A 57,671-nucleotide genomic window follows, 5' to 3' on the forward strand; every position below is an offset into this window, starting at 1 on the left:
TTCGAGACAATCGTCAACCTCAAGCCGAAGCAAGAGTGGCGCCCCGGCATGACCGTCGACGGTCTGATCGCCGAGATGGACAAGGCGCTGCAGTTTCCCGGCGTCTCGAACGCCTGGACCATGCCGATCAAGGCACGCATCGACATGCTGTCGACCGGCATCAGGACTCCGATCGGCGTCAAGGTCATCGGCACCGACCTGGTCGAGATCGACAAGCTCGCAAAGCAGATCGAGCAAGTCCTCAAGGCGGTGCCAGGCACCTCATCGGCATACGCCGAGCGCGGCATCGGCGGCTACTATCTGGAGGTCACGCCGGACCGGACCGCGATGGCTCGTTACGGCATCATGATTCAGGACGTGCAGGATACGATCGCCACCGCACTCGGCGGACAGACGGTGACGACGACGGTCGAAGGCCGGCAGCGCTTCACGGTCAACATGCGCTATCCGCGCGATCTGCGCGACAACCCACAGGCCATCGCCAACGACGTGCTGGTGCCGATGCCCGCCGGCGGTGCTGTGCCGCTCGGCGAGGTCGCGAAGGTCGCGCCGGCGCGCGGGCCGACCTCGATCCGGACCGAGAACGGCCAGCTCGCGACCTACATCTACGTCGACATCCGCGACCGCGACCTCGGCGGCTACGTCGCCGACGCGAAAACCGCCGTGCAAGCCAGCATCCACTTCCCAGCCGGATACTACGTCATGTGGAGCGGCCAATACGAATACCTGGAGCGGGCCACCGCGCGGCTGAAGATCGTTGTTCCGGTCACGCTGCTCATCATCTTCCTGCTGCTGTACCTGAACTTCCGATCTATGACCGAGACGATGATCGTCATGCTCTCGCTCCCGTTCGCGCTGGTCGGCGGGCTGTGGCTGATGTGGTGGCTGGGATTCAACTTGTCAGTGGCGGTTGCCGTAGGCTTCATCGCGCTCGCCGGCGTCGCCGCCGAGACCGGCGTGGTCATGCTGATCTATCTCAATCAGGCGCTGGCGGAGATCAGGTTCAAGCGCGGCATGGAAGGCCGTGCGCTCACCCGCGGCGACCTCTACGATGCCGTCATGGAAGGCGCGGTGGAGCGCGTACGTCCCAAGATGATGACGGTGGTCGCGATCATGGCGGGGCTGCTGCCGATCATGTGGAGCACCGGGACAGGCTCGGAGATCATGCAGCGCATTGCGGTGCCGATGATCGGCGGCATGATCTCCTCCACGCTGCTGACATTGATCGTGATTCCGGCGATCTTCGGCCTGGTGAAGGGCTTCGGACTGCCGCGCGACGACGGCCGGGCTCCACCGCCGGTCCGCAACCCGATCAAACGTCTCAAACCTGTTCCGGAGCCAGCTGAATGAGGTGAACCATGATGCAAGACATGATGCCGGGGATGATGTGGGCAATGGGACTTCTGTGGCTGCTTGCGATCGTCGTCCTGGTCCTCGCAGCCGCTGCGCTGATCAAGTATCTCCGTTCCTGAACATGCCGGTGTGAGGCCTCAGGAACGCAACGGCACGCGGGTTAGCTTTCGGACGCGCGCGTCGCCGGTGCGGGCTGGTCCGATCTCGACGCTCGGATATGCCGGCGTTTTGGTCTCAGCCCGATCTCGGCGCTCGCCCATTGCGGTGACAGTGCACTAATTGCATGGATGAATAGAATGCACTGTCACCGAAATCGTTCGCTCGTGGGAATTCCTTCTATGGATTCACGACTTGGTTCTACAACGTCGGCGATCTCTCCGCCCAGGCCTTGGTGGCTTGGCAGATTTCCATCGCTCGTGCGTAGGCGGGCCGTGTCGTCGTGCGGGCGAGATAGGCCCGCTCGACCGGCCCCGGGGTATAGTTGCCGGTTCGCAGACCAAGCAGGAGAGCGTAGCTCACTGAAATGTCGGCAGCAGTGAACCGGTCTCCGGCGAGAAATGGACGATTGGAGAGACGCTGGATGACCAACCCCAGCCGGCTCTGAAAGGTCTCAAGTGCCCAGCCTGTAACCCGGGCGTTTCGCTCTGCTTCCGGCGCGAGTGCGCGACCGACGAAGACGGCGTTCATTGGCCCGGCGAGCCCAGCCTCTCCCAAATGGAGGAATTGCAGATAGGCGGCGAAAGCCGGATCATCCGGGTGGTTACGGTGACAGTGCACTAAATTCTGCGGTTGATTGAATGCACCGGCACCGTAATACCGTAATACCCGAAGGCCCCCTCGTGAGCCTCTACACGCCCGTCACCGAAGCCGCCAAAAAGCGATTTGGCGCGCGATGACATGCGATCCGATGATGAAGGCCGAACCGGATCGACCCGGCCGGAGTATTTCGCGAGCAAGTGTTGAAGTCGCGCCTTTGATCCAGGTCCCGGCATAAGGTATCTCTCGGGCAGAGAAACTCGGGGGGTGAGATGTTGAAGCTGGCGTTTCCAATGATCCTGGCCGCTGCGGCCGGGATCAGCCTGGTCGTGCAACAGGCCCTCAACGCCAACTTGCGCGCAGCACTGGGCTCGGCGGCGTGGTCGGGCTTCATGAGCTACTTCATCGGCGTCATCTGCATGGCCGCGCTCGCGCTGCTGCTCAGTGATCCCGTTCCATCGGCAGCCATTGCCGCCCGCATACCTTGGTTCGCCTGGAGCGGCGGCCTGTTCGGCGCCATCTTCATTGGTCTCGCGATATTCCTGGTCCCGCAGCTCGGCGCCGCCACCTTCTTCGCACTCCTGATCGCCGGCCAGATGCTCGGCTCGATCGCATTCGACCATTTCGGCTTGCTGGGCGTTCCCGTTCACCCGATCAGCGTGGTCCGGGTCATCGGCGCTGTCCTGCTTGTGGGCGGCGTCATCCTGATCCGGATGTAGAACGCGGGACGAAGTCTTGACGGATGCACCAATCCCGGCACCTACAGTCGCACCGATGCCGGAGACCTGTCGTTGCCGTTCGCTCGTGGGAATTCCTTCTATGGATTCACGACTTGGCTCTACAACGTCGGCGATCTCTCCGCCCAGGCCTTGGTGGCTTGGCAGATTTCCATCGCTCGTGCGTAGGCGGGCCGTGTCGTCGTGCGGGCGAGATAGGCACGCTCGACCGGCCCCGGGGTATAGTTGCCGGTTCGCAGACCAAGCAGGAGAGCGTAGCTCACTGAAATGTCGGCCGCAGTGAACCGGTCTCCGGCGAGAAATGGACGATTTGAGAGACGCTGGATGACCAACCCCAGCCGGCTCTGAAAGGTCTCTAGTGCCCAGCTTGTCACCCGGGCGTTTCGCTCTGCTTCCGGCGCGAGTGCGCGACCGACGAAGACGGCGTTCATTGGCCCGGCGAGCCCAGCCTCTCCCAAATGGAGGAATTGCAGATAGGCGGCGAAAGCCGGATCATCCGGGGCGACGGCGAGCGGGCTCGGGCCGTGGCGGGCGAGCAGGTATTCGAGGATCGCGATCGATTCGACCATGATCGTCTCGCCGTCCTGTAGCGCCGGGATAAAGCCGGCGGGGTTGATCGCAAGAAAATCGGGATCGTTCTCGACAGCGAGCAGATCGACCGGGCGCAGCCGATAAGCCACTCCCAATTCCTCGAGCAGCCAAACGACACGGAACCCACGACCTTCACCATAGACAGTGAGCATAATTGAGTGTCCTCACGTTGGCTCAAACGCTTTCATTCGCACGAGCGAGATTACTACATGCTGCTATCGCTCGGACAGTGCGTAGGGCGGATTAGCGTCAGCGTAATCCGCCATTTCACTCTGAGACGATCAACCGACGCGACCGCGGGACGCGGCCCGCGGTGCCCCATCAACTGACATGTAGCTGCACCGCGTCTACGGAAGCGATGCGCCAAAATCAAAAGAGCTTCTATGGATTTGCGAGGTCGCAGAAGTTATGCTGTGCAACTCACAAGTTCCCTGCCTGGCGGTGAAGACGAAGGATGACCGACGACGACATTGAGATACGTCGCCTCGCCCGGGAGGATGCTGTCCTCTATCGAGACATTCGACTGGAGGCTCTCCAAGCCAACCCGGAAGCGTTCGGTAGCACCTTCGAGGTTGAAGATGCCCAGCCGCTGAGCTTGTTCTCGGACCGGCTCGGCAGCTCTATAGTGCTCGGCGCGTTCCGCGATGCAGAGCTCCTCGGCATTGTCGGCTTTGCTGTCCAACAGGGCCAGAAGGAAGCTCACAAAGGCACGCTTTGGGGAATGTACGTTCGACCATCCGCAAGGAATGCCAAAGTCGGTCGACGTTTGGTCGAAGCGATATGCAATCTTGCCCGTCAGCAGGTTGAGCTGATCCAGCTCAGCGTTGTGGTGGACAATCAACATGCGCGGAGTCTTTACGCGAGATTGGGCTTCCTCGAGTACGGCGTGGAGGAGAACGCGTTGAAGCAAGCTGGCCGCTACTACGACTCAGTTCTTATGGCAAAGGATCTCTCGCGGCCCTGAGTTATTTTGCGACGCAGACATCGACTGTTCACCAGCAGGCACGATTTCCGCAATGTGTGCTGGCGTTGCTGGATCGGCGCCCCTGGGCAACGCAGGGCAATCGCATATGGTGTGCACTATGCGGCGGCATCGGCAGTGGGCTCCCTCTCCCGCTTGCGGGGGAGGGCGGGGTGGGGTGTCTCCGCGTCGGGATTGCCAGGGATTGCGGTGAACGTCCCAGCGTGGTGAGAACCCTCACCCGCCGCGCTCGAGACGATGCTTCGCATCGTCCGGGGCGCGTCGGCCTCTCCCGCAAGCAAGCGGGAGAGGCGGAGCAAGCTCGCGGACTATTCCGTGAAATCCATATGCGATAGCCCTGCTGGGCAACGGTAGGCATCCTCTCATCATGGCAGTCTCCGTTCCCGCATGAAAAAACCCGCGGTGGATTTCTCCGCGCGGGTTTCTACGAATTTCTGATGATGCCATTCTGCCAGTGTTTTGCCCGACGTGTCAAAGCGAAGTTTTGCGCCGGGCGAGTGCGGCCCATCCGCTGATGAGCGCTCAAGCATGATCCGGACAAGTGCGAAGCGGTTTTCCGGAAGGATCATGCTCCAAACAACAAGGGCCCAATGGATTTCAATAACCCGGCTACTGTGCATGGGGTTGTTTTCAGCTTTTGTCTTGAGGGCGTCTCAACGCCCGCGCGTCAGCGCCGGCCGCGCGGCGCCTCGGCCTTGGCGGGCGCTTCGGTCTGCGGTGCGCAGGTGGCGGCGTTAAGCGTCGCCTGCGCCTGCGGCATCAGGCCGGGCTCGGCGGCCAGCGCCTTCATCACGATCAGGCCGGTGGTCGCAGGGGAATCGATGATCAGGCGGTCGGCCGCGGTGATCTCCTCGTCCTCGGGCAGGGCGTCGTGCTGCGCTTCCGTCATCAGGTCGAGCTCGATCACCTTCTTGCCGGCCGAGCGGTCGTTGATGGCGTAATAGGCGATCTCGTTGCGGGTGTAGAACGACACCGACGTATAGGACTGGCTCACCGGCACGGTGAGCTTGAGCGGCCCGCCCGAGAGATCATAGCGGCAGATCGCCAGCGCAAAGGCCGGGTCCATGAACGGCATCGGCGAGGTGTTGGGATCCGCGAGCGGAAGCTGCGTGACGCTGTTGAGCCTGGTCATCGGCGTCAGCCGCGAATAGGCGTCCTGGGTCGCGATGCGCGGCAAGGCCAGCACGCTGACGAGATGGACCACGAGGCCCAGCACCACACCTGCAACAATGGTGAACAGCAGCCGGATCATGAGCAGCCCACCGTCGAGATCGTCGGCATCGGCGCATCGCGCTGGGTGCGCGTCGCAACCCCGACAGGGGTGTCGTAGAGGCGGAACATCAGCGCGTAGCGCTCGATGCCGCCGGTCGGCAGCCAGTTGCCGGCGCGCGAACGCGAGGCGATGTGGATCTCGAACGAGCCGTCGGACTGGCGCACGATCTCCTGGCTGGTGAAGCCGTAGCGCTGCAGCGAGTTGGCGACGAGATGACCCTTGCGGTCGTACAGCGTCAGCGTCCAGAACCGCGCCGGCGGCGTTACGCCGGAGACGACGACGTCGCAGCGGCCGTCGAGCGCCTTCTTCTTGTCGTCGGCGGTCGCGGTAAAGGCGACGCCGTCGCCGGTGCCGATCGGCAGCTCGCCGTTGCGCACGATGGTGGCGCGCGAATACGGATCGACGTCGGCGGTGCCGGTGCGGGGGCGGGCGGTCCAGGGGCCGATGGTCAGCGCGCCGATCTCGGTGCCGCGTGTCGTCGTCATCCAGGTCGCGCCCAGGCCGACCACGGTCGCGAGCAGGAGGGCCGTCAATGTGCTCAGGATCAGCCGCACGGGATCAGATCAGTTCTTGCGCGGGGTGGTGGATGCGTTCGCGTTCTCCTCCGCCGCATAGTTCTGCGGGAAGGCGAGCGCGCTGTTCGACGATGCCGGCTTGGCCTGCTGGCTGTCGTTGGCCGTCGATTTGGTCGCGGTCCTGGCGGCGTCGTCGAGCAGCTTCTCGACCCGCACCAGGACGTCGGCGCCGCGCTTGGTCAGCACCGGCGGCGGACCGGGCTTGGTCTCCAGCACCTTTGGCGCCGCATTGGCCTGCGCATTGGCAACTCGTTCCGGCGGCAGCTTCTGGCCCATGCCGATGCCGGGAATTTCCCGGACCTCGACGCCCTGATGCGCTGCGACCATGATGTCGTGCCAGGTTTGCGCCGGCAGCGAGCCGCCGGTCATGCGGTTGGTCGGTGAATAGTCGTCATTGCCGTACCAGACCGCGCAGGTGAAATTACCGGTATAGCCGACGAACCAGGCGTCGCGATAAGCGTTGGTCGTGCCGGTCTTGCCAGCGGTCGGAATGCCGTCGAGGGCTGCGCGGCGCGCGGTGCCTTCGCTGACGACGTGGCTCATCATGCCGGCCATGTCGGCGGCGATGTTCGGCGGAATGGCCTGCTTCGGCTTCGGGCCGTCGCGGTCCCAGCGCCAGACCAGATCGCCGGCGCCGGTGCGCACTTCGAGCACCGAATGCGGCGTCACCGACTTGCCGCGGTTCGGGAAGGTCGCATAGGCCACGGCATGCTCGAGCACGGTGACCTCGTCCGAGCCGATCGGCAGCGACGGCGTATCGGGCAGGGGGGCCTTGAGGCCGAACCGGCGCGCGACCTCGACGATCTTGGCGCGGCCGATCTTGGCCGGGTTCGGCGCCTTCGGCTGCTCCTTCTGGCCGATCGCGATCGACAGTTTTACGGGCACGACGTTAATCGAGCGCGTGATCGCCTGCGTCAGCGTCACCGCGCCGGAATAGGAATGGCCATAGTTCTGCGGACACCAATTGCCGATGCAGACCGGGCCGTCGACTACGATCGAGTTCGGCGTGAAGCCGTTCAGGAGCGCCGTGGTGTAGACGTAAGGCTTGAACGAGGAGCCGGGCTGGCGATAGGCATCGACGGCGCGGTTGAACTGGCTCGCGCCGTAATCGCGGCCGCCGACCATGGCGCGGATGCCGCCGTCGAGATCGGAGACGACGGTCGCGGCTTGCGTCGCGTGATAGTCGCGGCCGAACTGGCGCAGCTGGTTCTCGATCGCGTCCTCGGCGGCCTTCTGCACGTTGGCGTCGATCGCCAGGCGAACGACGAACACGCGCTCGGTGTAGGACTTCGGGAAGGTGTCGACCAGCTTGCGCATCTCGTCGAAGGCGTAGTCGAGATAGTAGTTCGGCGACGCCTCGTCGCGGCGGTCGACCGCGAAGGCCGGGTTGCGGCGGGCGCCGAACACCTGGCCCTCGGTCATGAAGCCGGCATCGACGAGATTGTCGAGCACGACGTTGGCGCGGGCACGCGCAGCGGGCAGGTTGATGTGCGGCGCGTATTTCGTCGGCGCCTTGAACAGGCCGGCGAGCATCGCAGCTTCCGCCAGCGTCACGTCGCGCGCCGACTTGTTGAAGTAGAAATGCGCCGCACCGTCGACGCCGAAGGTGCCGCCGCCCATATAGGCGCGGTCGAGATAGAGCTTGAGGATCTCGTTCTTGCTCAGGCGCCATTCCAGCCAGACCGCGAGGAAGGCCTCGTTGATCTTGCGCTCGATGGTGCGCTCGTTGCTCAGGAACAGGTTCTTGGCGAGCTGCTGCGTGATCGAGGAGCCGCCCTGGCGGACGCCGCCGGCCTGGGCGTTGGTGACCAGCGCGCGCGCGGTGCCGGCGATGTCGATGCCGAAATGCTCGTAGAAGCGGCGGTCTTCGGTCGCCAGCGTCGCCTTGATCAGGACGTCAGGAAAATCTTCCAGCGGAATCGAGTCGTTGTGCTTGATGCCGCGGCTGCCGATCGGATTGCCGTAGCGGTCGAGGAACGTCACCGCCAGATCGGACTTCTTCAGCCAGTCCTCATCCGCGGTCTCGCGGAAGGCGGGGATGGCGAGGATCAGCATCAGCACCATGCCGCCGAGGCCGAGCGTCGCGGCCTCCGACAGCGGCTCGACGAACACCCAGCGCTTCCACCGCCCGACATAGAAGCGGTCCATGAAGGTCGAGTAGCGCTCGTAGAGCTCGCGGATGCCCTTGGCCGAGGAGAACAGCGAGGAGTCGATGCGCGCATCGAGGTCCAGGAAGAAGTTCCTGATACGGCTCTTCCAGTTGGATGGTGTGTTCTGGACCACCTAGAACCCTTGAGGCTCGCTTCGAAAGCGTTCAAGCACCCGGCCGGGGCGGCATCGAGACGTCTTGCGGGATTGTTGCGGCAAACCCAAGGCGCCCGTTTCGCGTCCGAGGGGACTTGCTGTTCTTCTAGCCGAGCGGGGCTTATAAACCAATGGTCAGGCTCGCAATTTTGAACAACAGGCCTAATTGGACCCCGGTTCATTACGGGCCTTGCGGGGGCGTTGCTTGCGGCTTTAGGGCCGCACGCCCTAGATGACGCTGGCCGCAGCTTTTTGGAATCGTATCAGACGCATGACCGCAGCTCGCAAACGACCTTCAGACCAGGATGGATTCTTCTGGAAAACCAAGAAGATGGAGGACATGTCGCCGGCCGAATGGGAGAGCCTGTGCGACGGCTGCGGCCGCTGCTGCCTGAGCAAGCTCGAAGATGAGGATACCGGCGAGATCTATTTCACCGACGTCAGCTGCAAGATGCTCGATTCTTGCACCAGCGGCTGCAAGGACTACGCGAATCGCTTCGACTTCGTCCCGGACTGCGTTGTCATGACCCCCGAGAAGGTCCGCACGCTGCCTTGGCTGCCGCCGACCTGCGGCTACAGGCTCGTCGCCCAGGGTCGCGATCTCTATTGGTGGCACCCGCTGATATCAGGGGATCCCAATACGGTGCACGAGGCCGGCGTCTCCGTGCGCGGCCGGGTCTCGGGCACCGAGGAAGGGGTCCCGGACGACAAGCTCGAAAACTATATCGTGCAGTGGCCGGGGCAGATCCCGAAACGAGCACGCCTGAAGCGACGCCCCAAGGCCTGATCACGGACCGGTCCGGTCTGCCATCTCAGTCAATTGTTCGGGATGACCGTGGTGCGGGATGCACCCATGCGCCGCGGTGCCTGCCTGAGAAGAACTTTGCTGTCTAGATTGGGTTCATAGAACGAATCCTTCGCGGCTTTGCACCGCAACACGCTCGATCTGATACGCCCGAATGAACAAGTTCGCACGGCAGAGCAGCCAATCTGCCGACATCCAGACATTGCCCGACGAGATCGCCGAGGAACTGACCCGCCTTCCGGGCGAGGTCATCAGCGTGAGTGACGCTCCTTCCCTCGCGCCGCCGGTCCCGCTGTCGCAGGACGAGGTCCGGACCATCGTACTCAGCCTGATGCTGACGATGTTCCTGGCTGCCCTCGACCAGACCATCGTCGCCACTGCGCTGCCGACCATCGGCCGTCAGTTCCAGGATGTCTCGAATCTCTCCTGGGTCATCACCGCCTATCTGCTCGCCTCGACCGCGGTCGCGCCGGTGTTCGGGACGCTGAGCGACATCTACGGCCGCAAGGCCATGATCATCGTGTCGCTGAGCCTGTTCATCGCGGGATCGGTGTTGTGCGCGATCGCGCCGAACATGCCGATGCTGATTTTGGCGCGCGGCCTGCAGGGGCTGGGCGGCGGCGGCATCATGCCTGTCGTGCAGACCGTGATCTCCGACGTGGTGTCCCCGCGCGAGCGCGGCCAGTACCAGGCTTATTTCTCCAGCGTCTGGATGGTCGGCGGCATTCTCGGCCCCGTCATCGGCGGCGTGTTCGCCGAGCATCTGCACTGGTCGATGATCTTCTGGATCAACCTGCCGCTCGCAGCCGCAGCGCTCGCGCTGCTGCTGCCGAAGATGAAGAAGATCCCGGTGTTCCACCGCAAGCGCAAGGTCGACTGGCTCGGCGGCGTGCTGCTGATGGCCTCTGCCGTCGTCTTCATGCTGGTGCTGACCTGGGGCGGCACGCGCTATCCCTGGCTCTCGCCGACCGTGCTGTCGATGGTGGGCGGCGCCGTCGCGCTTGCGGTCACCTTCGTATGGCACGCGCGCCGCGCCGACGAGCCGTTCCTGCCGTTGCCGCTGCTCTCGGGATCGGTCGCGCCGTTCGCGCTGACCGCCGGCGGCTGCGGGTTAGGGGCCATCACCGGCCTCACCGTGCAGCTGCCGCTCTATTACGAGTTGGTCTATCACCTCAGCGCCAGCGAGGCGGGGCTTGCGCTGATTCCGCTCGCGGCGGTCTCGACCTGTGGTGCGGCGATCGCGGGCCGCACCATGGCGCGCGCCAAGCACTACAAGCGCGTCGCCATCATCGGCACGTCCTGGGCTGCGATCTGCGCGCTCGGCCTCACGGTTACCACGCTGCCGCTGTGGGGCCTGCTGACGCTGATGGCCGCGTTCGCGCTCGGCCTCGGCACGACCTTCCCGGTCTGCGTGGTCTCGCTGCAGAATTCGGTCGCCCGCCCGCAGGTCGGCACCATCACCGGCGCGATGAACTTCTTCCGCTCGCTGATGTCCTCGTTCACGGTCGCTGCGTTCGCCGCCATCCTGCTGATCGCACTCGGCGCCGATATTCCGCTGGCCGGCGAGCATCACGCCGCAGGCTCCATCCCGGCGATCCCCACCGAGGACATGCGGCACGCCTTTCGCTACGTCTTTGCGGCCGCGACCGCGCTGATGACCACCGCCTCGCTCTGCCTGATCATGATGGAGGAGCGGCCGCTGGCTGGTCCCACCACCACGCAGCCCGTCGAGATGGCGGAGTAGCGATCTCTATCCGCCGCGATCAGGATCGTCGTCGAGATTGCCGACGCTCGTCTTCCGCGCTTTTGCCGCAAGCTGCTCCTTAAGCTTCGCCAGCGCATCAGCCGACCAATCATTGACATCGGTGACCGCGACCCAGGCATCGACATAATGCTCGGGCGCGTAGACATGGCCAAAGCCCATCGGCGTGTTGGTCGCGACCGCCATGTCGAGGGCGAGTTGAAGCATGGTGACGATCGGATACCACCTAAGCTCCGGTGACACGTCGGGGCCGCGCGGCGCATTCATCCAGGCCGGGGGGTGGTAGGCGTCGCGGTAGGCGAAGAACGTGATCGCGTCGCTGGCATATTGCAGATAGACGACGCGCATCGGGCCCCATGGCGCATCTGCGGGCACCGTCGGCCCGTTCTGGTTAATGAAGCGCACGAAGCGGCCGTCGCGGAATTCAGGCAGCCACGCCGGCGAGCCCGGATTGCGGTTGTCGGTGATCGAGCGCCAGATGCGGCTCTCGAACGGCGGTCCGCTCCACAGCGCGCCGGCAATGGGATCGCCGATCGTCTCGAACAGCTCGGCCGACTTTTCCGAGTTGAGGGCACCGAGGCTGAGCCCGTGCAAATACAGCTTCGGCCGCTTCTCCTTCGGCAGCGTCGTCCAGTAGCCGTAGATTTCCGCGAACAGGGCACGCGCGGCATCCGCGCCGTATTCGGGCTGAAACAGCAGCGACAGCGGGCTGTTGAGATAGGAATACTGCATCGCGACGCTGGCGACGTCGCCGTGGTGGAGATATTCGACCGTATCCATCGCGGACGGATCGATCCAGCCTGTGCCGGTCGGCGTGATGACGATCAGGATCTTGCGTTCAAAACCGTGCTGGCGCTTGAGCTCGTCGAGCGCAAGCCTGGCGCGCCCTTGCGCCGTATCGCGGGCAGCGAGGCCGACATAGACGCGCACGGGCTCCTCCGCGGGCCGTTCCGTGACGGCACTGATCTCGGCCGCGGTCGGGCCCGAGGCAATGAAGCGGCGCCCCATGCGCCCGAGCTCCTTCCACTTCACCAGAGATGCCGGGCTTCCGGTCCGATTCGAGGCGGTCGGCTGCGGGCGTTCGGGCTCGAGCAGGACATCGAGCTCGCGGAACGAGGAATCGAGCGCGTTGAACGCCGTGCGGATCAGGACATTGCTGGCGATCGCCCAGAACAGCAGTGCTGCCACCAGCACGCCAATGACGTTTGCAACTTTTCGCGGAATGACACGCCCCGTGCGCGTGGCGAGGACGCGGGCGACAAGTGCGAACAGCCGCCCCAGCACCAGCAGCACCACGAACGTGATCAAGGCGATGATGCAGACCTTGAGCGGATGCGCGGTCTCGACCGGCGCCATCTTCATGACACTGCGGATCGCATTCTGCCATGCGGTCGTGCGCCAGAGGGCGGCGATGACGACGAGCAGACAGCCGATTGCGACCAGCGCATTCGCAACAGATCTCGCGCGCGCTGACGGCTCGGGCAGCTCGAGATAGTGCCATAGCCGGCGCCACAGGACACCACTGAGGTAGCCGATCGCAAAGCAGCCGCCGGCCAGCGCCCCTTGCGTGAGATAGCTGCGCGGGATCAGCGTCGGCGTCAGCGCGGCTGCGAAGAACAGCGCGCCCAGCATCAGGCCGACGCCGGACAGCGAGAGCAATTGCCGCCGAAAGAACCGCGCGAGACCAGTCAAGCCATCCCCCTGGTGACGCTATCCCTTGTTGTCCGCAAAACCGCCCTTCCGCGGCAGCACAATCGTGAACTCCGTGAACCGACCGGGCTCCGTCGCGACGTCGATCGTGCCGCCGTGCTGCTTGACCACGATGTCGTGGCTCATCGACAATCCGAGGCCGGTGCCTTCGCCGGCCGGCTTGGTCGTGAAGAACGGATTGAACATTTTCGCCTTCACGTCGTCGGGAATGCCGGTGCCGTTGTCGCGGATGCGGATCTCGATGCTGTCGCCGCGGTCGCGGGTGGTGGCGGTCACGACCGGCTCGAAAGTGCCGCCGCCGCTCTCCGCCTGACGCTTTGTCACCGCATAAAACCCGTTCGAGATCAGGTTCAGCAGCACCCGCGAGATCTCCTGCGGAAACAAATTTGCGGAGCCTGCGGCCGGATCGAGCTCGCGCTTCAGCGTCACGTCGAACTGCGGCTTCTCGGCACGCGCGCCATGATAGGCAAGGTTGAGGCTCTCCTCGACCAGCGCATTGATGTCGCTCAAGCCGTACTCGCCGCCGCCTTCGCGCGAATGCAGCAGCATGTTCTTGACGATGGAATCGGCGCGCTTGCCGTGCTGCACGACCTTTTGCAGATTGTCCTTCAGCATCCCGGTCAGCTCGTCGACGTCGTTGCGGACATCGTCGCCGAGCGGCGCGGGCGCGAGCACCTCGTTCAGCTCGTCCGTCAGTTCGGCCGAGAGCGCGGCGAAATTGTTGACGAAGTTGAGCGGGTTCTTGATCTCGTGCGCGATGCCGGCGGTGAGCTGGCCGAGCGAGGCGAGCTTCTCGGTCTGGATCAGCCGGTCCTGCGCGGCGCGCAAATCGTCGAGCGATTTCGCAAGGTCGCGCGTGCGGTCCTGCACCTCGTTGAACAGCCGCGTGTTCTCGATTGCAATCACGGCCTGGTCGGCGAAGGTCTTGAGCAGGCTGATAGCCTTGTCGGGGAAGGGGCCGGCTTCGGGGCGCGTCACGCCGATGGTGCCGATCGCAACGCCGTCGCGCAGCATCGGGATCACGAGGATGCTGCGATAGCCGCGCGTCCGCGCCAGCTCCCGCATCGCCTCCGTCAGGTCTGCCTCGTTCTGCATGTCGCTGCGGAATGCGTACGCACCGCTGGTCGCCACCCGGCTGTGAATGCCTGATGACGACAGCGGCGCCGGGAACGTGCTGAGCAGCTCGGCGTTGCCGGCCTCGTTGTCGGTGGTGAAGGCCGCCAGATGCAGCACGCCGTCGATGACGCGGGTGACGGTGGAGGAATGCCCGCCGACCAGCGCCTTGGCGCTGTCGGAGATCGCCTGGAACACCGGCGTGACGTCGGCGGGCGAGGCCGCGATCACCTTGAGGATATCGGCTGTTGCAGTCTGCCGTTCCAGCGCTTCCCTGGTGGCGTTGAACAGGCTGACATTCTTGACCGCGATCACGGCCTGGTCGGCGAAGGTCTGCAACAGCCGCACATGATGCTCGGCGAACGCGCCGGTCGTCCGCCGCGTCGCGATGATGACGCCTTTGGCCTCACCCTCGCTCATCAAAGGCGTGAACAGCATGCTGCGAAAGCCGCGGGCGCGGGCGATGTCGCGTGCGGCCGGCTCGAGCTCGGTGTCGGGCAGCTGAGTCGATTCGCCACTGGCCGTGAGCTGGTGGGCCGGAAACTGCGCCAACGGCACCGGGAACGATTCCTGCAGCACGCGATCGCCGGCCGGATCGCCCGGCGTGAAGGCGGCAAGGTGCGCGGCGCCGTCGATGTAGCGCAGCACGGCGGTGGAGAAGCCGCCGATCAGCCGGTTGGCGTTGGTGGCGATGGCGTCGAACACCGGCTGCACGTCGGAGGGCGAAGCCGCCATCACCCTCAAGATGTCGGCCGTGGCGGTCTGGCGTTCCAGCGTCTCGCGCGTGGCGTTGAACAGCCGCGCATTCTCGATCGCGATCACCGCCTGGTCGGCGAAGGTCTGGAGCAGCTCCACGAGATCGGGCGCGAATGCACCGGTCTCGGTCCGCGTGACGCTGATCATGCCGACGGCTTCGCCGCGGTTCATCAGCGGCATGAACAGCACGCTGCGGAAGCCACGCAGCCGCGCGAGATCGCGGTTGAGCTCCGGGACCTCGTCGGCTTCGCTGTCGGGAAACTGGATCGTCTCTCCGCCGCGAACCAGCGCAAAGGTCGGAAAATCCTCGATCCGCCGCGGGAACGACGCCTTCAGCCCTTCGTCGCCTTCCGGGCTGGTCGGCGTAAACGCCACGAGGTGCAGCTCATCGCCGATGAACTGGAGCACGGTGGCGGAGAAGCCGCCGAGCAGGCGCTTTGAGCTGGACGCGATCGCCGCAAAGACGGGGCGGGCATCGGAGGGAGAGGCGGCGATGGTGCGCAAGATCTCGGCGCTGGCGTTTTGCCGATCGCGCAGCCGCGCGGTCTCGGCCGCGGCGGACTGCAATTGCCGCTTGAGCTCGTCGATCCCGGCAGCATCGTTGGAAAGGCTGGTCATTCGCATTCCGGCTGAAGGCCGCGACATGCGCGGCACCAGGCCGGATTATCACATCTTCTGCGGCCGGAGCCAGCGCCCGCGGAGCTGCGGTTGCCTCACGTGCCCGGCCGCGACACCTCGGTCTCCTTGCTGGTGATGAACTCCAGCAGCACCGGCACGCCTTCCTGCGTCTTCTGGATGCCGCGCTTGATCGCGGGGATGATATCCTCCGGCCTCGTCACCCGCTCGCCGTAGCCGCCAAAGGCGCGCGCCATCGCGGCATAGTCGCCGGAAATGTCGGTCGAGCGATATTTCTCGGTCGAGATCGGCATCACCTTCAGTTCGATCGCCATCGAGAAGTTGTTGAGCAGGATCGACATGATCGGGATCCGCTCGCGCACCGCGGTCTCGAAATCCATGCCCGTGAAGCCAATGGCCGCATCGCCCCAGACATTGATGCAGAGCTTGTCGGGTTTTGCGAGCTTGGCGCCCATCGCGAGACCAAGGCCGTAGCCAAGCTGCGTCGTCTTGCCCCAGCCGAGATAGGACAGGGGCGTGACCGCCTTCCAGAACGGCGAGAGCTGGTCGCGCGGGCTGCCGGCGTCATGGGTGATGATGGTGTTGTCGATGTCGACGGTGTGTTGCAGGTCCCACAGCACGCGATAGGGGTTGAGCGGCGCATCGTTGCTGGTGAGTTTCGGCATCCATTTTGCGAGCCACTCCTTGTGCGAAGCCGCGATCTCTGCGGCGACTGCCGAGGCATCGCGATTCGACGTGACGGACTTGCCGATCTCCTCCAGCAGCGCATCGAGCACGAGACCCGCGTCGCCGACGAGGCCGATCTTCGCCTCCACATCCTTGTTGAGATGGTTCGGATCGAGCGTCGAATGGATGATGGTCTTGCCCTTCGGCATCGCGATGCCAAAACTGGTCTCGGTGAAGGAGCAGCCGATGCCGAAGACGACGTCGGCTTCAGCGAGGAATTTTGGCACCGCGCGCGGCACCGCGAGGCCGCCCGAGCCGAGCGACAGCGGATGCGTCTCGGGGAAAGAGGATTTGCCGCCGAGACTGGTGGTGACGGGAATGGCGAGCCGCTCGGCAAGGCGTTTCAGTTGCGGCCAGGCCTGCGCGTAATGCACGCCCTGGCCGGCATAGATCACCGGCCGCCTGGCGTTGACGAGCAGGCCGGCCGCTTCCCTGACATGCACGGGGTCGGCGCCATAGCGGGTGCGCAGCACCGGCGTGTAGTTCAGGGGCTCCGGCACATCCTCGTTCCACATGTCGGCGGGGATCTCGACGATGACAGGCCCGCCGCGCCCGTTCTTGAGCCTGGTGAAGGCGCGCCGGAAAATATTGGCGACCTCGGCGGCGAGGATGATCGGCTCGGATGATTTCGAGAACGGTTTCATCGCTTCGCTGGAATTGAAGTTCGGCTCGATATGCGCAAGCCTGCGCTGATAGCCCATCGGCAGCACCAGCACCGGAACGGATTCGCCAAAGCACTGCGCGACGCCACCCATCGCATTCTCGGCGCCGGGCCCGTGCTGCATGCAGAACGCGCCGATCGTGCGTCCCGACGTGACGCGGGAGATCGCATCCGCCATGTGCAAACCGACGCGCTCCTGGCGCACCATCACGGGGCGGATCTCGGCCTTCGCCGCGTGCTCGATCAGATGGTTGACGGGATAGCCGCAGAGGATCTCGATCCCCTCGCGCCGCATGATTTCCGCAATGGCGGTGCCGAGCTTCATGGCGTCTCTCTCCCTGTGGCGGGCCGGTTGGTCCGGCCGATTAGGGAGAGAGGATCAGGAAATGCCGGGAGGGTAAAGCGGCGCTTCGCACGCAGAAGGCTGCTATGCAGCGCGAGCGGGCCGCCGGACGTGGCGGGCGAGCGGCCTATCCTACCAAGGCCAGTGCGAGCAGACCTGATCCCAGTAACGCGACCCCGGCCGCGGTTACGGCCAGAAAAGCGAGCGATGTGAATTCTTCGCGCATGGACTTTTAACCTGCCTTCACTACGCTCCGACCATCACCAGAGTGGCGATGCTCAACAGCGAGCAACAGAGGATGATTGCCGGAGCGACGAAAGCCTGATGTGACTGCATTGTTGTCTCTCCCAATCAGAACAGTCGAGACAGTAGCTCGGCGACGTATTGCCGTGACTTCGTGATCGCTCGAAAGCGACTTCAATCCGGAGGCGGATTATTTCGTTCCGCGCGGCTGACGAAGTCTCTTCACGGTTTCGCGAGCGGAAATTCAATATCAACGCGATGGGTTTCGGAAGAGTTCGGCCCATCCTACGAGCTTGCCAGCCGCAGGTCGGCATGACCAACGGGAACCGCCTATTGGCAGCTTTGGCAGATCATCAGCTGCCGTAGTTCGGATGGAGCGTTCGCTCCATCCGAACTACGGGCGAGCGGGGAAGCTCAAGCGAGGAGCACAATTTACAATTGTGATCATGCGAAATATGATCTCAAGCGCGAAGGGCTCGATCTGAAAATGCGTTACCTCTGGCTAATGATCTCGCTGTGCTTGGTCGGTACAGCCTCGTCTGCTGAATACGGTGGGTACACCGCGTGGCAAGTGGACGAATTTCACCGCAGCATTCAGAAATGTTTTTCGCAGCAAGCGGGCAAACTGCAAGGCAAAGTGAAGTTGCGGGCAACCATCGCCGCGAACGGAATGATTGACGGAGAGCCCGAGGTCGTAGATCCCGTGGATAGCGACGATTTCCGCGCGGACGTCGAGGTTGCCCTCAAACAGCTGCGTAGCTGTCAACCATATATCGTCGACCCCTTTGGTCGCGCCCGGCATTCCGTCAAACAGGAATTCCAGTTTTCACACGAGAAAGACCAGACGTCCTACGCAGCGATCAGCGCATCGATCAACGCCGCACTCAAAGCCAGCTTCCAGAAGTGCTGGACGCCGTTGCGAAGGGGCCCGGCCATAGTTGTCAGGCTTGACTACCGGCAGGACGGCACCTACGGGCGTCCGCCGATGCTGGAGAATCCCGAACGCACCCAGAGATATGCCCGCGCCGCGACGGAGCTCCTTGGACAGATCAATAAATGTCCTCCGCTCAAATTGCCTGAGCTTGCTGCGAAGCAGCTCGCGGCGCACAGCTTCAACTGGACTTTTCCGAGCTACGAAAGCGCTAGGGCCACTAAACCGGGACTGTGAATGCCGATGAGCGCTTGCGAACTGCACGCAGCGCTCGATCCGGACTACGAGCTTGCCGTCGGCTACGGCCGCGAGGCGTTTTCACCGGCGGTCGATGAAACGTTCTATTTGCAGTTTTTGCAAATCGTCAGCTTTCGCTTCAACGCCTCGTCTTCCTGATCAATCGATGACTGCGCGTCGAGGCCATTTGTATCCCGACTGGAGCCCTTCGCTGCGCGTGATCTCACAGGCGGCGCCAGCTGGCTAGGTGCGTCATTGTCGTCGGTGCCGGCGCTGAAGCCGTCATAGTCGATAGCTGGATTTGGCGACAATGAAGGTCCGTTCATCGCCGGTGTCGAGGACCGATTGTCAGACGCTGCCGGCGAAATCCCAGCGCCCGCCCGCGGCGGCGATGCTTTGGGCGGAGCAAGCGAAACCGGCGGCGCGACTGACGTCTGCCCTGTCGCGCTGTCCTGCGACCAGACGCCAACAAACACGAAGCCAAGAACCAGCAGCGTCGCGCTTTTCATCCGTATCCTTCAAGTGGCTTTGGTTCAGCGATTGATAGCATGACTCGGAGCCGCGCCGTGTTGAAAATATGCCCGTAGGACGGGTAGAGCGGAAGCGAAAGCCGTCCCTGCGCCCTTAAAAGTCGACGCGAGGATGCGGAGGTGTGTCTACAATTGGAAATGTCAGTTGTCAGAGCTGTGCCGCCTCTCCGCACGCCGTCATTGCGAGCGGAGCGAAGCAATCCAGAATCTTTCCGCGGAAAGATTCTGGATTGCTTCGTCGCATCAGCGCAAAATTGCTGCGCAATTTCGTCGCGAGCTCATCGCAATGACGGTGGAGAGAGCTGTCGCTCCACGCAGGTGGCTGTCAACGGCGTTTACGCCGTCCCCACTCCACGCTGCGCTCGCGATCACGAAACTACTTCGTGGCTGCGCTGATCGAGTTGAACTTGTTGCTGAGGAGGACGCTGCCCGTGTTGGTCACGATGGTCACGATCGCAAGCGCGACGCCGGCGGCGATCAGGCCATACTCGATCGCGGTGGCGCCATTTTCATCGGCAAGAAAAGACCTAAGCAAAACCATCGCCAACTCCTCTTGATCCGATCCAATGTAGGCGCGCGGCGTTATCAAACCGGTAAAGTGGTCGGCGCGCATTTGCGCGCGTCAAATAGGCCGGGCTCGAAATAGGCAAGACTCGGCCGGACCTTGCCTGCTGTGTCTTAACGTAACAGCCGTTAAACGAAGGTTTCATTATCCAATTCAAATGAGGGGAAGCCGGCCCGCCTCAACTCCTGGTGGTGCGTTCCAGCGCACCCTTGCGGGCGCGTCCCAGCGCAGCCGCGAGACGACCGACCAGATAGCCCACCACATGCGGCTGCACGCGCGCGGCAGTGTCGGCGATGCGCTCTTCCTCGGTCGTGTCACTCACGATGCCGATGTAGTTCTTTCTGGCGTCCTGCTGCGGCACGAAGGTGCGAACCCTGGCTCAATCGAACGCCGGACCATGGGGCGAGCAAGGGGAATCGGAGGTTAATTTTGGTTCCCGTAGGAATACTCGGTGCGACACGATGACATGATCGTGCGAAAGGGAAGCGCGCCGCTTAACGGATTGTTGAGGCTGTTCGTCAACCGATCGTCAAGCATGCCGGTCGCGGCTTATCCACGGCGGCCGTCCGTGTTCAACGCCCGCAGCATCCCAACGCGCGCGAACATCAGCCAGCCGCCGCCGGTTTCCGCCGCGTTGATCAGCATCTCGATCGCAGTCTGCCAGCGCGGCTCCTGCTGCTCGGCTGCGGGCAGCTGCATGATGAAGTCGGCGGCCTCTTGCAGCGTGCGGAGCCGGCGTCCGCCGCGCAAGTTGATCGGATCGTCGAACGGCGTCGACCAGGGCATGTCAGGCAGCCCGGTCGGTGAGGGGAGACGTCACGGCGCGATCGGTGATGCGAGGTCGTCAGCCGGCCTTCTTCGTCCGTGTGGTCGCGCGCACCGGCTTGTCGGCCTTCTTCGATATAGCTTCCTTGGCCGCGGCCTCCTTGCCGCCCTTGCCGGAGATCGGCAGCAGCATCTCGCGCTGGCCTTCGACGCGTTTCTTCGGCTTCCTGGCCTTGCCGGTATCCTTGGCGGTTTCCTTGACCGTCTCCCTGGCGACCTTCGCTGCGGGCGCCGCATCCTTCTCGCTGGCGAGACTCTTCTTCAGCGCGTCCATCAGGTTGATGACGTTGCCGCCGCTCTTCGGTGTGGACTTGGCTGCGATCGGCGCGCCCGCGCGCTTCTTGTTGATGAGATCGATCAGCGCGCTCTCGTAATGGTCCTCGAACAGCTCGGGTTCGAACGCGCCGGACTTCTTCTCGACGATGTGCTTGGCGAGGTCGAGCATGTCTTTCGTCAGCTTCACGTCCTGGATGTCGTCGAAATATTCGCCTTCGCTGCGCACCTCGTAGGGATAGCGCAGCAGCGTTCCCATCAGCCCGGCCTCGAGCGGCTCGAGCGCGATGATGTGCTCGCGATTGGTCAGCACCACGCGGCCGATCGCGACCTTGTCCATGCTGCGAATGGTCTCGCGGATCACCGCATAGGCATCGTGGCCGACCTTGCCGTCCGGCACGAGATAATAGGGGCGGATCAGATAGCGGTTGTCGATATCGGTCTTCGGCACGAACTCGTCGATGTCGATCGTGTGTGTCGAGTCCAGTGCGATGTCGTCGAGCTCGTCCTTGGTGACCTCGATGTAGGTGTCGGTGTCGACCTTGTAGCCCTTGACGATGTCCTCGGAGGTCACCTCGTCACCGGTCTCGGCGTCGACCTTGAGATATTTGATCCGGTGGCCGGTCTTGCGGTTGATCTGGTTGAACGAGACCTTCTCGGTATCCGACGTGGCCGGATACAGCGCGACCGGGCAGGTCACGAGCGAGAGGCGCAAAAAACCCTTCCAGTTGGCACGGGGGGCCATGGGTTACTCCAAACGCAACAGGGACAGGCTTATGACGATACCATCGGGGAACACCGAATCCTACATGGGTCAGTGCGGAATCTTGCAACTGCGTTAACCAGCCGCTGACGGTGCGGTTCGGTCCGATCGACTGGCAAAAGACCGGAACATCGTATCGGATCGGGCGTTGGCCCCGGACACAGGGCCGTGATGAGTTCGCGGTCAGCGGAGGCGACGTTCAGAGATTGAGGCCACCATGGCACGCACGCGCGAGGACCGTCAGATCGTTGAAACTGCAACCGAGGCGCGCCAGGGCGAGCCGGGGCCGTCGGTGGCGGCGCTGCTCGCCATCTCAACCGGGCTTGCGATCCTGATCCTCGCCGTCATCTGGTTCGTGTTCTTCCGGACCTGACGGACAATTCAGCGGGAAGGGCGGACCTTCCGACTCAGCCGCTAACGCGGCACACTGCGCCCGCCATGCCACAGGCCTCGCCCGGTGGCCTGGCGGGCGCAGTCGCGTCTGGTGCGAACACATCGTATATGACCAAGTATATGACCAAAAAATAACGCGACCGGTTCCCCGCGTTCATATTCAGTTCACGCCGGGATTGATCATCTGTGACGTAGTTGATGCAGTCATTTCGGAGAGAAGCGTGCGCCTGCTCGTTGTTGAGGACGACCCCGATCTCAATCGTCAGCTCACCAAGGCGCTGACGGACGCCGGCTATGTCGTCGACCGCGCCTTTGACGGAGAGGAGGGGCATTATCTCGGCGACAACGAGCCGTATGACGCCGTGGTGCTCGATATCGGCCTGCCGAAGAAGGACGGCATCTCGGTGCTGGAAGCCTGGCGCCGCAACGGCCGCACCATGCCGGTCCTGATCCTCACCGCGCGCGACCGCTGGAGCGACAAGGTCCAGGGTTTTGATGCCGGCGCCGACGACTATGTCGCCAAGCCGTTCCACCTGGAGGAGGTGCTGGCGCGGATCCGCGCGCTGCTGCGCCGTTCTACCGGCCATGCCCAGAGTGAGCTCAGCTGCGGCCCGGTCACGCTCGACACCCGCACCGGCCGGGTCAGCGTCTCCGGCAATCCCGTCAAGATGACCTCGCACGAATATCGGCTTCTGGCCTACCTGATGCACCATTCGGGGCGGGTGGTGTCGCGCACCGAGCTGGTCGAGCATCTCTACGACCAGGATTTTGACCGCGACTCCAACACGATTGAAGTCTTCGTCGGCCGCATCCGCAAGAAGCTCGACGTCGACATCATCCAGACGGTCCGCGGCCTCGGCTATCTCCTGACCCCGCCGCCGGCGCCGGGCGCTTAAGGGGCTTTCGAAGGATCTTGGCTTGACGGCCGCGCCTACACGGGCCTTGGTCCGGTCATGACCGCCGACGCCATGCCGCCACCCCGCGCCTCCGGGATCATTCCGATGCCCGCCAGCTCGCTTGCGAACCGCCTGTTCCTGTCGGCGACCGCCTGGCTCGTGGTGATCCTGGCCATCACGGGTGTTGTGCTGTCGTCGGTCTACAAGAACGCGACCGAGCGCGCCTTCGACCGCCGGCTCAACCTCTATCTCCGTACCCTGATCGCCGAGGTCGCCACGCCGGACGAGCCGCCGGATCGCCAGTTCCAATCGCTTGGCGAGCCCCTGTTCGAGCTGCCGCTGTCCGGCTGGTACTGGCAGATCACGCGCACCGACACGGAGAAGCCGGAGGTGCGGTCCTCGCGCTCGCTCTGGGACAAGAAGCTGCCGAAGCTGGAAGAGCAGGGCACCGAGCTCACCGCGGCCGGCATTCGCCTCGCTTATGTCGACGGGCCGGAAGGGCAGAATCTGCGCATGGTCGAGCGTCCCGTCGATCTCGGCGCCGACGGCAAATACCTGGTCAGCGTCGCCGGCGATGATACCGAGATCTTCGACGAGACGCGCAGCTTCGACTACTATCTCGGCGGCACCTTCACGGCGCTCGGCATCGTGCTGCTGCTGACCACCGTGTTCCAGGTTCGCTTCGGCCTTGCCCCGCTCAAGCGCATCTCGGAATCCATTGCCGACATCCGCTCCGGACGGGCGGAGCGGCTCGAGGGCGAATTCCCGGTCGAGATCGCGCCGCTCGCGCGCGAGACCAACGCGCTGATCGACGCCAATCGCGAGATCGTGGAGCGGGCGCGAACCCATGTCGGTAATCTCGCCCATGCGATCAAGACGCCGCTGTCGGTGATCGTCAACGAGGCCGGAACGCATGCGGCCGATCCGTTCGCGGCCAAGGTGATGGAGCAGGCGGATGTGATGCGCAACCAGCTCGCCCATCATCTGGAGCGCGCCCGCATCGCGGCCCGCGTCTCGATCGTCGGCACCGTGACCGAGGTTGCCCCCGCTATCGAGGCGTTGCGGCGGACCATGGAGAAGATCCACCGCGGCCGCGGCATTGCCATCGAGGCCGAGGCCGATCCATCGGCGAAATTCCGCGGCGAGCGGCAGGATCTGGAGGAGATGGTCGGCAATCTCGTCGACAATGCCTGCAAATGGGCGGCCTCGCGCGTCTTCATCGAGGTGCTGGTGGAGGCCTCGCAGCAGGCCGGCGCAGGCCCCAGGCTCCGGCTCATTGTCGATGACGACGGGCGCGGCCTCTCGGAGGCCGAGCGTGCCCAGGTCTCCCGGCGCGGCCAGCGGCTCGACGAGTCCAAGCCGGGCTCCGGGCTGGGGCTGTCGATCGTGACCGATCTTGCCGCGCTCTATGGCGGCAGCCTGTCGCTCGGCAGCGCCCCGATCGGGGGTCTACGGGCCGAGCTGGTGCTGCCGGGAGTATAATCCTCTGATCTCAAACGATTATTTGGGCTTCCGAACGAAACCGGAGGTATTCGGAGCGACTTCCTCAACGGCTTCTTAAGGCGCACCCGGCTATGATCGGAGAGGACGCATCCTCGTCCGCCACTTACCGTGCATTACCCGGGCGCATGAGCCAGACATCGATCGAGCGGCTGAGGGAATATCTCGCGCAGCTCCCGCCGCAAGCGCAGGCGCTGCTGATGCGGGAGTTCGAGCGCGCGCTTGAGCGCGGCCAGGACACCGCGGTCGCAACCCTCGTGCTCGAGCAGCTGCGCAAGATCGTGCGCAAGACCGAGGCCGACGAAGTTGCGCCGCCGCGCGCCGACGATCTGTCGCGGCTGCTGTTCCAGATTCTGGAACCGTTCCTGGTCGAGGCTGGCGCCCCGACCCGGGTCGGACAGATCCGCCGCTCCGCACTCCATCCGATCTGGCAATGGCTCGGCCGCGACGGCGCCCCGGACAAGATCAACGAATTTGAGGCGGCGCTGGCGCGCATGCCGGCGTCGGACAGTGCGGGGCAGGTCGAGGCGCTGGCGCTCAAGCTCCAGGCCGTGGCTGCGCACGCCATCTTCGAGCTGACGGGGCCCGGCGGCGGCGACAAGTCGCGCGCGCTCGCCCGTGTCGGTCCGCCCAGCGTGATCGAGGACCTCTATTCGATCGGCGCGGTGCTCGCCGTTCGCGAGGCCATTGGCACGCTCAATGAAAAGCTGCCGCGCTTCCTGCGGACATTCGGCGATCCACAGATCGCCTCGGTGACCGCTGCGCTCAACGTTCCCGTGCTCCAGACCCCGCAGATGCTGCCATTTGCGCTGTCGGTGGTGGTCCAGCGCATGACCGCGCCGTGGCAGATCATTCGCCTCGCCATCAAGATCGCCGCGTCCGACGACGAGATCCGCGTCGCGGCGACGCCGTACGGCGTGGCCGTCACGATAGCCCTGCACGATCTGGCCCGGGTCGCCGCCAATTTGCGCATGGACATCAAGCGCGGCCATTTCGAGACGGTGGCCGACAATCTGAAAGCGCTGCACGACGGCGTCCGCGGCCTGCGCACCGAGCTCGACCTGCGCAACGATTCCGCCTGGGGCAAGCAGCTGACCTCGATTCGGGCCGACATCTCCAACGCGCTGCAGTCGGAGATCGACAACGTTCCCGGCCGCGTCCGCCGCATCCTGCGCCAGCGCCCCGAGAAGGACATTCCGCCGGGCGCGCGGATCGACAGCACCGAGGTCGAGGAAACCGTGGCGCTGATCGATTTCGTCGCAACCTGCCGCAATTATGCCAGTGAGCTCGCGATCAACGAGGTGACGCTGCGCACCTATTCCGACCTGCAGCAATATGTGGAACGGTCGACCGAGCAGCTGGTGCAGTCGCTGCGCGCTGCCGATCACAAGGTCCGTACCTACCGGCAGCAGCAGGTGCAGGCCGCGATCCGCTTCTGCCAGGTGCTGTTTGGCAACGATTACGCCTCGCTGATGAGCCGCGCGGCAGAGAACGCGGCGACGGGCGAGCGCAAATCGACCCGCGCAAGCTGATCCAAGCGCATTTTTACGTAATCACAATTTGTAGTTGACGCTGCCGGTCGCGGGCCCTACGGTCCCCGTGCAAGCTTCTGGAATTTCTATCTGTGGGCGCATGAAACCCGTTATCAGCTCCATCGAAATCGAAAACCGCGTCATTGTTGCCAAATATCAAAGGCTGATGGTCGGCGCGAAGGTGGTGCTGGTCGAGAAGACAAGCGGTCGGCAACTGTCAGAAACCGTCACCAGGGTTGCATCGCCCGTTCCGGTCGGGGCGTTGCGCATCAGATTGCCTGAGGCAATCGAGCCGGGAACATATTTCCTGAGGGCCTTCAACGGGCATGGCGAGGACGCCGCTCGAAGCGTGGACTTCGAGATCAGCTAAGCCGTTGGATTTTCACCATTTCGGGACTATGTGCGCTCGCACCAAATTGACAATTGTCAATTGCCGCATCGTCCGGCCGTGGTGTAAAGCCACCTACAGGCGCGGCTCGCGCGCTGCCGGAAGCTTGCCAGATGACGCTATGGTTCGTGTTCGCGCTGATGACGGTCGCGGCGATATTCGCTGTGCTCTGGCCGCTCGGCCGCGGCGCGCGTCCTGACAATCAAGGCAGCGAGGTCGCGGTCTACAAGGATCAGCTGGCCGAGATCGAGCGTGATCTCGCGGCAGGACTGATCGCGCTACCTGAAGCCGAGGCGGCGCGCGTCGAGATCAGCCGCAGGCTGCTCGCCGCCGCCGGCAGCGAGTCTGGGCTCGTGCTGACATCCAGTCTGAAATGGCGCCGCGCGGCCGCCGTGCTGGCCCTGGTCGGCCTGCCTCTGGTGGCGGCCGCAATTTACGTTCCGCTCGGATCGCCCGCGCTTCGCGACTTCCCGCTAGCGCAGCGGGAGCGTGGGGCGGGGTCCGGCATGGCGCAGTCGCTCGAGAACCTCGTCGTGCAGGTCCAGCAACATCTGGAAAAAAATCCGACCGATGGCCGCGGCTGGAACGTGCTCGCGCCGGTGCTGGAGCGGCTTGGCCGCTTTGACGACGCCGTGCGCGCCTATCGCAGCTCGATCACCTATAACGGCGAGAGCGCGGAGCGCCGCTCCGATCTCGGCGAGGCGATTACGGCCGCTGCCAGCGGCGTGGTGACGGCGGAAGCCAAGACCGAGTTCGAGCGTGCGCATGCGCTCAACGCCGACGATCCCAAGGCGAATTATTTCCTCGGGCTCGCAGCCGAGCAGGACGGCCGCAAGGATGACGCGGCCAATATCTGGCGCGCGCTGCTGGCGAAAGCGCCCGCGGATGCGCCGTGGCGGCCGCTGGTGCAGACCTCGCTCGCGCGGGTCGGCGGTGGCGGCGTGACGATGCCGGCGCTGTCCGACGAGACGATCGCAGCGTCCAAGGAGATGAACGACGGCGATCGCAACGCGATGGTCCGCGGCATGGTCGACCGTCTCGCCACGCGCCTCAAGCAGAACGGCGACGATGTCGAGGGCTGGCTACGTCTGGTGCGCGCCTATCTGGTGATGGGCGATCGCGACAAGGCGCAGGCCGCCTCGACCGATGCCCGCCAGGCCGTCGCCAAGGATTCCGAGCGGTTGCGCCGGCTCAACGAAGGCCTCAAGACTCTCGGGCTCGACGGATGACAGGCGCGGCACGAGACGAGCGGAGAACGGATAAGCCATGACGCGCAAGCAGCGACGTATGACCATCATCGGCGGCTCCCTCGCCGTGCTCGCGCTCGCAGCCGCGCTGGTGCTCAACGCACTTCGCGACTCCATCGTGTTCTTCTCGACCCCGACTATGGTGGCCGAAAACCACGTCCAGCCCGGCAAGCGTTTTCGCCTCGGCGGCCTGGTGCAGCCGGGCTCGCTGCAGCGTGGCGACAATCTCGCGGTGACGTTTGAAGTGGCCGACGGCGGTGCCAAGCTGCCCGTCGCCTACAAGGGCATCCTGCCCGATCTGTTCCGCGAAGGGCAGGGCGTCGTTGCCGAAGGCGCGCTTGATGCCAACGGCGTGTTCAAGGCCGACACCGTGCTGGCCAAGCACGACGAGACCTACATGCCCAAGGACGTGGCCGATGCCCTGAAGAAGCAAGGGCACTGGAAGGACGATTACGGCGCCCAGGCTGCTGGTGGTGCCAAGCCTTCTGGTGACGCGAAGCCTTCGACGACGGCGCTGGGCAATTCGCAGGGAGCGGTGCGGTGATCGCGGAAGCCGGGCATTACGCGCTGGTGCTGGCGCTCGCGCTGGCGCTGATCCAGTCCTTCGTGCCGATGATCGGCGCCCGCTTGCGCGATTCCGCGCTGATGAACGTGGCGCGTTCCACCGCGCTGGCGCAGCTCGTGTTCGTCGGCGCCTCGTTCATCGCGCTCGTGACGTTGCACGTGAACTCGGATTTCTCCGTCGCCAATGTCTACGAGAATTCCCACTCCATGAAGCCGCTGATCTACAAGATCACCGGCGTGTGGGGAAACCATGAAGGCTCGATGCTGTTGTGGGTGTCGATCCTGGCGCTGTTCGGCGGGCTGGTCGCGGCGTTCGGCAACAATCTGCCGCTGTCGCTGCGTGCGCATGTGCTGGCGGTCCAGGCCTGGATCGCGAGCGCCTTCTATCTCTTTATCCTGATCACCTCGAATCCGTTCCTGCGCATCGTCAATCCGCCGATCGAGGGGCGCGACCTCAATCCGGTGCTTCAGGACATCGGTCTCGCCGTGCATCCGCCGATGCTCTATCTCGGCTATGTCGGCTTCTCGATCTCGTTCTCGTTTGCGATCGCGGCGCTGATCGAGGGGCGGATCGATGCGGCCTGGGCGCGCTGGGTGCGGCCGTGGACGCTGGTCGCCTGGATCTTCCTGACGCTCGGTATCGCGATGGGCTCCTACTGGGCCTATTACGAGCTCGGCTGGGGGGGCTGGTGGTTCTGGGACCCGGTCGAGAACGCCTCGCTGATGCCGTGGCTCGCCGGCACGGCGCTGCTGCACTCGGCGCTGGTGATGGAGAAGCGCAACGCGCTGAAGGTCTGGACCATCCTGCTTTCGATCCTGACCTTCTCGCTGTCGCTGCTCGGCACCTTCCTGGTGCGCTCGGGCGTCATCACCTCCGTCCACGCCTTCGCCAATGATCCGACCCGCGGCGTCTTCATCCTGCTGATCCTCTGCCTGTTCATCGGCGGCAGCCTGTCGCTGTTCGCGGGACGCGCGACCTCGTTGAAGCAGGGCGGCTTGTTCGCGCCGATCTCGCGCGAGGGCGCGCTGGTGCTGAACAATCTACTGCTGACGGTGGCCTGCGCGGTCGTGCTGTTCGGCACGCTCTATCCCTTGGCGATGGAAGTGCTCGCCGACTTCAAGATGTCCGTGGGCGCACCGTTCTACAATCTCAGCTTCGTGCCGCTGTTCGTTCTGTTGCTGCTGGCCGTACCGTTCGGGCCCATGCTGGCGTGGAAGCGCGGCGATCTGCTCGGCGTCACCCAGCGGCTGCTTGCGGCCGGCGTGGCGGGTCTTGTGGTGATCGCGATCGTCTGGGCCTGGATGCGTGGCGGCAGCGCACTGGCGCCATTGGCCATCGGGCTCGGGGTCTTCGTCATTGCCGGGGCCGCGACGGATCTGGCTGAACGAACCGGCCTGTTTCGTCTGCCGTTAGCAACGTCGCTGCTTCGCGCTCGCGGCCTGCCGCGCTCGGCCTGGGGAACTGTGTTCGCGCATGCCGGTCTCGGCGTCGCGCTGATCGGGATCGTCTGCGAGACCACCTGGAACACGGAATATATCGCGACCATGAAGCCGAACGACGTCGCGCAGGTCGCCGGATATGACCTGAAGCTCGACGGCGTGCTCGAGCGCCAGGGGCCGAACTACCGCGAGATGATTGCCCAGTTCAACGTCAGTCGGGACGGCGAAGCGCTCAGCGTCATGACGCCGTCGAAGCGCAGCTTCACCACGCGCGGCTCCTCCACCACGGAAGCTGCGCTTTTGACTCGCGGCGCGAGCCAGCTCTACATCTCGCTTGGCGACGTCACCGCCGAGGGCGCAATCGCCGTGCGCATCTATCACAAGCCGCTGGTGCTCATGATCTGGTGGGGGCCGGTGCTGATGGCGTTCGGCGGCGTGCTGTCGCTATCCGACCGACGCCTGCGGGTCGGTGCGCCGAAGCCGGCGCGGGCCAAGCAGCGCCTGCAGCCTGCGGAGTGACGCGATGCGCCGGATGATGTCCGCGATCGTCGCGCTCATGCTGCTGGCTATGCCGGCGGTGCATGCGGTGCAGCCCGACGAGATCATGTCTGATCCCGTCAAGGAGGCCCGGGCGCGCGACTTGTCGCGCGAGCTGCGCTGCATGGTCTGCCAGAACCAGTCGATCGACGATTCCGATGCGCCGCTCGCGCGCGATCTGCGTCTTCTCGTGCGCGAGCGCATCGCGGCCGGCGACAGTAACCCTCAGGTGCTGGATTTCCTGGTCGCCCGTTATGGCGAGTTCGTGCTGCTCAAGCCGCGCTTCGAACGGCAGACCCTGCTCCTGTGGCTGCTCGCGCCGCTGCTGCTGGCCGGCGGTGGTTTTGCATTGTGGCGGCAAATTAGGCGTCGCTCGCGGAACGGCACAGACGTCATGGCGCCGCTGACGCCCGAGGAAGAGGCGCGGCTTGCCGCCCTGATGTCGGACGATGCGACATCGCGCTAGGGTCGCGCGGCGCCGTCGCCGGAACCCGTTAAGTTCCTGCAAGATCGCGACTTTTGGTATGCGCTAAACTGCCGCACGCCAGCGCGGTCTTCATTACAAAAGTTTAACCCCGCAGCCAGCGCGCGGTAAGGCGCAAATCCCCATCTTCATGTCCGTAAGGTGCCGCTACCGGGCACCAGATGGATTTCAAGGCCCTGGAGACCTGCATGACCGATCGTCCCGACCTCACCAACCTTCCGTCCTACCGGCAGCCTCGCCGTTCCGTGTTTTCCGCCCGCAGAATCGCCCTGATGGCCTCGGTCGTCGCCGGTCTCGGTGTCGCCGTCCACGGCTTCAGCCCGACGACGTCGCCCGCCGACCTGTTCTCCAGCCCGGCGCACGCGCAGGTCAACAACGAGGTCAAGAAGGTCGAGCGTCCGATCGGCTTCGCCGACATCGTCGAGCGCGTGAAGCCCTCGGTGATCTCGGTGAAGGTCAACATCAAGGAGAAGACCGCGAGCAACGACGACGGCGATGATTCCGCCTCGCCGTTCCAGCCTGGCTCGCCGATGGAGCGCTTCTTCCGCCGCTTCGGCGGTCCCGATGGTTTCCCGGGCCAGAAGGGGGGCCGTGGCCGCGTCGTGCAGGGCCAGGGCTCCGGCTTCTTCATCTCGGCTGACGGCTACGCCGTGACCAACAACCACGTGGTCGACGGCGCCGACAAGGTCGAGGTCACCACTGACGACGGCAAGACCTTCAGCGCCAAGGTGATCGGCACCGACCAGCGCACCGACATCGCCCTGATCAAGGTCGAGGGTAGCTCTAGCTTCCCCTTCGCCAAGCTTGCCGACGGCAAGCCGCGGATCGGCGACTGGGTGCTGGCGGTCGGCAACCCCTTCGGTCTCGGCGGCACCGTGACCGCGGGCATCGTCTCGGCCAGCGGCCGCGACATCGGCAACGGCCCGTATGACGATTTCATCCAGATCGATGCGCCCGTCAACAAGGGCAATTCCGGCGGTCCGGCCTTCAACACTGAGGGTGAAGTGATGGGCGTCAATACCGCGATCTATTCGCCCTCCGGCGGCAGCGTCGGTATCGCGTTCTCGATCCCCGCCAACACCGTGAAGAGCGTGGTCGCCCAGCTCAAGGATAAGGGCTCGGTCAGCCGCGGCTGGATCGGCGTGCAGATCCAGCCTGTCACCTCGGACATCGCCGACAGCCTCGGCATGAAGAAGGCCGAAGGCGCGCTGGTGGCGGAGCCGCAGAAGGATGGCCCGGCGGCCAAGGCCGGCATCGAGTCCGGCGACGTGATCACGACGGTCAACGGCGAATCCGTCAAGGACGCCCGCGAGCTCGCCCGCACCATCGGCGGCATGGCGCCCGGCGCGTCCGTGAAGCTCAATGTGCTGCACAAGGGCCAGGACAAGGTCGTGAACCTCACCCTCGGCCAGCTGCCGAACACGGTCGAGGCCAAGGCCGACAACGACAACGACAGCGGCAAGGGCGCGAGCAAGGGCACCGACGTGCCGAAGCTCGGCATGACGGTTGCGCCCGCCAACTCCGTGGCCGGCGCCGGCAAGGACGGCGTCGTGGTCACCGAAGTCGATCCGAAGAGTGCGGCCGCCGAGCGCGGCTTCAAGGAAGGCGACGTGATTCTCGAAGTCGGCGGCAAGAGCGTGAGCACCGCCGGCGAGGTCCGCGACGCCATCAACACGGCGCGGACCGACAACAAGAACAGCGTCCTGATGCGCGTGAAGAGCGGCGGCCAGTCGCGCTTCGTCGCGGTGCCCATTGCCAAGGGCTGACAAGGGCTGAGCCTCAGGAGGCTTGCGAGATGAAGGGTGTCGCCGGCATCAGTCGCCCCCGCCGCCGGCACTCTTCCGGGGAGCAGCGCAACGCCTGCTCCCCATGCCTACCTTCCGGTGGAATTACGCCCCCCTCCGTCGGAAGGCATAGGGCGGTGAGGTCCCCCCAGCTTCACCGCCCGCCTTTTTGCCTACCCAAGTCCTGTTTGCCTAAGAAGTCCCGTTCGCTTGGCTTGCATGCGATTGCCGCTCGCGCCATGTTCAGAGAAGGTTGATCTCCTTGACCGCCGCCGAACGCACAATGCGCCTCCTCATCATCGAAGACGACCGCGAATCCGCCGACTATCTCGTGAAGGCGTTCCGCGAGGTCGGACACATTGCCGACCACGCCGGTGACGGCGAGGAGGGCCTCGTCATGGCCGAGAACGGCGATTACGACGTGCTGGTGATCGACCGCATGCTGCCCAAGCGCGACGGGCTGTCGCTGATCGGCTCGCTTCGTGACAAGGGCGATACGACGCCGGTGCTGATTCTCTCTGCGCTCGGGCAGGTCGACGATCGCATCAAGGGCCTGCGCGCCGGCGGCGACGACTATCTGCCAAAGCCGTATTCCTTTGCCGAGCTGCTGGCCCGCGTCGAGGTGCTGTCGCGCCGCCGCGGCGGTCCCGCCGAGGACACGCTCTACCGTGTCGGCGACCTCGAGCTCGACCGGCTCTCTCACCGCGTCGCCCGCGGCAAGGACGAGCTGACGCTGCAGCCGCGCGAATTCCGCCTGCTCGAGTATTTGATGAAACATGCCGGCCAGGTGGTGACGCGCACCATGCTGCTGGAGAACGTCTGGGATTATCATTTCGATCCGCAGACCAACGTGATCGACGTGCACATTTCGCGGCTGCGCTCCAAGATCGATAAGGGCTTCGACCGGCCGCTGCTGCACACGATCCGCGGCGCCGGGTACATGATCCGCGACGGGATACGCTGAAGTCTCCGTAAGGAATTCATGTGTGCCGGCTCCAGACAGAGCAGGACCGGACTCCAGCTAGGCCTGGATTGCTCTTCTGACCCGTTCTCGCCTTAGCGGCAGATCCCGCAGGCGCTTGCCGGTGGCATTTGCAATCGCATTCGCGATCGAAGCCGCTGCTGGTCCCTGGCCGACCTCGCCGCTGCCCAGAAACGGCTGGCCGAGCCGGCCGGTTTCATCCACCACGTCTCGCATCACCGGATGTTGAAGTTTCCGGTGCTGATTTCGAGGCTGGTGTGGTCAGTAGGAACCGAGGCTATCGAGGCGTGTTGTCGCCGGAATTCGAACAGGGAGCCGCTCCGTGCAGTTGTTCGCGGTTGCGCGCCGTCTTGTGCTGGCAGCGGCGGCGGTCGGCATTGCTATCGACCCTGCTTGCGCGGCCGGCGACCCGGTGAAAGGCGCCGTGATCTTCAGTCGCGAATGCGCGCTGTGTCACACCATCGGCAAAGGCGAGCCAAATCGTTTTGGGCCGAATCTGTTTGGGATCGCGGGGCGCAAGGCCGGGACCGCACCAGGATACAAATATTCGCCGGAATTTCTCGCTGCGGCGAGCTGGACCTGGGGGGCCGATGAGATTGCCTCCTTCGTCATTGCGCCGAACCTCATGATTCCCGGCAACAGGATGTCGGTGTTTCAGGGGATCGCGGACTCGCAGCTGGACGATCTCATTGCCTACGTGGCGAGTCAGAAATAGAGGCGTCCATGGCACCACGGATTGGCCCGATCGCGGCATTGGCGCTGGTATTTACGTTTGCGCGCCTGCCAATTGCATCTGCACAGCAGACGTTGTCGGTCGATATCGGTGCTCACGACATCGGCGGCACTGTCCGAAGCGCGGACGGACCGGAAGGCGGGGTCTGGGTGATCGCCGAGACCCAGGATCTCGGCACGCGTTTCGCGAAGGTCGTTGTGACAGATGATGCGGGACGCTTCGTCATTCCCGATCTTCCGGCCGCGCACTACCAGGTCTGGAGCCGCGGCTATGGTCTTGTCGACTCGCCGAAGGTCGGCGGCGAGCGAGGCCAACGGTTGAAGCTGGATGCGGTGATTGCGCCGGATCGTGCAGCGGCGGCACAATACTATCCCGCGATCTATTGGTTCTCGCTGCTCAAGCCGCCCGGCCCGGACAAATTTCCCGGCACCGGCGCCAATGGCAACGGCATTCCCAGTGAATTCAAGACTCGCGATCAATGGCTCGACGTCATCAAGACCAACGGTTGCGGCAATTGTCATCAGATCGGGAATTATGCCACACGCACCGTCCCGCCCGAGTTCGATCATCTTCCGAGTGTCGCGGCGTGGGCGCGACGACTGCAATCGGGGCCCGGCGGGACAACCATGGTGCGCACGATGGGCCGCCTGTTGACGCCGGATGGCGGTCACCTCGCCGCGCTTGCGGACTGGACCGATCGCATCAAGGCCGGCGAGCTTCCAAGGACTGCACCGTCGCGGCCGATGGGCATCGAGCGCAATCTCGTCGTCACGATACGCGACTGGCTCGATCCGAAGCACTACCTGCATGACCTCGCGGCAACCGACAAGCGGCAGCCGACCGTGAATGCGAACGGCCCGCTTTATGGTGCGACCGAGCTCAGCAGCAATACGATGCCGGTGCTCGATCCCGTGCACGACGTCAAGAGCGTCGTCGACGTGCCGGTCCGCGAGCCCGAGAGCACTCCGAGCTCGGCATTGGCCAACCCGGTATTTGCATCTTCGCCCTACTTCGGGCGCGAGCAAGTATGGGACAGCCAGGTCAATGCCCATTCGCCAGCGATGGACCGGGATGGCCGGATCTATTTCACGGCCCAAACGCGATCGCCGGCGGAAGTGCCCGTCTATTGCGGCAAAGACTCGCCGCTTCGTTCAGCCCAGCTCTATCCGCTCACGGCGAGGCCGGAGGGATTCAGCCAGAACTCGCGGCAAGTGACGGTCTACGATCCTCGCACCGGGAAGTTCACATTCATCGATACCTGTTTCGGCACCCAGCATCTCAATTTTGCCGAGGATGAAGCGAATACGCTTTGGTTCAGCAACAACACGCAAGGAAGGAACGCAGTCGTCGGATGGGTGAATACCAGGAGGTTTTGGTCGGATGGCGACGCGGCGGCCGCGCAGGGCTGGACGGCGCTCGTTGTCGACACCAACGGCAATGGCAGGCGCGACGAAGGCTACAACGAGCCCGGCCAGCCGATCGATGCAAGCAAGGATACGCGCATTCCGCTCGGTCTGTACGGCATCTCGGCAAGCCCGCTGGACGGTTCGATCTGGGGCTCGAGCCTCCCGCATCCTGGCTACATCATTCGCGTCGATCCTGGGTCAAATCCGCCCGACACCGCATTATCCGAGGTCTACAGAGTGCCACTACCCGGCTATGGCATCCGCGGCATGGATGTTGATCGTGACGGCGTCGTGTGGGTCCCGCTCGACAGCGGCCATATCGGCAGCTTCGATCGCCGCAAATGCAAAGGCCCGCTGAACGGTCCCGGAGCGGAGCAGGGTGACAGATGCCCCGAAGGCTGGAGCTTCTATCCGTTGCCGGGACCGCCGCTACAGGGCGATACGGCTGCGGCAGAGAACCCGTATTATCTTTGGGTCGATCAGCATGACATCCTCGGGCTAGGTGCCAATACCCCGATCGCAACCGGCAACCAGTCCGATTCACTGCATGCGCTGGTGAATGGCCGCTTCGTCGAGCTGCGCGTTCCCTATCCGATGGGGTTCTTCGCCAAGCAGATCGACGGGCGGATCGATGATCCTACCGCGGGCTGGAAAGGCCGCGGGTTGTGGGTGACGTCCGGCAACCGCACCCCAGTTCATATTGAGGGGACTGACGCACCCCATCCCGGCGCGCCAGGCGCGACGGAGGCCACGCGATCCAGTCCGTTGGTCGTCCAGTTTCAGCTGCGTCCGGATCCCGTAGCTCACTAGGATCGGCCCCGGCGAAACCCACCTTGATAGCGGTAGCTGTGGTGCGTAGGCGCTCGACCGCGAGGTTGTGGCGCGGCCGCCGCTGGACGGGTGCCGCCGTGCCCGACAACCGGCAGCAAGAAGCCACGGTCCATCGTTGTGGTCGCCACATGGCCAAGATTTAAGTTTTGCGGGATTTAACAAAGCCTTAGGCTTTCATGTCAGCGTACCCATCTGCCAGCCCGGGCGATTGTCCAGAATGTCAGCTCGCGCCGCGACGATAGGCGGTGATAAAGGACGATGCAGAATGGAGAGAAGGCATTGGGTGTACTCGATGGTCTCGATAGCGGACGATAGGCCGTGACATCCCACACCCACCTCGAAATCGGTACATGATCCGTGACGGCATTCGGTAAACTTATCCGCACCACGGCATTCCGGCTGACGCTGGTCTACCTGTTCCTGTTTGCGATCTTTGCGGCCTCGCTGCTCGGCTATTTTGCCTGGAACACGCGGCGTTTGATCACTGAAGAAATCACGCAGACGGTGAATGCCGAGACCTCGGAGATCAACGAGATCTACGGGCGCCGCGGCCTGTTCGGCCTCGTGCGCGCGATCGAATATCGCGCGCTGCGGCCTGGCGCCAATCTCTACCTCGTGACCACGCCGACCGGGCAGGCGGTTGCCGGCAATGTCGGCTCGCTGGCACCGGGCGTGATGGCCACGCGCGGCTGGTCGGAGACGGCCTACCGGCGGATCGAGGACGCCAACGACCGCGACCATCGCGCGCTGGTGCGTGTTACTGAGTTGGAGAACGGTTTCCGCCTCCTGATCGGCCGCGACCTCGCCGAGCGGCGGCGCTTGTTCAGCATCGTTGCCAAGGCGGCGCAATGGTCGGTGCTGATCGTCGTGGTGCTTGGCCTCGGCGGCGGCGTATTCGTCGCGCGCAGGGTGCTGACGCGCATCGACGCGATGTCCGGCACGGCCCATCGCATCATGATCGGCGATCTCAGCGAGCGCCTGCCCGTCGGGCGCAGTGGCGATGAGCTCGACCGCCTTGCCGAGAACCTCAACGCCATGCTGGAGCGGATCGAGGCGCTGATGGCGGGACTGAAGGAAGTCTCCGACAACATCGCCCATGACCTCAAGACGCCACTGACGCGCCTGCGCAACCGCGCCGAGGAGGCGCTGGCGAAATCGGGGAGCGAGGCCGACTATCGTGCCGCGCTCGAACGGACCATCGAGGAATCCGACGGCCTGATCCGCACCTTCAACGCGCTGCTGATGATCGCGCGCGCCGAGTCCGGTCAGGCACGCGGCAATATGGATGATTTCGACGCCGCAGATGTGGCTAACGGTATCCACGAGCTGTACGAGCCGCTGGCCGAGGACGACGGCATGACCTTGAAGGTCAAGGCGCAGGCCGCGACCATTCACGGCAATCGCGAATTGATCAGCCAGGCGCTCGCCAATCTCGTCGAGAACGCGATCAAATACGGCAAGCCGGCGGCGCAGGCGGCCGGACCCGTGGTCAGCATGGACGCCCGTCAGATCACGATCGAGGCGAAGCGCGAGGGCGACCAGGTGCTGCTCAGCGTCACCGACCGCGGCCCGGGAATTCCCGAGGCCGACCGCAAGCACGTCGTCGAGCGATTCGTGCGGCTGGAGGCGAGCCGCACCATGCCGGGCTCCGGCCTCGGCCTCAGCCTCGCGTCCGCCGTTGCCACATTGCATGGCGGCGAATTGCGGCTGGGCGATGCCCAGCCCGGCCTCATTGCCACGCTGGTGCTTCCGGCGCGTGCGGGCGCCAGCGACAGGGTTGCCCCTCCAATACCGGATGTGCCACAGAAGGTGGCATGAACCACTCCGCGCCGGGAAACGCGGACAAGCATGGTGAGAGCCTGGCCGCGCGGTTCGCGGAGGCTCCCCATATTGCCGCTTCCACAACCGACGAACGTCGTTTTGAAGATTGGCTGGCCGCGCTCGAGCCGGCGCAATCGACCCGTGTTGAAGCGCTGCTGGTCCATCCCTTTGCCCGGACTATTCTCGCCGGTGTCGCGGAATTCTCGCCTTATCTGTTCGATCTGGTCCGCGCCGATCCGCTCCGCCTGATCCGGCTGCTCGAATGCGAACCGGATGCGCATTTCGCTGCGCTGATCGCCGAGGCGAGAGGCGCGGTGCTCGCCGCCCCGGACGAAGCCGAGGTGATGCGGCTGCTTCGTCGCATGAAGGCGGAGGCAGCGCTCCTGATCGCGTTGTGCGACATCGGCGGAGTCTGGCCGGTGATGCGGGTGACGGCCGCGCTGACCGATCTAGCGGTGTCCTCGGTGCAGGCGGCGCTGCAGTATTTGCTGCGACAGGAAGCCGCACGCGGCAAGCTCGTGCCGTCCGATCCCGAGGCGCCGGAGGTCGGCTGCGGCCTGATCGTGCTCGCGATGGGCAAGATGGGCGCGGGCGAGCTGAACTATTCCAGCGACATCGATCTCATCGTGTTCTTCGATCCGGATGCGACGACACTTGCGCCGGATATCGAGCCACAGCCGTTCTTTGTCCGGGTGACGCAGGGCATGGCGCGCATTCTCCAGCAGCGCACCTATGACGGCTACGTCTTCCGTGTCGATCTGCGGCTGCGGCCCGATCCCTCCTCGACGCAAGTCGCGATCTCACGCGACGCCGCGTTGCATTACTATGAGCGGGAAGGGCGCACCTGGGAGCGCGCCGCAATGATCAAGGCTCATGCCTGCGCCGGCGACGCGAGGGCGGGCGAAGCGCTGCTCGCCGAGATCTCCCCCTTTGTGTGGCGCAAGCATCTCGATTTCGCAGCACTTGCCGACGTGCACGACATGAAGCGGCAGATGCAGACCTATCGCGGCCAGAGCGAGATCGCGGTCGAGGGGCACAACGTCAAGGTGGGCCGTGGCGGCATCCGCGAGATCGAATTCTTCGCGCAGACCCAGCAGCTGATCGCAGGCGGCCGCCATCCGGAATTGCGGGTGCGGCCGACGCTCGCCGCGCTCAATGTGCTCGCTGATAGAAATTGGATCACCTTCGATGCACGCGACGAGCTGACCACGGCCTACGAATTCCTGCGCCGGGTCGAGCATCGTCTCCAGATGATCGCGGACGAGCAGACCCATGCACTGCCCGAGGACAAGGAGGCGGTGCAACGCTTCGCCTGGTTCTTCGGCTATGACAGCCGCGAGACCTTCGCGCGCGACCTGCTGCGCCAGCTCGAGATCGTCCAGGGACATTACGAAAAACTGTTCGAGGGCGACGACCCGACCGGCACGGCAAGCCTGCCCGCGATCGATTATCGCGCCGGTCCCGACGATCCGCGCCTGCTTCAGCACCTGACGGCGCTCGGATTCAAGAAGCCCGCTGCCGTAGCGCAGACCGTCCGCGACTGGCTCACCGGCGACTACCGCGTCTTCCGTAACGAGCAGACGCGAAACGCCTTCGTCGAGTTCGTGCCCGCTCTGATCGACGGCCTCGCGCATGCCGAGGGGCCGGATCGCGCCGTCGTCGCGTTCGATCAGTTCCTCCAGGCGCTCCAGCGCGGCGGCCGTCTGATCACGCTGCTCGGCCAGAACCGCGATCTCGTTGCGCTCGTGGCGCTCGTGCTTGGCGCGGCGCCCCGGCTTGGCGAGATGCTGGCCCGGCAGCCGCAGCTGATGGACGGCCTGATCGATCCGCGTTTCTTCGGCGCGATGCCGGACAAGCAGGAATTATCGGCGCGGCTTGCGACCACGGTGCAGGACGCGGGCTCCTACGAGGAGTTTCTGGACCGCCTGCGCCTGTTCGGGCAGGAGAGCCTGTTCCTGACCGGCACGCGCATCCTCTCCGGGACCGTCTCGGCACAGCAGGCGAGCACTGCCTTCGCCGACGTTGCCGAGGGCATCGTCGACACCGTGCATGGCCTTGTCGCCGAGCGCTTCGCCGACCAGCATGGGCGGATCGAAGGGCAGGAGACCGCGATCATCGCAATGGGCCGGCTCGGCAGCCGCGAGATGACGGCGTCCTCGGATCTCGACCTGATCCTGCTCTACGATTTCGACAGCGACAATCCGGACTCCGACGGCCGGAAGTCGCTGCAGGGCGCGCATTACTTCGCCCGCTTCACCCAGCGCCTGATCAGCGCCTTCACCACCCGCACCAATTACGGCGTGCTCTACGAGATCGACATGCGGCTGCGGCCCTCGGGACGCGCCGGCCCGGTCGCATCAAGTCTCGTCTCCTTCGCGGACTATCAGGCCAACGAGGCCTGGACCTGGGAGCACATGGCGTTGACGCGTGCGCGCGTGGTCTCGGCATCGCCCGAATTCACCGTGCGGATCGAGAGCATCATTCGCGACGTCCTGACCCGCCGCCGCGATTCCGCAATCATCGCCAACGACGTCGCCGACATGCGCCGCGCGATCGCGCAAGAAAAGGGCGAGACCGATTATTGGGACCTGAAATATGCCGCCGGCGGCATGGTCGATATCGACTTCATCGCGCAATATCTCCAGCTCGTTCATGCCCACGACAAGCCGGACATTCTCGACGTCAGCACGGTACAGGTGCTAGAGAACGCCGCCAGGCTCGGCGTGCTGCCGCAATCGGAAGCTGAGATCCTGCGCACCGCGGCGCGGCTCTATCACGATCTGACGCAGATCCTGCGGCTCTGCGTCAGCGATCGCTTCAAGCCGGAAACGGCGGGCACCGACCTGCAGCGCGTGATGGCGCGCGCCGGCGATGCGCCGGATTTCTCGTCGCTGGAGGCGCGCGTCAAGGAGACGCAGGGCGAGGTGCGGCGGGTGTTCAGCGCGCTGTTGGAAGCAACCAAGCCGTAGGATCGTAGGGGCATGGTCACGCTCCTCGCCTACCGGATCTTGACGACGACCTTGCCTCTGGAGCGTCCCGTCTCGACGTAAGCCAAGGCCTCGCTGGTAGCTTCGAACGGGAAGATCCGGTCAACGACCGGGCGAATGATCCCGGCTTCGATCAGCGAAGCGATGTGGCCCAGCTGATCGCCGTTCGCGCGCATGAACAGGAACGAATAGCTGACGCCACGGCGTTTGGCCTTGCTTCGGATGCCGAAGCTCAGAAGGCGCGTGACCTGTTGCAGGAACCAGTTCAGTCCTTGTTCCCTGGCGAAATCGGGGTCGGGGGGGCCGGAGATGGAAATCAATCTGCCGCCCGGCCCCAACACGCTCAGCGACTTTTGCAGCGTGTCGCCGCCCAGGCTGTTCAGTGCCACGTCGTAGCCGGACAGGACCTTCTCGAACTCCTGCTTCGTGTAATCGATGGCGACGTCGGCGCCGAGGCTCCTGACCAGTTCGAGGTTCGCCGTGCTCGTCGTCGTCGCGACGGTTGCGCCGAGATGCTTCGCCAGCTGGATGGCGAGGGTGCCCACGCCGCCCGAGCCGGCATGGATCAGAACCTTGTGCCCCTTCTTCAGTGCGGCCCGCTCGACCAGCGCCTGCCAGGCGGTCAGACCTACAAGGGGGATGGAAGCCGCTTCCTCCATGCTGAGGTTTTTCGGTTTCAGAGCCGCATCGATTTCATTGACGGCGATGTACTCCGCGAACGTCCCGATCCGGCCATCACGCGGCCGGGCGTAGACCTCGTCGCCTGGCTTGAAGCGCCGAACTTTCGATCCGGCCCGAACCACGGTTCCGGCCACGTCGTGTCCCAGGGCGAAGGGCGGGCGATAGGGCAGGATGAGCTTGAACTCCCCATCCCGGATCTTGGAGTCCAGAACGTTGAGCCCGGCCGCGTGGATCTCGATCAGAACGTCGTCGTCCCGCACCGTCGGCTCCGGCATGTCGCCGAAGCGCAGGGCACCGCGCTTCTTGTATTTATCGAGGATGAAGGCCTTCATGATGGTCCGTTCTCCGAGCTCTCACGACCGCCATGCGTTGGCGGGAGAACCATTGTCGCACATAACAGGATCGGGCCGCTGCCGCGCGCGGCCCCTCAGGGGTCAGGGGCGGCTTGCGGCTGCGATGGTGGGATAGTCGGTATAGCCGGCCGAGCCACCGCCATAGAGCGTCGCCGGATTGAACTCCGCCAGCGTCGCGCTGGTCTTCAGTCTGTCCACGAGGTCGGGATTGGCTATGAAGGGTCGGCCGAAGGCGAACAGGTCCGCCTTACTCTCGGAGAGGCGCGAAGCTGCGAGTTCGAGGTTGTAACCGTTGTTTGCAACATATGTATTCTTGAACCGCCGACGCAGCGATCCGAAGTCGAACGGTGCGACATCGCGCGATCCGCCTGTGGCGCCCTCGACGACATGGATGTAGACGATGCCCAAGGCGTTGAGTTGATCGACGATGTAGTCGAACTGGGCCTGAGGATCACTGCTCGAAACGCCATTGGCGGGCGATACGGGCGAGATCCGGATTCCGGTGCGTCCGGCGCCGATCTCCTCGACGACCGCAGCCGTAACCTCCAGCATCAGCCGGGCGCGGTTCTCGACCGATCCGCCATAGGCATCGGTGCGGACATTGGCACCGTCCTTGGCGAACTGGTCGAGCAAATAGCCATTGGCGCCGTGAATTTCCACGCCGTCGAAGCCGGCCGCAATAGCGTTCGCTGCCGCTTGCCGGAAATCGCTCACGATCCCCGGAAGCTCCTCGAGCGTCAGCGCACGAGGCTCTGAGACGTCAACGAAGGCGTTGTGGACGAACGTCTTGGTGCGCGCGCGGATCGGCGAGGGGGCCACGGGCGCGGCACCGTTGTCTTGCAGGTCGACGTGCGATACGCGGCCGACATGCCAGAGCTGAAGGAAAATCCGCCCTCCCTTGGCGTGAACGGCGGTCGTGACCTTGCGCCAGCCGTCGATCTGAGCCTGGGAGTAGATGCCGGGCGTGTCCTGGTAACCCTGTCCCTGTTGCGAGACCTGCGTGGCCTCGGAAATCAGCAGGCCCGCCGACGCGCGCTGGCCGTAATACTCGGCGGCGAGAGTGCCCGGAACGAAGCCCGGCCCAGCACGATTGCGCGTCAGCGGCGCCATGACGATCCGATTGGAAAGGGTCAGCGAGCCAAGAAGATAAGGCTCAAATAGCGTTTTGCTCGTCATCGATCACTTTCGTTTGTCGCCGCCGCGGCGGGGTTGTTATCGAAATGTTTCGCTGTGCTCAGGCGAGCGCGCGGTACCGCTCGGCGGGACGTTCGTTCCGATAGTTCGGGAGCATTGCCTGGCGCGCGGCCTGAAGCGCGTCCCACTGCCCGGCATCCGGAAGCGGCGGGATCGTCACCGGTTCGCGGCGGTCGAACCCGACCAGCGCCGCATCAACCAGATCGTTCACCTCCATTACGTTGGGAAGCGTGTTGACGTCGGCGCCGACGTGGCCCCAGATCTCGGTCCGCGTCGTGGCGGGAAGCACGGCTTGGACGTACACACCCTTCGGCGCGAGCTCGAGGCTCAACCCCTGCGAGAGAAACAGCACGAAGGCTTTGGTTGCGCCGTAGACCGTCATGCCGAACTCCGGTGCCAGGCCGACCACAGAGCCGATGTTGACGATCGCTCCTTCGCCGGCCTTCGCAAGACGCGGGGCCATGGCGCTGGCAAGCCGCAGAAGTGCGGTCGTGTTGAGCGCAACGAGCCGCGCCACGTCATCCGTGCTCTGCTCGATAAAGCTTCCGCCGATCGCCGTTCCGGCATTGTTGATGAGGATCCCGATGCGGGCGTCATTGCGCAGCCTCGCCTCGACCGTGGCGAGCTCGGCAGGCTGTGTAAGATCGGCCTGGATGATGTCGATCGCCACGCCATTTTCCTGACGCAGACGGGCCGCCAGAGCCTCCATTCGTGCCCTGTCACGGGCAACCAGCACGAGGTCGTGCCCGCGGCGCGCGAAGCGTTCGGCATAGGCAGCTCCGATGCCGGTGGAGGCGCCGGTGACGAGAACGGACGGAACGACGGTCATGGCATTGCTCTTTTCTCGAATGGAATATATTCATGACGATCGTCATGATTACAGCTAAATATGATAATCATCATGTAAATGTCAACGGGGCGTCGGAGAATTTTGAAATGAAGGTCAGTCGAGAACAGATGTCGGAGAATCGTCGCCGGATTCTGGAGGTTGCCAGCCGACTATTTCGCGATAAGGGCTTCGACGCGGTCAGCGTGGCGGAGGTGATGAAGGCCGCCGGGCTCACCCACGGCGGCTTCTACGGCCATTTCGCCTCAAAGGACGACCTGATCGCGCAGACTCTTGCCCATGTCCTCGCTCTCGACGCGGACGGAGGGGGCGATTTTCGCGCTTATGTGGACGATTATCTTGCGCCCCGTCATCGCGACAACGCCGCCGGTGGTTGCCCGACCGCGGGCCTTGCTGCCGCCATTCGCCATCAGAGTCCGGCTACACGCGCGGCCATGACGCAAGGCCTTCGATCGCAGATCGACCGTATCGGCGAGGCGCTCCCGAAGGTTGATGCGGCAGACAAACGCCGCGTGGCGATCGGAAGCTGGGCGGCGATGGTGGGCGCGGTGATCCTCGCCCGGGCGATCGACGATCCCGCGCTTTCGGATGAGGTGCTGGAGCAGACACGTGCCTGGGTTGATGCCGGGATCAACCAGGCGTCCGCTACATGATTGCTATGGCGCCGAGCGACCCGTCCCTTCCGATCGCAAACCGGGCCGGCCGCTGTTCACCCGATCTCGGTCGGCCTGGCCTGCTTGAGTGAGGTGAGGGCCTCGAGCACGTTCGGCTCGAGGCCTGCGCCGCCGGCGTCGAGATGCGCGAAGATCGCGCGCTTCATCCGGGGATCCCAGAACTTCTTGATGTGGTCGGCGATCCCCGGCACGGCCTTGTCGTGGCCCTGGCTGCGGAAGAACGTGCCGATCTGGTTGGCCATGTAGACGAGACGATCAGGCGACGACATCGATAATCTCCGGAGCACGATGAGCCGTGACGCGGCCCTGGTGCGTAAACACTTCAAACCCGTCGTTGCGGGCAATTGCAATCAGCGTGATGCCGGCGGCCGCGGCGGTGCGCACCGCAAGCGCAGTCGGTGCGGAGACCGCGACCATCACCGGCGCGCCGATGGCGGCTGTCTTCTGCACCATCTCGACCGATACGCGGCTCGTCAGCAGCACCATGCCGGCGCTTGCGCCCGTGCGGCTGCGCGCCAGCGAACCGGCGAGCTTGTCGAGGGCGTTGTGCCGGCCGACGTCTTCGCGCAGCGCCACGATGCCATTCGATGGTGACCAGAAGGCCGCGGCGTGGACCGCCCGGGTCTGCATGTTGATCGATTGCAGGGGGGCGATCGCCTGCATCGCCGTCATGATCTGCTGCGGTGTGAAAGTCTGGCCCGGCGGCACCACAGCGGCCGGCCGCACGGCCTCGGCGATCGAATCGATGCCGCAGATGCCGCAGCCGGTCGGACCTGCGATGTGTCGCCGGCGCTCGCTGATGCGCGCGGCGTTGTCCTGCTCGAGCCACATGCGCAGCTCGATACCGTCGTCGAGGCGGACTACATCGAGCGACTTGATGTCGTCGACCGATTTGACGATGCCTTCGTCCAGGCTGAAGCCGACGGCAAAATCCTCGAGGTTCTGCGGCGTCCCCATCATGACGGCATAGGTGCCGCCATTATAGCTCAGCGCCAGCGGCGTCTCCTCGGGGATCAGCCGCGCCCCTTCGGACGCGGTGCCATCGCGCCAGATATCGCGGTCAATGGCCTGGACCGGCACGTGCATGCGGTTACTCCGCGGCCTCGGCCGGCGCGATGCGGCGGGAATGCCGCGCCTGCTCGTCGTAGGACTTCTGCCAGTCGGACGGGCCGTTCGACGGCGAGATCTGCACCGCCGTGACCTTGTATTCGGGGCAGTTGGTGGCCCAGTCCGAATACTCGGTCGTGATCACGTTGGCCTGCGTGTCCGGGTGGTGGAACGTGGTGTAGACGACGCCGGGCGCGACGCGGTCGGTGAGCTCCGCGCGCAGCGTGGTCTCGCCGGCGCGGCTCTGCAACCGCACCCAGTCGCCGTCGCGCACGCCGCGCTGCTCGGCGTCGTGCGGATGGATCTCCAGCCGGTCTTCGGCATGCCAGACCACGTTCTCGGTGCGCCTTGTCTGCGCGCCGACATTGTACTGGCTGAGGATGCGGCCCGTCGTGAGCAGCAGCGGGAAGCGCGGACCGGTGCGCTCGTCGGTCGCGACATACTCGGTGACGACGAACTTGCCCTTGCCACGGACGAAGCCGCCGATATGCATCACCGGCGTGCCCTCCGGCGCCTTCTCGTTGCAGGGCCACTGCACCGAGCCGAGCTCGTCCAGCTTGGCGTAGGAGACGCCGGCAAAGGTCGGTGTCAGCGCGGCGATCTCATCCATGATCTCCGAGGGATGGCTATAGTTCATTTCGAATCCCATCGCCTTGGCGAGCGCGATGGTGACCTCCCAGTCGGCCATGCCGTTCTTCGGCGACATCACCTTGCGAACGCGCTGGATGCGGCGTTCGGCATTGGTGAAGGTGCCGTCCTTCTCGAGGAAGCTCGAGCCGGGGAGGAAGACGTGGGCGTAGTTCGCGGTCTCGTTGAGGAAGAGGTCGTGGACGATGACGCATTCCATCGCGGACAGCGCCGCCACCACATGCTTGGTGTTGGGATCGGATTGCAGGATGTCTTCGCCCTGCACGTAGAGCCCCATGAACGTGCCTTCGATGGCGGCGTCGAACATGTTCGGGATGCGCAGGCCCGGCTCCGGGTTGAGCTTGACGTTCCAGAGCGCCTCGAACTGGTCGCGCACGGCATCACCGGAGATGTGACGGTAGCCCGGCAGCTCGTGTGGGAACGAGCCCATGTCGCAGGAGCCCTGCACGTTGTTCTGGCCGCGCAACGGGTTCACCCCGACGCCGGGACGGCCGATATTGCCGGTTGCCATCGCCAGATTGGCGATCGCGATCACCGTGGTCGAACCCTGGCTGTGCTCGGTGACGCCGAGCCCGTAATAGATCGCGCCATTGCCGCCGGTGGCGTAGATGCGAGCTGCTTCGCGCAAGGTCTTCGGATCGACGCCGGTGAGGATGGCGGTCGCTTCCGGGCTGTGCTTGGGCTGGGCGACGAAGGCGGCCCATTCCTCGAACTCGGCCCAGTCGCAGCGCTCGCGCACGAAGGCTTCGTTGGCGAGGCCCTCGGTGACGATGACATGCGCCAGCGCCGTCACGACGGCGACGTTGGTGCCGGGCATCAGCGGCAGATGCAGCGCCTTCACATGCGGCGATTCCACCATCTCGGTGCGGCGCGGATCGATCACGATCAGCTTCGCGCCCTGGCGCAGCCGCTTCTTCAGGCGGGAGGCGAAGACGGGGTGAGCCGAGGCCGGGTTGGCGCCGATGATCATGGCGACGTCGGTATTCTCGACCGAGTCGAAATCCTGCGTGCCGGCGGAGGTGCCGAACGTGACCGACAGACCATAGCCGGTCGGGGAGTGACAGACGCGCGCGCAGGTGTCGACATTGTTGTTGCCGAAGCCGGCGCGGATCAGCTTCTGCACCAGATAGGTTTCTTCGTTGGTGCAGCGGGACGAGGTGATGCCGCCGATGGCGTCACGGCCGTATTTCTTCTGGATGCCGCGCATCCTGGCTGCGGCGAACGAGAACGCTTCATCCCAGGACACTTCGCGCCAGGGATCCTCGATCCGCTCGCGGATCATCGGATTGAGGATGCGCTCCTTGTGATTGGTATAGCCCCAGGCGAAGCGGCCCTTGACGCAGGAATGGCCGCGATTGGCCTTGCCATCCTTGTAGGGCACCATGCGCACGACTTCCTCGCCGCGCATCTCGGCCTTGAAGGTGCAGCCGACGCCGCAATAGGCGCAGGTGGTGACGACGGAGTGCTCGGGCTGGCCGATCTCGATCACGGACTTTTCCGTGAGCGTCGCGGTCGGGCAGGCCTGCACGCAGGCGCCGCAGGAGACGCATTCGGAGCCGAGAAAACTCTCGCTCATGCCGGGCGAGACGCGGCTGTCGAAGCCGCGGCCGGAGATCGTGAGCGCGAAGGTGCCTTGCACTTCCTCGCAGGCGCGGACGCAGCGCGAGCAGACGATGCACTTGGAGGGATCGTAGGTGAAATAGGGATTGGACTCGTCCTTCGGCATCCAGGCGGCGTTGATCTCACCATGGGATTTGGCGAAGACGTGGTTCTCGCCCTCATAGCCGTAGCGGACGTCGCGCAAGCCGACGGCGCCGGCCATGTCCTGCAATTCGCAATCGCCATTAGCGCCGCAGGTGAGACAGTCGAGCGGATGGTCGGAGATGTACAGCTCCATCACGCCCTTGCGCAGCTTCTTCAGCCGCTCGCTCTGGGTGTGGACGACCAGGCCGTTCATGACAGGCGTGGTGCAGGACGCCGGCGTGCCGGCGCGGCCCTCGATCTCGACGACGCAGAGACGGCAGGAGCCGAAGGCGTCGACCATGTCGGTCGCGCAAAGTTTTGGGATCTGGTGGCCGGCATCCATCGCGGCCCGCATGATCGAGGTGCCCTCGGGCACCGTGACCTGGTTGCCGTCGATGGTCAGCGTGACCATCGTTTCCGATTTGGAGCGCGGTGTGCCGTAGTCGATTTCTTCGATCAGAGACATCGTCGTTCTCCTATTCCGCGGCCTGAAGCGTGGTCGGGGCCGGGATGAAATCCTCCCGGAAATGCTTCAATGCGCTGAGCACGGGGTAGGGCGTGAAGCCGCCGAGTGCGCAGAGCGAGCCGAATTTCATGGTGTTGCAGAGGTCTTCGACGAGCGCGAGGTTTTCGCCTACCCGCTCGCCGTTGATGATCTTCTCGATCGTCTCGACGCCGCGGGTCGAGCCGATCCGGCACGGTGTGCACTTGCCACAGGATTCAATGGCGCAGAACTCCATGGCGAAACGCGCCTGCTTGCGCATGTCGACGCTGTCGTCGAACACGACGATGCCGCCATGGCCGATCAGGCCGTCGCGCGCGGCGAAGGCTTCGTAGTCAAACGGGGTGTCGAACAGGGCGCGGGGGAAATAGGCGCCGAGCGGACCGCCGACCTGCACGGCGCGAACTGGGCGGCCGGTGAACGTGCCGCCGCCGATGTCGTCGACGAGCTCGCCAAGCGTCACGCCGAACGCCGTCTCGAACAGCCCGCCCTGGCGGATGTTGCCGGCAAGCTGTATCGGCATCGTGCCGCGCGAGCGCCCCATGCCGAAATCGGCGTAAGCTTTGGCGCCCTCGGCGAGGATGAAGGGGATGGCCGCGAACGACAGCACGTTGTTGATGACGGTCGGCTTGCCGAACAGGCCGTGATGGGCCGGCAGCGGCGGCTTTGCGCGCACCAGGCCGCGGCGGCCTTCGAGGCTCTCAAGCAGCGAGGTTTCCTCGCCGCAAACGTAGGCGCCGGCGCCGACGCGCACCTCCATATCGAAGCTGTGGGTCGAGCCGCCAATCCTGTCGCCGAGATAGCCGCCGCGCCTCGCCGCGACGATGGCAGCATTCATTGCCTCGACCGCGTGCGGATATTCGCTGCGAACGTAGATGTAGCCTTTGGTGGCGCCGACGGTGATGCCGGCCGTCGTCATGCCCTCGATGACGAGGAAGGGATCGCCTTCCATGATCATGCGGTCGGCGAAGGTGCCGCTGTCGCCTTCGTCGGCGTTGCAGACGATGAATTTGCGGTTCGCGCTGGCTTGCGCGACCGTCTTCCACTTGATGCCGGTCGGGAAGCCGGCGCCGCCGCGGCCGCGCAGGCCGGATGCGGTGACTTCGGCCAGGATCGCATCCGAGCCGAGCGAGAGCGCGCGCTCCAGCCCCTTGTAACCGCCATGGGCGCGATAGTCCTCGAGCGAGCGCGGATCGATCACGCCGCAGCGAGCGAAGGTGAGGCGGGTCTGGCGCTTCAGCCAGGGAATTTCGTCTGCGACGCCGAGTCGCAGCGCGTGTGGTCCGTTGCTCGCCATCGACTCGAGCACGGAGGCGACGTCCTCCGCGCTGACCGGGCCATATGCGACCCTGCCTTTGGCGGTTGCCACCTCGACCATCGGTTCCAGCCAGCAGAGCCCGCGGGAGCCGGTCCTGGTGATCTCGACCGGCAGGCCGTGCTTGGCCGCGACCTGCTCGAAGGCGACCGCAATTTCATCGGCGCCGACGGCAACCGCGGCGGCATCACGAGGAATGAAGATCCGCATGTTCATCGCTGCGCCTCCGCGACCAGCGCGTCGATGCGCTTCTCGTCGAGCCGGCCGACGAGGCGGCCATCGAGCATCGCGGACGGCGCGGTCGCGCACAATCCGAGGCAATAGATCGGCTCCAGCGTGACGCGATCATCCGCAGTCGTGCTGCCGAGCGAGACGCCAAGCTTTGCTTCGGCGCGCGCAGCCAGCGCATCGCCACCGGCGGCCTGGCAGGCCTCGGCGCGGCACAGCTTCAGCACACGGCGGCCGGCCGGCTTGTGGCGGAAGTCATGGTAGAAGGTGAAGACGCCATGCACTTCGGCGCGCGAGAGGTTCAGCGCCTGCGCCACCATGGGAATCGCCGCCTCCGGCACATAGCCAAACGCCTCCTGAAGCGCGTGCAGAATCACGAGCGTCGCGCCTTCCTGCCCGGCGTGTTCGGCGATGATTTCGGCGCCGCGCGTCTCGTTCCAAGGCTCGTAAGAAGGCTCAAAAACTGCTGTCATTTTTCGTTCTCAACCAGAGCGTCCCTGGGTCGCAAACTATTTGGAATCGTTCGAAGATCAATAAAGCTGTCTCATGCTGCGATTGCGAATTCAGATCGATTGACGAGCCCAATCGACCGATATGAAAATGCGATTGCGGCTGCTCCGCCGGCCGGTTTTTACGTGTTGGCAAGGGTGGGGCGTGCTAGCTTGTATGCCACGACAGAATCCGAGGGGGCGACCGGTTGCTCGACAAGCTTGAACTGCTGCTGGCGCTGGCGAAGGAGCGGCATTTCGGACGCGCCGCGGAGGCCTGCGGCGTGACCCAGCCGACCATGTCGACCGGGCTGAAGCAGCTCGAGGAAATTCTCGGCGTCATGCTGGTCCAGCGCGGCTCCCGGTTCCAGGGCTTCACTCCCGAAGGCGAGCGGGCACTGGACTGGGCGCGGCGGATCGTGGGCGATGCCCGTGCGATGCGCCAGGAGATCAACTCGCTGAAGGACAAGCTCTCCGGTGAGATCCGCATCGCGGCGATCCCGACCGTGCTTGGCATGGTCGCCGCGCTGACCACGCCGTTCCGCGCCAAGCATCCCGAGGTGCGCTTCCGCATTCAGTCCACCACCTCGTCCGAGGTGCTGGGATTGCTCGAAAATCTCGAGGTCGATGCGGGGCTGACCTATATCGAGAACGAGCCGATCGGAAAGGTGCGCACCATTCCGCTGTTCAACGAGAGCTATCGGCTCCTGACCGCGCCGGATGCGATGTTCGGCGACCGGGAGTCGGTGACCTGGACCGAGGTCGGCCAGGTGCCGCTGTGCCTGCTGACGCCCGACATGCAGAACCGCCGCATCATCGACCGCGCGCTGCGCTCGGTCGGCGCGGAGGCGACGCCGACACTGACATCGAACTCGCTGCTGGTGCTGTACACGCACGTCAAGACCGGGCGCTGGGCGAGCGTGATGCCGGCCAAGCTCGCCGAGACGCTCGGCCTCTCCGACAAGGTCCGCTCGATCCCGATCACCGATCCCGAGGTCAATTACAGCATCGGTCTCGTGATCCCGCAGCGCGATCCGATGACGCCGCTGATCGCGGCGCTGGTCAATGTCGCGCGCGAGGTGGCGCCGACGCTGCAAGCGTAAGGACAAAAGCGGACGGGGCTGAGCAAGCGCCTCGTCCTTCGAGACGACCGCTTCGCGGTCTCCTCAGGATGAGGCTCCGTTGTATCGGTATTCGTTCAAGCTGCTGCCGCGTACTCTGCCCTCATCCTGAGGGCCCGCCAAAGGCGGGCGTCTCGAAGGATAGCCGCAGGCGAGCTTCCCGCCATGCGCTAGGCCGCGGCGGAAATTCCGGCTGCCGCCTTGATGGCGTCGCGCGGCAGCGTCACGCGGACGACAGTGCCGACTTCGAGCCGGGAGCGCAGCCGCATCGAGCCGCCATGGAGCTGCGCCAGCGAGCGGGCAATCGCAAGGCCAAGGCCGGAGCCGTGATAGGTCTTGGTGAGCTGGCTCTCGACCTGCTCGAACGGCCGTCCCAGCCGCGCCAGCGAGTGCTGCGCGATGCCGATGCCGGTGTCGGCGATCATCAGCACGATCCTGTCCTCGAGCTGCCGGCTGCGCACCACGATCCGGCCGCCGTCGGGCGTGAACTTCACCGCGTTGGACAAGAGATTGACGATGATCTGCTTGGTCGCGCGGCGGTCGGCGACGACGGAAATCGATGTCTCGATGTCGGCATCGAGCCTCAGATGCTTGTCCTGGGCCCGGCCGGAGACGACCCGCAGGGATTCCGCGAGCGTCTGCGCCAAATCGAGCTCTTCCATGTCGAGCTTCATCCGGCCGGCCTCGATCTTGGACATGTCGAGGATGTCGTTGATGACCTCGAGCAGATAATGGCCGCTGGTCAGGATGTCGTGGCAGTACTCCTGGTATTTCTCGCTGCCCAGCTCACCGAACATGCCCGAGCCCATGATCTCAGAGAAGCCGATGATCGCGTTGAGCGGCGTGCGCAGCTCGTGGCTCATATTGGCGAGGAATTTCGACTTGGTCTGGTTGGCTTCCTCGGCCCGGGTCTTCTCGCGTTGATATTTCTCGGCGAGATCGGCGAGCTCGATGGTCTGGCGCTCCAGCGCCGCTTGCGAGCGCTTGAGGTCGATGACGGTGGCGCGCAGGCGCAGATCGTTGTCGACGAGCTTCTGCTCGTGCTCCTTGATGCGCGTGATGTCGGTGCCGACCGAGACGTAGCCGCCGTCCTTGGTGCGGCGCTCGCTGATGTGCAGCCAGCTGCCGTCGTCGAGCTGGGCTTCGAAGGTGCGCGCGCCCGGGCCCTGGCTGACGGTCTCGTTGTGGCGGGTGCGAACTTCCGGCATGCGGCCGACCTCCAGCACGGTCTCGTAGGAGGTGCCGGGGATCACGGCCGTGTCGGGCAGCTTGTGCAGCCGCTGGAAGTGCGAATTGCAGAGCACCAGGCGGTCGCTGGCGTCCCACAGCACGAAGGCTTCCGGGATGGTCTCGATCGCGTCGCGCAGGCGAAGGTCGGCTTCCACGGAGCGCTCGGCGAGGCTCTTCTGCTCGGTGATGTCGACCGCGATCCCGATCAGGTGCATGCCGGAATCGCCGGACCCTCGGGTCCGCTCGCAGCGGACGCGGAGCCAGATCCAGTGGCCATCGACATGCTGCATGCGGAAGGTCTGGTCGATGTGGTCGATCTTCTCGGAGATGAGCTGGTCTGCGATCGCGAACAGGTCGATGTCGTCCGACTTCACCAGCGCGTTGACCTCGCCGAAGGTGAGGAGCTCGTTGCGGCCGTCGAGGCCCAGCATCGAAAACATCGACTGCGACCAGAAGATCCGGCCGCGCGACAGGTCCCAGTCCCACAGGCCGCAGCGGCCGCGGTTGAGCGCGGTGTCGATCCGGCCGCGCACGGCGTCGTTGATGAGGTCGCCTTCGCGGGCGCGGGTCGACTGCCAGTGGAAGGCGAAGCCGAGGATCAGGACGACGAAGCCGGTGGTGGCCGACAGCGTCACCGAAAGGGCCGCATCCGAGCCCCAGATCGGCTCGTTGCGTTCCTGGATCACGGTGACGAGTCCCGGCAGCGACTTGATCGGCCGCGAGGTCGTCATCGCGGCGTTGCCGTTCGGCAGCGTCATGCTGGAGACGTCATTGTCGCGCGGTGGTGCTGCGAGCAGCTGCGCGGTGGTGATGGCATCGAGCAGGCGGTCGTTGCCTGAGGGGTCGCTGTCGATGGGAATGCGGGCGAGGATGCGGCGGTCGATTCCGGCCGAGGTGACGATGACGTGGCGGCCCGAAGCCGTGCCCCAGGACGGGATCATGTCGGGCAGCAGCGTCGGCAGGTTCTCGATATTCTTCAGTCGCTCGGCGCGCATGGAGGTGACGCGGTCGATGCGCTCGGCGAGCAGGTCGGCAAGCGCCGAGATGTCGCGGCGGATCACCATGCGCTTCTGGCGCGTCTGGTCGACGACCTGGACGAATGCGCCGAGGCAGATCGTGACAAGAAAGGCGATGATCAGCGTCGGCACGGCGCGTCGCAGCGCCGGCTCGGCGATCAACAGCCGATGATAGGCAGGTTTCGCGATCGATTGCGCCAATCCTTTGATCGAATCGGATTGGACGCACGCGTTCGCGGCGTCTGCACGCGCCATGCCTTCGGCCCCCTGAAAACCTGCTTACGACGAATTTCGAAAGCAGCCCCACGTCGCTTTCGAATCACAGCGATTTGAATCCAGTTTGCGCAGGCTGTCGAGAGTCAACGAAACGTTAACGCGAAATAATTCTTATCCAATGGAGAGTTTGCGCGTTTCGAGTCCGCAAACTCACGTGCGTGATGAGTCCGAAACGAGAACGTGTGACTCGTCGCACGTTGCTCATCACGCGCGCGGCGGTTCGGCGTGGCTGATGACGCGCTTCACGCTCGGGAACGCGCGACGCAAGCGGCGCTCGATCGCATCGACTTGCTCGTGCACCTTGATCACGCTCATCGACGGCATGGCGCGGCAATGGAAGTTGACGATCTCGCCGGCATCGGTGTTGCGGACACGCACATTATGGATGTCGTGGATCTCGCCGCCGGCGGCATATTCGGCGAGCGCGGCCGCGATGGTCTGTACCCTATCCGGCGCGGCGTCCATGCCAAACGGCAGCTCCGGTTCCAGCGGCTCGATATGGACGTCGACCTCGACGTCCGCGCCGAACTCCTCCTGGATGTTCCGCTCCAGCGTGTTGGCGACGTCGTGGGCGGCCTCGAGCGGCATCTCGGCGTCGACCTCGAGATCGATGCCGACGATCAGCTTGGCGCCGAGGTCGTATACCGTGACGTGGTGGATGGCGAGGCCCGAATTGCGCGCGATCACCATGATGCGGTCGCGCACGGTCTCGTTGTCGCGGGCGACCGGCACGGCGGTGAAGGTGAGGTCGGCATCGCCGAACGCCTTGGTGACGGCGGCTTGCGCGTTGCGCTTGATCTCCTCGACGCGATCGATCGGGTAGGTCCTGGGCACCTTGACGATGCTGTCGATGAACGTGGTCGCCCCGACCATGCGCACCCGCAGGCGCTCGACGTCGATCACGCCGGGCACGCTGCGGATCGCCGTGGTGGCCTTCTCCTGAGCGCCTTCCGGGGCGCGGTCGACCAGCGTCTGCACCGTGGAGCTTGCCATCCGCAGGCCGAGCAGGGCGATCATCACGGCCACGGCCGCGGCGGCCGCAGCGTCACCCCACCAGAAGCCGAAGGCCGCGAGACCAAGGCCCGCGATCACGGCGCACGAGCCCATGACATCCGATGCAAAGTGCAGCGCGTCGGCGGCGAGCGCCTCGCTCCGGGTTTCCCGGGCGGCGCGGTGCAGCGCGCGGGCGCGCCAGAGATTGACGGCGATATCGATCACCAGCACGACGAACGGCACAGCCGAAATCGTCGGTGGCGGGGTTCCCTCGCGAAGGTGGCTATAGGATTGGACCAGGATGCCGCCGGCGAGCACGTAGAGCAGCGCGGTGACGCCGAGCGCGGAGATGCTCTCGAGCTTGCCGTGGCCGTAATGGTGCTCGTCGTCGGCCGGCTTGTCCGAGACCCGCACCACCGCCCAGGTGATGATGGTCGCGACCAGGTCGATCGAGGAGTGCAGCGCTTCGGAGACCAGCGCCAGCGAGCCGATCGCGATCCCGACCACGAATTTGGCCGCCGCCATGCCGCCGCTGGCCAGGATCGAGATTGCCGCGACGGATGTCTTGTCGTGTTGTCCGCTCATCGCCGGGATTTAGCAGGGCGGCCGCGAACATCAAGCGACGATCCACAACTGTAGTCGCTAGTGAGTTGCAGGAGCGGTTTTATCACTAGCTCCGTCATGCCCGGGCTTGTCCCGGGCATCCACGTTCTTCGTGCCGAGCGGCAAAGACGTGGATGGCCGGGTCAAGCCCGGCCATGACGAGTGGAGAGGGCGTGTCACCCTTCTTCCGCCGCCGCAGCCGCTCACACCGTCACCACGATCTTCCCGAGGTGCTTGTTCGCCTCCATGTGCTCGAACGCCTTGTCGATGTCGTCGAACCCATAGACCTTATCGATCGGCAATTGCAGCTTGCGCGACTCCACCGCGCCCCAGATGTCCTTCCGGACCTCGTCGAAGATCGCGCGGACCTCCTCGAGGGTGCGGGTGCGGAAGGTGACGCCGATATAGCTGATGCGACGGGCGGCATGCAGGTCGAAGTTGAAGTCGGCATGGGTGCCGCCGAGCCGGCCGACATTGACGATGCGGCCCAGGATCTTCGTCGCGGCAAGGTTCTGGTTGGCGACCTTGCCGGAGACCTGGTCGACGATGAGGTCGACGCCTTCGCCGTTCGTCGCCTTCAGCACCTCGTCGACCCATTTGGGATCGGAGGAATCGACCGCGAGGTCGGCGCCGTATTCGGTCAGCCGGCCGCGGCGATAGGCATCGGTCGAGGAGCCGATCACCATCCGGGCGCCCTTGAGCCTGGCGATCTGCATCGCCATCAGGCCGACGCCGGAACTCGCGCCCTGGATCAGCACGGCCTGCCCCGGCTGCACGCCGCCGACGGTGACGACGGCGTTGTGCATGGTCGCGAGCGCGACGGGGAGGGTGGCGGCCTCCTCGAAGTTCATGTTCGAGGGTGCGCGGAACAGCCGGCCGTGGTCGGCGAGCGTGTACCCGGCGAAGGCCGCGCCGCCCGAGCCCATGATGCGATCGCCGACCTTGACGCCCTTCGCATCCGGTCCGAGCTCGGCGACTTCACCTGCCCATTCCATCCCGAGCACGGTACCGACGCCGCCGGCCGCGCCATGGACGTGACCCCTGCGCATGCCGGTGTCGGCACGATTGAGGCCACAGGCGCGCACGCGCACCAGCACCTGCGTGCCTTCAGGCTTTGGTTGAGGGACGTCGGAAATCCGAGCGCCATCAGGACCATAGACATAAGCCTTCATGAATGACTCTCGCTTCTTGCAGTGATTATTCAGCGGCCTGCGCGCTAGGACGAGCGATCATGCCTTCGAGCCGGCTGCGAATGATCGCCTCGGCTTCGCGCACGATGCGCGAGATGAGCTCGCCGCAGCTCGGGATGTCGTGGATCAGGCCCTGCACCTGGCCCGCCGACCAGATGCCTTCGTCCGAATTGCCTGTCGCATACACCATCTTGCCGCGGGCGCCGGCGACGAGCTCGCGGATGTCCTCGAACCTGGCGCCTTCCTTTTCCATGGCGACGACCTTGGTCGAGATCTCGTTCCTGGCGACGCGCGAGGTGTTGCGCATGGTGCGGAAGATCAGCTCGGTCTCGCGCTCGTCATTGGCGACGATCTTCTCCTTGATGAGCTGATGGATCGGGCTCTCCTTGGTCGCCATGAAGCGGGTGCCCATGTTGATGCCCTCGGCGCCCAGCGCCAGCGCGGCGACGAGGCCGCGGGCGTCGGCAAAGCCGCCGGAGGCGATCAT

At 64.6% G+C, this 57,671-nt stretch carries 49 protein-coding genes and 1 pseudogene (2 of these 50 only partly in view); 24 read left to right on the forward strand and 26 right to left on the reverse strand.

What is annotated here, in order from left to right:
- Positions 1-1,350, forward strand: the end of a protein-coding gene (locus tag ABID58_RS05890; protein WP_354031903.1) for an efflux RND transporter permease subunit. It extends 1,836 nt beyond the left edge of the window; the window shows 1,350 of its 3,186 coding nt (coding positions 1,837-3,186); the start codon falls outside the window, past its left edge; the stop codon is at positions 1,348-1,350.
- Positions 1,351-1,710: 360 nt separating this feature from the next.
- Here the strand turns inward: ABID58_RS05890 and ABID58_RS05895 are convergent, their stop codons facing one another.
- Positions 1,711-1,872 (reverse strand): hypothetical protein, encoded by a 162-nt coding sequence (locus tag ABID58_RS05895; RefSeq protein ID WP_354031904.1) that lies wholly within the window; start codon positions 1,870-1,872, stop codon positions 1,711-1,713.
- Positions 1,873-2,381: 509 nt separating this feature from the next.
- On the opposite strand from ABID58_RS05895, the gene ABID58_RS05900 reads away from it, so the two are divergent.
- Positions 2,382-2,828, forward strand: coding sequence for a DMT family transporter (locus ABID58_RS05900; RefSeq protein WP_354031905.1), 447 nt, complete (start codon positions 2,382-2,384; stop codon positions 2,826-2,828).
- Positions 2,829-2,947: 119 nt separating this feature from the next.
- On the opposite strand, the gene ABID58_RS05905 is transcribed toward ABID58_RS05900, so the two are convergent.
- Positions 2,948-3,589, reverse strand: coding sequence for a glutathione S-transferase family protein (locus ABID58_RS05905; RefSeq protein WP_148752011.1), 642 nt, complete (start codon positions 3,587-3,589; stop codon positions 2,948-2,950).
- A gap of 302 nt (positions 3,590-3,891) precedes the next feature.
- Between ABID58_RS05905 and ABID58_RS05910 the strand changes: the two genes are divergently transcribed.
- Positions 3,892-4,401: a GNAT family N-acetyltransferase gene (locus ABID58_RS05910; protein ID WP_354031906.1), complete on the forward strand. Its 510-nt coding sequence runs from the start codon at positions 3,892-3,894 to the stop codon at positions 4,399-4,401.
- Between the two features lie 383 nt (positions 4,402-4,784).
- Here ABID58_RS05910 and ABID58_RS05915 read toward each other — a convergent pair whose 3' ends face one another.
- Genes ABID58_RS05915 through ABID58_RS05930 form a run of 4 tightly spaced genes read right to left on the reverse strand, consistent with a single transcriptional unit; the run spans position 4,785 to position 8,550 of the window.
- Positions 4,785-5,039, reverse strand: a complete 255-nt coding sequence (locus tag ABID58_RS05915; protein ID WP_354031907.1) for a hypothetical protein — start codon at positions 5,037-5,039, stop codon at positions 4,785-4,787.
- A 47-nt stretch (positions 5,040-5,086) separates the two neighbouring features.
- On the reverse strand, positions 5,087-5,671 hold the full coding sequence (locus ABID58_RS05920; protein WP_148752008.1) for a DUF1254 domain-containing protein: 585 nt from the start codon (positions 5,669-5,671) through the stop codon (positions 5,087-5,089).
- Entirely contained in the window at positions 5,668-6,246 is a 579-nt protein-coding gene (locus ABID58_RS05925) for a DUF1214 domain-containing protein (protein ID WP_148752007.1), read from the reverse strand. The genes ABID58_RS05920 and ABID58_RS05925 overlap by 4 nt, the downstream gene beginning before the upstream one ends.
- Before the next feature lie 9 nt (positions 6,247-6,255).
- Positions 6,256-8,550 carry a transglycosylase domain-containing protein gene (locus ABID58_RS05930; protein WP_148752006.1) on the reverse strand — a complete coding sequence of 765 codons (2,295 nt, stop codon included), beginning with the start codon at positions 8,548-8,550 and terminating at the stop codon, positions 6,256-6,258.
- Positions 8,551-8,842: 292 nt separating this feature from the next.
- Between ABID58_RS05930 and ABID58_RS05935 the strand changes: the two genes are divergently transcribed.
- Positions 8,843-9,358 (forward strand): YcgN family cysteine cluster protein, encoded by a 516-nt coding sequence (locus tag ABID58_RS05935; protein ID WP_148752005.1) that lies wholly within the window; start codon positions 8,843-8,845, stop codon positions 9,356-9,358.
- Positions 9,359-9,530: 172 nt separating this feature from the next.
- Complete coding sequence (locus tag ABID58_RS05940) at positions 9,531-11,120, forward strand: MDR family MFS transporter (RefSeq protein WP_354031908.1); 1,590 nt, start codon at positions 9,531-9,533, stop codon at positions 11,118-11,120.
- A gap of 6 nt (positions 11,121-11,126) precedes the next feature.
- On the opposite strand, the gene ABID58_RS05945 is transcribed toward ABID58_RS05940, so the two are convergent.
- The 3 genes and pseudogenes from ABID58_RS05945 to ABID58_RS05955 all read right to left on the reverse strand — a co-directional run.
- Positions 11,127-12,770, reverse strand: a complete 1,644-nt coding sequence (locus tag ABID58_RS05945; RefSeq protein WP_354032181.1) for an alpha/beta hydrolase — start codon at positions 12,768-12,770, stop codon at positions 11,127-11,129.
- Between the two features lie 78 nt (positions 12,771-12,848).
- The gene (locus tag ABID58_RS05950) at positions 12,849-15,335 is read right to left on the reverse strand and encodes a GAF domain-containing sensor histidine kinase (RefSeq protein ID WP_187434937.1); all 2,487 of its coding nucleotides are present in this window, start codon (positions 15,333-15,335) and stop codon (positions 12,849-12,851) included.
- Between the two features lie 95 nt (positions 15,336-15,430).
- Positions 15,431-17,068, reverse strand: a pseudogene (locus tag ABID58_RS05955) (thiamine pyrophosphate-requiring protein); the annotation flags it as partial.
- A gap of 745 nt (positions 17,069-17,813) precedes the next feature.
- On the opposite strand from ABID58_RS05955, the gene ABID58_RS05960 reads away from it, so the two are divergent.
- Positions 17,814-18,494: a hypothetical protein gene (locus ABID58_RS05960; protein WP_354031909.1), complete on the forward strand. Its 681-nt coding sequence runs from the start codon at positions 17,814-17,816 to the stop codon at positions 18,492-18,494.
- Positions 18,495-18,653 carry a hypothetical protein gene (locus ABID58_RS05965; protein ID WP_354031910.1) on the forward strand — a complete coding sequence of 53 codons (159 nt, stop codon included), beginning with the start codon at positions 18,495-18,497 and terminating at the stop codon, positions 18,651-18,653.
- 747 nt (positions 18,654-19,400) lie between these two features.
- Here ABID58_RS05965 and ABID58_RS05970 read toward each other — a convergent pair.
- The 4 genes from ABID58_RS05970 to ku form a co-directional block, all read right to left on the reverse strand.
- Positions 19,401-19,565: a Flp family type IVb pilin gene (locus tag ABID58_RS05970; protein ID WP_148752128.1), complete on the reverse strand. Its 165-nt coding sequence runs from the start codon at positions 19,563-19,565 to the stop codon at positions 19,401-19,403.
- 202 nt (positions 19,566-19,767) lie between these two features.
- On the reverse strand, positions 19,768-19,911 hold the full coding sequence (locus ABID58_RS05975) for a hypothetical protein (RefSeq protein ID WP_354031911.1): 144 nt from the start codon (positions 19,909-19,911) through the stop codon (positions 19,768-19,770).
- 227 nt (positions 19,912-20,138) lie between these two features.
- Positions 20,139-20,375 (reverse strand): hypothetical protein, encoded by a 237-nt coding sequence (locus ABID58_RS05980; RefSeq protein ID WP_148751999.1) that lies wholly within the window; start codon positions 20,373-20,375, stop codon positions 20,139-20,141.
- Between the two features lie 58 nt (positions 20,376-20,433).
- The gene (gene ku, locus ABID58_RS05985; protein ID WP_354031912.1) at positions 20,434-21,432 is read right to left on the reverse strand and encodes a non-homologous end joining protein Ku; all 999 of its coding nucleotides are present in this window, start codon (positions 21,430-21,432) and stop codon (positions 20,434-20,436) included.
- A gap of 235 nt (positions 21,433-21,667) precedes the next feature.
- Between ku and ABID58_RS05990 the strand changes: the two genes are divergently transcribed.
- The 11 genes from ABID58_RS05990 to ABID58_RS06040 all read left to right on the forward strand — a co-directional run bounded on the left by ABID58_RS05990 (position 21,668) and on the right by ABID58_RS06040 (position 33,179).
- Positions 21,668-21,823, forward strand: coding sequence for a hypothetical protein (locus ABID58_RS05990; RefSeq protein WP_187434935.1), 156 nt, complete (start codon positions 21,668-21,670; stop codon positions 21,821-21,823).
- A gap of 241 nt (positions 21,824-22,064) precedes the next feature.
- Positions 22,065-22,739 (forward strand): response regulator transcription factor, encoded by a 675-nt coding sequence (locus ABID58_RS05995; RefSeq protein ID WP_011085905.1) that lies wholly within the window; start codon positions 22,065-22,067, stop codon positions 22,737-22,739.
- Between the two features lie 105 nt (positions 22,740-22,844).
- Entirely contained in the window at positions 22,845-24,221 is a 1,377-nt protein-coding gene (locus ABID58_RS06000; RefSeq protein ID WP_148751997.1) for an ATP-binding protein, read from the forward strand.
- A gap of 146 nt (positions 24,222-24,367) precedes the next feature.
- Positions 24,368-25,771: a hypothetical protein gene (locus tag ABID58_RS06005; protein WP_148751996.1), complete on the forward strand. Its 1,404-nt coding sequence runs from the start codon at positions 24,368-24,370 to the stop codon at positions 25,769-25,771.
- A gap of 100 nt (positions 25,772-25,871) precedes the next feature.
- A complete protein-coding gene (locus ABID58_RS06010; RefSeq protein WP_148751995.1) occupies positions 25,872-26,141 on the forward strand; it encodes a hypothetical protein in 270 nt (89 codons plus the stop codon).
- Between the two features lie 131 nt (positions 26,142-26,272).
- Positions 26,273-27,388, forward strand: coding sequence for a c-type cytochrome biogenesis protein CcmI (gene ccmI, locus ABID58_RS06015; protein WP_354031913.1), 1,116 nt, complete (start codon positions 26,273-26,275; stop codon positions 27,386-27,388).
- A gap of 37 nt (positions 27,389-27,425) precedes the next feature.
- On the forward strand, positions 27,426-27,950 hold the full coding sequence (gene ccmE, locus ABID58_RS06020; protein WP_354031914.1) for a cytochrome c maturation protein CcmE: 525 nt from the start codon (positions 27,426-27,428) through the stop codon (positions 27,948-27,950).
- Positions 27,947-29,929 (forward strand): heme lyase CcmF/NrfE family subunit, encoded by a 1,983-nt coding sequence (locus ABID58_RS06025; protein WP_354031915.1) that lies wholly within the window; start codon positions 27,947-27,949, stop codon positions 29,927-29,929. The genes ccmE and ABID58_RS06025 overlap by 4 nt, the downstream gene beginning before the upstream one ends.
- Positions 29,930-29,933: 4 nt before the next feature.
- On the forward strand, positions 29,934-30,413 hold the full coding sequence (locus ABID58_RS06030) for a cytochrome c-type biogenesis protein (protein ID WP_354031916.1): 480 nt from the start codon (positions 29,934-29,936) through the stop codon (positions 30,411-30,413).
- 206 nt (positions 30,414-30,619) lie between these two features.
- Positions 30,620-32,197, forward strand: a complete 1,578-nt coding sequence (locus ABID58_RS06035) for a Do family serine endopeptidase (RefSeq protein WP_354031917.1) — start codon at positions 30,620-30,622, stop codon at positions 32,195-32,197.
- Between the two features lie 301 nt (positions 32,198-32,498).
- Positions 32,499-33,179, forward strand: coding sequence for a response regulator transcription factor (locus ABID58_RS06040; protein ID WP_354031918.1), 681 nt, complete (start codon positions 32,499-32,501; stop codon positions 33,177-33,179).
- 57 nt (positions 33,180-33,236) lie between these two features.
- Here the strand turns inward: ABID58_RS06040 and ABID58_RS06045 are convergent, their stop codons facing one another.
- The gene (locus ABID58_RS06045; protein ID WP_502916388.1) at positions 33,237-33,404 is read right to left on the reverse strand and encodes a hypothetical protein; all 168 of its coding nucleotides are present in this window, start codon (positions 33,402-33,404) and stop codon (positions 33,237-33,239) included.
- Between the two features lie 145 nt (positions 33,405-33,549).
- Here ABID58_RS06045 and ABID58_RS06050 point away from each other — a divergent pair, with 145 nt between their 5' ends.
- From ABID58_RS06050 to ABID58_RS06065, 4 genes are all read left to right on the forward strand, one after another.
- Positions 33,550-33,912, forward strand: a complete 363-nt coding sequence (locus ABID58_RS06050; RefSeq protein WP_354031919.1) for a c-type cytochrome — start codon at positions 33,550-33,552, stop codon at positions 33,910-33,912.
- A gap of 8 nt (positions 33,913-33,920) precedes the next feature.
- Positions 33,921-36,146 (forward strand): carboxypeptidase-like regulatory domain-containing protein, encoded by a 2,226-nt coding sequence (locus tag ABID58_RS06055; protein WP_354031920.1) that lies wholly within the window; start codon positions 33,921-33,923, stop codon positions 36,144-36,146.
- A 378-nt stretch (positions 36,147-36,524) separates the two neighbouring features.
- On the forward strand, positions 36,525-37,985 hold the full coding sequence (locus tag ABID58_RS06060; RefSeq protein ID WP_354031921.1) for a sensor histidine kinase: 1,461 nt from the start codon (positions 36,525-36,527) through the stop codon (positions 37,983-37,985).
- The gene (locus tag ABID58_RS06065) at positions 37,982-40,957 is read left to right on the forward strand and encodes a bifunctional [glutamine synthetase] adenylyltransferase/[glutamine synthetase]-adenylyl-L-tyrosine phosphorylase (RefSeq protein WP_354031922.1); all 2,976 of its coding nucleotides are present in this window, start codon (positions 37,982-37,984) and stop codon (positions 40,955-40,957) included. Before ABID58_RS06060 ends, ABID58_RS06065 begins: the two co-directional genes overlap by 4 nt.
- 29 nt (positions 40,958-40,986) lie before the next feature.
- Here ABID58_RS06065 and ABID58_RS06070 read toward each other — a convergent pair whose 3' ends face one another.
- The 3 genes from ABID58_RS06070 to ABID58_RS06080 form a co-directional block, all read right to left on the reverse strand.
- Positions 40,987-41,988, reverse strand: coding sequence for an NADP-dependent oxidoreductase (locus ABID58_RS06070; protein WP_354031923.1), 1,002 nt, complete (start codon positions 41,986-41,988; stop codon positions 40,987-40,989).
- Positions 41,989-42,090: 102 nt separating this feature from the next.
- Positions 42,091-43,185 carry an alkene reductase gene (locus ABID58_RS06075; protein WP_354031924.1) on the reverse strand — a complete coding sequence of 365 codons (1,095 nt, stop codon included), beginning with the start codon at positions 43,183-43,185 and terminating at the stop codon, positions 42,091-42,093.
- 58 nt (positions 43,186-43,243) lie between these two features.
- Positions 43,244-44,032 carry an SDR family NAD(P)-dependent oxidoreductase gene (locus ABID58_RS06080; protein WP_354031925.1) on the reverse strand — a complete coding sequence of 263 codons (789 nt, stop codon included), beginning with the start codon at positions 44,030-44,032 and terminating at the stop codon, positions 43,244-43,246.
- A 107-nt stretch (positions 44,033-44,139) separates the two neighbouring features.
- Between ABID58_RS06080 and ABID58_RS06085 the strand changes: the two genes are divergently transcribed.
- Positions 44,140-44,703: a TetR/AcrR family transcriptional regulator gene (locus ABID58_RS06085; protein ID WP_354032182.1), complete on the forward strand. Its 564-nt coding sequence runs from the start codon at positions 44,140-44,142 to the stop codon at positions 44,701-44,703.
- A gap of 56 nt (positions 44,704-44,759) precedes the next feature.
- Here ABID58_RS06085 and ABID58_RS06090 read toward each other — a convergent pair whose 3' ends face one another.
- Genes ABID58_RS06090 through ABID58_RS06110 form a run of 5 tightly spaced genes read right to left on the reverse strand, consistent with a single transcriptional unit; the run spans position 44,760 to position 50,740 of the window.
- The gene (locus ABID58_RS06090) at positions 44,760-44,993 is read right to left on the reverse strand and encodes a formate dehydrogenase subunit delta (RefSeq protein WP_354031926.1); all 234 of its coding nucleotides are present in this window, start codon (positions 44,991-44,993) and stop codon (positions 44,760-44,762) included.
- Entirely contained in the window at positions 44,980-45,810 is an 831-nt protein-coding gene (gene fdhD / locus ABID58_RS06095; protein WP_354031927.1) for a formate dehydrogenase accessory sulfurtransferase FdhD, read from the reverse strand. Before fdhD ends, ABID58_RS06090 begins: the two co-directional genes overlap by 14 nt.
- Before the next feature lie 4 nt (positions 45,811-45,814).
- Positions 45,815-48,688 carry a formate dehydrogenase subunit alpha gene (fdhF, locus tag ABID58_RS06100; protein ID WP_354031928.1) on the reverse strand — a complete coding sequence of 958 codons (2,874 nt, stop codon included), beginning with the start codon at positions 48,686-48,688 and terminating at the stop codon, positions 45,815-45,817.
- A gap of 10 nt (positions 48,689-48,698) precedes the next feature.
- Positions 48,699-50,255 (reverse strand): formate dehydrogenase beta subunit, encoded by a 1,557-nt coding sequence (locus tag ABID58_RS06105; protein WP_354031929.1) that lies wholly within the window; start codon positions 50,253-50,255, stop codon positions 48,699-48,701.
- Positions 50,252-50,740, reverse strand: coding sequence for a formate dehydrogenase subunit gamma (locus tag ABID58_RS06110; RefSeq protein WP_354031930.1), 489 nt, complete (start codon positions 50,738-50,740; stop codon positions 50,252-50,254). Before ABID58_RS06110 ends, ABID58_RS06105 begins: the two co-directional genes overlap by 4 nt.
- Positions 50,741-50,964: 224 nt before the next feature.
- On the opposite strand from ABID58_RS06110, the gene ABID58_RS06115 reads away from it, so the two are divergent.
- Complete coding sequence (locus ABID58_RS06115) at positions 50,965-51,858, forward strand: LysR family transcriptional regulator (protein WP_148751975.1); 894 nt, start codon at positions 50,965-50,967, stop codon at positions 51,856-51,858.
- 188 nt (positions 51,859-52,046) lie between these two features.
- On the opposite strand, the gene ABID58_RS06120 is transcribed toward ABID58_RS06115, so the two are convergent.
- The 4 genes from ABID58_RS06120 to ABID58_RS06135 form a co-directional block, all read right to left on the reverse strand.
- Positions 52,047-54,377 (reverse strand): PAS domain-containing sensor histidine kinase, encoded by a 2,331-nt coding sequence (locus tag ABID58_RS06120; RefSeq protein ID WP_354031931.1) that lies wholly within the window; start codon positions 54,375-54,377, stop codon positions 52,047-52,049.
- 225 nt (positions 54,378-54,602) lie between these two features.
- The gene (locus tag ABID58_RS06125) at positions 54,603-55,976 is read right to left on the reverse strand and encodes a cation-efflux pump (RefSeq protein ID WP_354031932.1); all 1,374 of its coding nucleotides are present in this window, start codon (positions 55,974-55,976) and stop codon (positions 54,603-54,605) included.
- Positions 55,977-56,197: 221 nt separating this feature from the next.
- The gene (locus ABID58_RS06130; protein ID WP_354031933.1) at positions 56,198-57,166 is read right to left on the reverse strand and encodes a zinc-binding dehydrogenase; all 969 of its coding nucleotides are present in this window, start codon (positions 57,164-57,166) and stop codon (positions 56,198-56,200) included.
- A gap of 25 nt (positions 57,167-57,191) precedes the next feature.
- Positions 57,192-57,671, reverse strand: partial view of an NAD(P)H-dependent flavin oxidoreductase gene (locus tag ABID58_RS06135; protein ID WP_354031934.1) — the end only. The gene runs 516 nt beyond the window's last position; only the last 480 of its 996 coding nucleotides appear in the window; its start codon lies off the right edge, out of view; its stop codon occupies positions 57,192-57,194.

It is taken from the genome of Bradyrhizobium sp. S3.2.6, assembly GCF_040546885.1.
GTDB classification, from domain to species: domain Bacteria; phylum Pseudomonadota; class Alphaproteobacteria; order Rhizobiales; family Xanthobacteraceae; genus Bradyrhizobium; species Bradyrhizobium cytisi.

Bases quoted from the DNA above. Each gene is read 5' to 3' on its own strand.
- ABID58_RS05900 (WP_354031905.1), top strand. From the start codon at position 2,382: ATGTTGAAGCTGGCGTTTCCAATGATCCTGGCCGCTGCGGCCGGGATC.
- ABID58_RS05905 (WP_148752011.1), bottom strand. From the start codon at position 3,589: ATGCTCACTGTCTATGGTGAAGGTCGTGGGTTCCGTGTCGTTTGGCTG.
- ABID58_RS05910 (WP_354031906.1), top strand. From the start codon at position 3,892: ATGACCGACGACGACATTGAGATACGTCGCCTCGCCCGGGAGGATGCT.
- ABID58_RS05915 (WP_354031907.1), bottom strand. From the start codon at position 5,039: ATGCACAGTAGCCGGGTTATTGAAATCCATTGGGCCCTTGTTGTTTGG.
- ABID58_RS05920 (WP_148752008.1), bottom strand. From the start codon at position 5,671: ATGATCCGGCTGCTGTTCACCATTGTTGCAGGTGTGGTGCTGGGCCTC.
- ABID58_RS05935 (WP_148752005.1), top strand. From the start codon at position 8,843: ATGACCGCAGCTCGCAAACGACCTTCAGACCAGGATGGATTCTTCTGG.
- ABID58_RS05940 (WP_354031908.1), top strand. From the start codon at position 9,531: ATGAACAAGTTCGCACGGCAGAGCAGCCAATCTGCCGACATCCAGACA.
- ABID58_RS05945 (WP_354032181.1), bottom strand. From the start codon at position 12,770: ATGCTGGGCGCGCTGTTCTTCGCAGCCGCGCTGACGCCGACGCTGATC.
- ABID58_RS05950 (WP_187434937.1), bottom strand. From the start codon at position 15,335: ATGACCAGCCTTTCCAACGATGCTGCCGGGATCGACGAGCTCAAGCGG.
- ABID58_RS05960 (WP_354031909.1), top strand. From the start codon at position 17,814: ATGCGTTACCTCTGGCTAATGATCTCGCTGTGCTTGGTCGGTACAGCC.
- ABID58_RS05965 (WP_354031910.1), top strand. From the start codon at position 18,495: ATGCCGATGAGCGCTTGCGAACTGCACGCAGCGCTCGATCCGGACTAC.
- ABID58_RS05970 (WP_148752128.1), bottom strand. From the start codon at position 19,565: ATGGTTTTGCTTAGGTCTTTTCTTGCCGATGAAAATGGCGCCACCGCG.
- ABID58_RS05980 (WP_148751999.1), bottom strand. From the start codon at position 20,375: ATGCCCTGGTCGACGCCGTTCGACGATCCGATCAACTTGCGCGGCGGA.
- ku (WP_354031912.1), bottom strand. From the start codon at position 21,432: ATGGCCCCCCGTGCCAACTGGAAGGGTTTTTTGCGCCTCTCGCTCGTG.
- ABID58_RS05990 (WP_187434935.1), top strand. From the start codon at position 21,668: ATGGCACGCACGCGCGAGGACCGTCAGATCGTTGAAACTGCAACCGAG.
- ABID58_RS06000 (WP_148751997.1), top strand. From the start codon at position 22,845: ATGCCCGCCAGCTCGCTTGCGAACCGCCTGTTCCTGTCGGCGACCGCC.
- ABID58_RS06005 (WP_148751996.1), top strand. From the start codon at position 24,368: ATGAGCCAGACATCGATCGAGCGGCTGAGGGAATATCTCGCGCAGCTC.
- ABID58_RS06010 (WP_148751995.1), top strand. From the start codon at position 25,872: ATGAAACCCGTTATCAGCTCCATCGAAATCGAAAACCGCGTCATTGTT.
- ccmI (WP_354031913.1), top strand. From the start codon at position 26,273: ATGACGCTATGGTTCGTGTTCGCGCTGATGACGGTCGCGGCGATATTC.
- ccmE (WP_354031914.1), top strand. From the start codon at position 27,426: ATGACGCGCAAGCAGCGACGTATGACCATCATCGGCGGCTCCCTCGCC.
- ABID58_RS06030 (WP_354031916.1), top strand. From the start codon at position 29,934: ATGCGCCGGATGATGTCCGCGATCGTCGCGCTCATGCTGCTGGCTATG.
- ABID58_RS06035 (WP_354031917.1), top strand. From the start codon at position 30,620: ATGACCGATCGTCCCGACCTCACCAACCTTCCGTCCTACCGGCAGCCT.
- ABID58_RS06040 (WP_354031918.1), top strand. From the start codon at position 32,499: ATGCGCCTCCTCATCATCGAAGACGACCGCGAATCCGCCGACTATCTC.
- ABID58_RS06055 (WP_354031920.1), top strand. From the start codon at position 33,921: ATGGCACCACGGATTGGCCCGATCGCGGCATTGGCGCTGGTATTTACG.
- ABID58_RS06065 (WP_354031922.1), top strand. From the start codon at position 37,982: ATGAACCACTCCGCGCCGGGAAACGCGGACAAGCATGGTGAGAGCCTG.
- ABID58_RS06070 (WP_354031923.1), bottom strand. From the start codon at position 41,988: ATGAAGGCCTTCATCCTCGATAAATACAAGAAGCGCGGTGCCCTGCGC.
- ABID58_RS06075 (WP_354031924.1), bottom strand. From the start codon at position 43,185: ATGACGAGCAAAACGCTATTTGAGCCTTATCTTCTTGGCTCGCTGACC.
- ABID58_RS06080 (WP_354031925.1), bottom strand. From the start codon at position 44,032: ATGACCGTCGTTCCGTCCGTTCTCGTCACCGGCGCCTCCACCGGCATC.
- ABID58_RS06085 (WP_354032182.1), top strand. From the start codon at position 44,140: ATGAAGGTCAGTCGAGAACAGATGTCGGAGAATCGTCGCCGGATTCTG.
- ABID58_RS06090 (WP_354031926.1), bottom strand. From the start codon at position 44,993: ATGTCGTCGCCTGATCGTCTCGTCTACATGGCCAACCAGATCGGCACG.
- fdhD (WP_354031927.1), bottom strand. From the start codon at position 45,810: ATGCACGTGCCGGTCCAGGCCATTGACCGCGATATCTGGCGCGATGGC.
- fdhF (WP_354031928.1), bottom strand. From the start codon at position 48,688: ATGTCTCTGATCGAAGAAATCGACTACGGCACACCGCGCTCCAAATCG.
- ABID58_RS06105 (WP_354031929.1), bottom strand. From the start codon at position 50,255: ATGAACATGCGGATCTTCATTCCTCGTGATGCCGCCGCGGTTGCCGTC.
- ABID58_RS06110 (WP_354031930.1), bottom strand. From the start codon at position 50,740: ATGACAGCAGTTTTTGAGCCTTCTTACGAGCCTTGGAACGAGACGCGC.
- ABID58_RS06120 (WP_354031931.1), bottom strand. From the start codon at position 54,377: ATGGCGCGTGCAGACGCCGCGAACGCGTGCGTCCAATCCGATTCGATC.
- ABID58_RS06125 (WP_354031932.1), bottom strand. From the start codon at position 55,976: ATGAGCGGACAACACGACAAGACATCCGTCGCGGCAATCTCGATCCTG.
- ABID58_RS06130 (WP_354031933.1), bottom strand. From the start codon at position 57,166: ATGAAGGCTTATGTCTATGGTCCTGATGGCGCTCGGATTTCCGACGTC.